Raw genomic sequence first — 54962 nt, 5'->3', positions numbered from 1 at the left:
CGCAAAGCCGATCACCCGCTACAGCGCAACGAGAAGCGCGCGGGCACTCGGCTTTGCTATCTCCCGCCAGTTACACCATCTCCTGGGGCACGATCTGCGCCAAACTTTGTGCGTTCGCCATTAACCGCCAGTTTGTTCTCTTCGCGCGTTCGCAGGCCACCCGAATCAGTAGCGCAGCCGGCAAGAACTAGTGACGGCGAGATGCAAAGGAGTATAAGCGCAAATTTCTGCTTCAACTTCAAACCCTATTATTTATTGCTTACTGATATATTGACCGTGTCGTAGATCACATGGCTGCCGTCACCGAACGAATGTCTTATCGTAACGCGATCCGGCCCAACGTATCCGGGCTTCGAAATATAGTATGAAGCGACTCCGTCGACCCTGCCGCTTGCGCATTCCGGCTTTCTCTTTGCAATGGGAGTATCGCCTATTGAAACCTTCTCATGTGCACTATCAATCGTACCATGGGCCGGCGCATGTATAACCGCGACATGTGGAAGAACCTTGAAAGTGCAATCTTTGTTCACCGCAACCGACGTGTCGATCTTGGTTCGAACATTGGACACAACGTGCTTGTCCGTAGTGTTTTCACTTACTCCGCTCGCAGTAACGCAAGCAGACAGAAGCGCACCGCAAACAACGGCGGCGAAGGAAACTGGTAGCAATCTCATCAATAAATACCCTCAACTAATACTTGAGTATTATTTGAATGAGGTCATTGTCAACTTCCTGTGGCATTCTGTCACGCAGGTTATCATAGTCTTGAATGTGAAATTTCTGGGATGGTCTAGACCGCGAACCGGAGCCACATCAATCTATTGCGAAACACAAAGACGGCCATTCCATCGCCGTGTTGTGCAAACCTCAAGCTGAGCGGCTGGCGCAGACCGCGCCGCGTCCATGCCGTCCCCCCCATCGCCGACCGCCGATGACCAACCGCAAAGCAGCGAAATCGACAGCGCCAGCCCGTGACCTTGCGTGATCGGAACCTATTTACTCCAGCTGAGGCATCGGAAACTCGGCAGCGGCATATGATCGAAATCCATGGCAGAACCGGAAGCATAAAGGCCGCAGCCGGGGAAATTCCGAAAGATGCCATTTGGATCGACATGATCGATCCCGACGAGCGCGAGCGGGATGCGGTCTCCAAACATATTGGCGTTCGCCTGCCGACACGCGAGCAATTGAGCGAGATCGAAGAATCGAGCCGTGTCTCCAAGCGGGACGACCACCTCTATCTCAGCACGCCGATCATCGGTAATTCGACAATGGAGGATGCGGAAATCTCGCCGGCCGGCTTTGTTCTCGGGGCCAAGCTCGTCGTTACCATCCGCTATGCCGAGTTGCCGACCTTCGACCTGGTCGCGGAGCGCCTGACACAGGAGGCAGCACTCGATACGCCGCTTGGCATCTTCGTGGCGCTACTGGAGGCCATTATCGATCGCGGGGCCGATGTGCTTGAGCATCTCGGGGTTGCGGCCGACGAAATTTCCAAGAACGTCTTTCGTGGCGACCTGTCGACGAGACGTATCAGAAGCCAAACCTCGGTGGGGTTGCGACGAGCGCTGTCCAAGCTAGGGGCGCTGGGGGATCGGCTCTCGAAGGCGCGTGACGTGCTGTTGGGTGTCGGCCGCATTGCTTCCTTTACGGCTGATGTCGGCCACGATTGGCTTTCGCAGGAATTTCACGACCGCCTCAAGGCGGTGTCCAAGGATGTGGAATCACTCAGCGCCTACGAATCACATCTGTCCGACAAGACGCAGTTTCTCCTTGATGCAATCCTCGGCTACATCTCCATCGAGCAAAACGACATCTTTCGCGTGTTGACGATTGCCTCGGTCGTCGGCGTACCGCCGACCCTGATGGCTGGTGTCTGGGGCATGAACTTTAAATTCATGCCCGAGCTTAACTGGACCTTTGGCTACCCCTTCGCCTGGGGCGTGATCATTTTGACGACGATACTACCGCTTGTATGGTTCTGGCGTCGCGGCTGGTTCTAGCCGCGGCATGACCATGGCGATTCCATCGTCGTGCCGGGCAAATCTTAAGCCGCGCGGCGGGTGCGAACTGGTGCAGAGGCGTGCTGGCCTGAAGCAAGCTTGAACTGCGCAAGGAGTTGCATCAGCTTTTCCGCTTCACCGGCCAGCCCATGGCTTGCCGCCGTCTGTTCCTCGACCATGGCGGCATTCTGCTGCGTGCCCTGGTCCATGGCGTTGACGGCACGGTTGATCTCGTTGAGGCCGGTCGATTGCTCGCGGGTCGCGGTCACGATCGCGCTGACATGGGTGCTGATCTCCTGGACCTGGCCAACGATGGAATCCAGCGCCTTGCCGGTATCGTCCACAAGCGAGACGCCGCTGCGGACCTGCGAATTCGAGGTGGTGATGAGTGTTTCGATTTCCTTTGCCGCCTTGGCGGACCGTTGCGCCAATTCGCGAACTTCCTGGGCGACGACCGCAAAGCCCTTGCCGGCCTCGCCCGCGCGGGCAGCTTCCACGCCGGCGTTGAGGGCAAGAAGGTTGGTCTGGAAGGCGATTTCGTCGATGACGCCGATGATGTCGGAGATCTTCTCAGAGGACTGCTGAATGCCGGTCATGGCGTCGACAGCCCTACGGACGATGTTACCAGACTCTTCAGCGCCCGCGCGCGTCCGTGCGACCAGAGCACCGGCCTCTTCGGCGCGATGGGCCGTGTCCTTGACGGTGGTGGTGATCTGCTCGAGGGCAGCCGCTGTCTGCTCCACGGTAGCAGCCTGCTGTTCCGTGCGATGGGCGAGACCATCGGCCGCACCGCGGATTTCGCCGGCTCCCGCATCGATCGCATGGGCATTGGCGCCGACGGCCTGCATTGCCGCATGCAGCTTTTCGACCGCACCGTTGAAATCGGAACGGAGGCGGTCCAGCTGGCCGGCGAAGGGCCGGTCGATACGATGGGCGAGATCGCCTTCCGAAAGAGCGTCGAGTGCGCCGGCAAGCGCTTCGACGGCGTCGCGCAGCTCCGCATCCTCATGCGCCTTGATCGCTTCGCGTCCCTCGCGTTCGCGATCGGCACGCATACGGCCTTCCTCGGCCTGGCGTTCCAGTGCGAGGCGGCCGATCGCGTTTTCGCGGAAGATGGCGACGGCACCGGCCATCTCGCCAATCTCATCATGGCGTCCGGCAAAGGGGATTTCTTGAGCGAGCTCGCCGCCAGCCAGTCGATTCATGCGCTCCGTGATGACCGATATCGGTCGCGAGATGCGCTTCCAGGCGATAAAGGCGGCAGCAGCGGCGGCGATAAGCGCAACGACAAGACCGCCGGCAACAGAAAGCAGACCGACATTGTAGTCGAACTCGGCGCCATCGAGATTGTTGTCCGTCGTCTGATGGTCCTTGGCAATCATTCCGTCGATGATCGTGCGGATGTTGTTGTAGGACATGGCCATTTCGCCGTGATAGAGCGAATTTGCCTGGCTTTTCTTATTGTCGAGGGCAAGCGCGATGATCTTGTCGGCAAGCGCGCCGTCGCTCTTCAGCACCATCTGTAGGCGTTCGAAATTGCGCTTCATGAAGTCATTCGTCGCGGTCGGCACGAAGTCCTGAACGGCGCTATCGAGGCGCGCCCGACGGATCTTCAGCGTCTGTTCGGCGTTGTGATAGTCCGTCTTGTTCTGGGCAAGCAGATAGTCAGCATAGCTGCGCCGGACATCGTCAACCGTTGAAAGGATGTTGTTCAGCTTCTCGGTGCGCGGAATATTGTGCGTGCCGATCAGGAGAATATTGGAATCCAGATTGCTAAGCGAACTGGCAGCGATCACGCCCTGCACCAAAACGATGCCGACAAAGGCGACGAAAAGCAGGGGAAGAAGGGTCTTGATCTTCAGCTTTAACATTCGGGTTACCAAACTTTTCTGACTATCGGCGAGGGCAACAATATTCGCGCCGGGACGAACGAGAGGCGCGCCGCCCTGACGGGGCGCGATCTCAAAAATATCCGGCTTGGCGAAAAACAGAGGAGCTTCGTCCCAACGAAGCAGCCACGTCATGCAGCTACCGCGAGAAATTACTTAAAATTGTATAATTTCCATTAACTTCACCCGGTAGTCGGCGAAATTATCATACTTTTTATTTCGAGCGGCCGAGAAAGGCCTCGAATGCAGCGCGGGCTTCGGCGCTCTTCAGCCGTGCCGGGAAGAGCCTTGCCTCCTCATCGATCCTTGCAAGGATCTCTTCGCCCGGGCCGCGGATCAGGTCTCGAGTGATCTTCAGGGCTTCGGGCGGTTTGGCGGCAAGTTTGGCGGCGAGAGCCAGCGTTTCCTTCTCCACGGCTTCAGGCGCCATCACCTTCCAGATCAAACCGCAGTCCTTCGCCTCGGCGGCCGTGAAGGTCTCGCCTGCCGCAAGAAGCGCAAAGGCACGCTGATTGCCCATCAGCCGCGGGGCGAGAAGGCTGGAGCCTGCTTCGGGGACGAGCCCCAGGTCGACGAATGGTGTCCGGAATACGCTCCGATCGGATGCGATGGTCAGGTCGCAGTGCAGGTGCATGGTTGTGCCGATACCAATCGCGAGACCGTCGACGCCCGATACCACCGGCTTTTGCGAACTCGCCAAGGCGCCGAGAAAATCGAAGACCTCGTTACCCATGCTGCCGCCCATGGCGAATGCCAGGAAATCCGCAAGATCATTGCCGGCGGAGAAACAGCCTTCGGTACCGAGAAAGACGTTCACGCGAATGGACGCCGTTTCGTTGGCAGCCTGCAGAGCTTCCGTCATGCGGGCATACATGGCGCGGGTGATGGCGTTCTTCTTATCCGGCCTGTTGAAGCGGATGATCTGGACGCCGGGCGTGCTTTCAGGTCTTTCGATCAGTATGTGGTCGGTCATGCTCTTTCCCTCAATCCAGTACCGAGCGGGCGGCTTCGAGGCTGTCGGCGCCCTTCACCACCCGGTCCCGCAGCGCCGCAGTCTCTGCGAGCAGGTTTTCGGCGGCAAAGCGGCAAAGTGCTGCGCGACGTTCGTCCTTGCCATCTTGCCCACGCGCAAGGCCGCCCTTTGCGAGATAGCAGCCGGTCAGGACGAGACCGAACATCCGCTGATAGGGCGTGGCGCCGGCAAGCGCTTCGACAGTTCGCCCTTCCCCTTGCGTCGCGAGCAGCCATTCGGTGGCGGCGCCGAGATCGGCAAGCGCGATATCCAGACGCTTTGCGGTCTCGCCGAAACCGTCGAGATCGGAGCGATGGACCTCTTCGGCAATCTCCTTCAACTCGGCGATGAAACCGCGGACATGATCGCCCGAAGACAGCGGCAGTTTGCGCATGACGAGATCGATCGCCTGAATGCCGTTCGTGCCTTCGTAGATCGGCGCGATACGGGCATCCCGCAACAGGCGGGCCGCACCGGTCTCCTCGATATAGCCCATGCCGCCATGGACCTGGATGCCGAGAGAGGCGACATCGACGCCACAATCGGTGGGGAAGGATTTGGCAATCGGCGTCAGCAGCGCTGCACGGTCCTGCCAATGCTGTGCATCCTCGCCCGCGCGATGCGCCATGTCGATCGCGTGGGCGCACGCATAGGTGATGGCGCGCGAGCCTTGCGTCAGCGCCTTCATGGTCAACAGCATGCGAGCTACATCGGGGTGTTCGATGATCGGGCTCATGCCGCTGCCGGTCCAGCCGGGTGCCCTGCCCTGGGTGCGCTCCTTGGCATAGGCAATCGCCAGCTGGGTTGCCGCCTCGCAGATCGCAACGCCCTGCATACCGACGGCAAGGCGGGCATTGTTCATCATGGTAAACATGCAGGCGAGGCCCTTGTTCTCCTCACCGACCAGATAGCCAACGGCCCCCTTCTCATCGCCGAACCTGCCGTCGCCATAGATCATCGTGCAGGTGGGCGAACCGTGAATGCCGAGCTTATGCTCGATGGAATGGGCGTGGAGATCGTTGCGCCGGCCCAGCGATCCATCGGAATTGACCAGGAATTTCGGGACCAGAAAGAGCGATATGCCGCGCGTGCCGGCAGGCGCGTCCGTCAGCCTTGCGAGCACGAAGTGGACGATGTTCTCAGTGCCGTCATGCTCGCCCCAAGTGATGAAGATCTTCTGGCCGAAAATGCGGTAGGTGCCGTCATCCCGACGTTCGGCGCGGGTGTTCAACGCGCCCACGTCGGAGCCAGCATGCGGCTCCGTCAGGTTCATCGTGCCGCTCCACTCCCCGGAAATCATCTTTGCGAGGTAGCGGTCCTGCAGCTCCTCGCTGCCGTGGGCAATCAGCGCTTCGATCGCTCCCATGGTCAGCGTCGGCGCAAGGGCAAAGGCCATGGAGCCGGCGTTCCACATCTCCAATGCGGCAACGTTCAGCATGTTCGGCAAACCCTGCCCGCCGAATTCCTCCGGCGCGGTCAGTCCGTTCCAGCCGCCCTCGGCCCATTTGTGAAAAAGCTCGCGCCATCCGTCCGCCAGGCTGACCTGACCTTCGATCAGCCGTGCGCCTTGCGTATCGCCGATCGCTCCCAAGGGAGCAATCTCCTCGGCAGCGAAGCGCCCTGCCTCGGCGAGAACCGCATCGACGACATCCTCGCTAAGATCGCCGAACAAGCCCTCATCCATGCCACGCTTCAGGCCAGCGACATGCTTGAGCGTAAACGCAATCTCATCGACCGGTGCCTTGTACATCATTGCCTCCTCCGCGCCTCGCTCCCCGACATGCCGCGTCACCGGCATGCCGAGATGCTTTCACTATTGGCTAATTTATTTTTACGTACACGTCAATTTTCCAGAAGACTTGGATCTCGAGTGCGAATGATCACAACTCACCGCTTGCGCAAACAATTGTCATGAATAATGAGTACGCAAATATGTTGACGATCAGACCGAAGTGACCATGCACCAGATATCCATTGCCACAATACCGGGTTTCGTATGGGCCTATCGCTTCGGTGTCGGCTCCAATGCTTTCGAGCGACTTGCGGATACGACCGCGCGAGAGGAGCTTTGCTCCGATGGCAGCTTCATATGGCTGCATCTGAGCCTGGTGGACGCCCGCGTCGGCGCCTTCCTAGATGAATTCCCAGGCTTGACCGAAGCGGCGCGGACGGCGCTGACCACCCACGAAACGCATGGAACGATCACCGTCGACGAGCAGATGGTGTTCGGCACGCTGGTCGATTTCCAGCGCGACTTCGATCAGGACACGCGCAATCTCGGCTGGCTGCACTTTGCCATTTCGGATCGCTTCATCATCACGACGAGGCTGCAGCCGTTGCGCAGTGTCGAACGGGCGCGGGCGACAGTCGAGAAGAACCCGATCAAATTTCAGCGACCGCTCGATATTTTCGAGCTGCTGGTCATCGAGTTCCAGCGGACGCTGATTTCACTGGTCATCGAGATTACGGAAGAACTCAATCTCATCGAGGACTTCGTCTACGAGAACGCGGAGCGCGACGAGCGCCGGCGGCTGGCGCCGGTACGCCGGACCATGGTGCGCCTGCATCGCCATCTCAGGACAATTCTCTCGCTCATGAGGCGCGCGGCAGCCTCCGACGATGACGAAATGCCTCTAGGCTTCGATGACGTGGCCGGCCGACTGACCGGCAGGCTCGAAACCGTCGATCAGGATGTCTATGCGCTGCAGGAGCGGGCGCGGCTGCTGCATGAAGAAATCGACTCCAAGCTTTCCTCGGAGACCAACCGGCATCTCTACATCCTGTCGATCATGACCGCCTTCCTGCTGCCGCCTACGTTGGTGACCGGCTTCTTCGGCATGAACACTTCGGCCCTGCCCTTCGCGAATGGAACGAACGGCACGGAATATGCGATCGGCCTGATCATCATTTCTCTTCTGCTCGCCTGGTGGCTGTTGAAGAAGGTCAAGATTCTCTGAGACCGGTATAGGGTCGATGCAAAACCGCCCGGGACGAGACCCGGGCGGCTGGCAATTCTACATCCGATCAGACCGGATCAATAGTATGGCGACAGGCACTGCTGGCGCGGACCATTGTTCGGCTGGAACGTGTTGTCGAACGCGCGATAGGACCGGTAACGGTTCGCGCACCATTCATAGTGACGCGGATTGATGCCGTTGGACGGTGCCGGCTCCACATAGCGCGGCTGGCTGGCAATAGCGCCGCCGATAATGGCGCCTGCGCCAAAGGCTGCGAGCGGATACCAATAGCCATCATCCCAACGGCGATAGCCCTCGCGATAGTAAGGATAGCCGCGATAGCCGCCGTACCAGCCACGACGGTAATAGCCGCCGCGACCATAATAGCCGCCATAGCCGTGACGCCACTGCACCTGCTGAACGTCGGGCGACGTCGAGGCTGCCGGGGAAGCAGCAGGCGCAGCCGGAGCCGGCATCGCAAATGACGGGGAGAAGCTCGTCAGCGCAATTGCAGCCGAGATTGCAAGCGTTGCGACCTTCGTACTCAAACTGAACATTTATATCTCCATTCCCTGTTAAAGATTATGCTTTCATTCCCGGCGTCATTTTGTGCTACAAGGCAACGCGGGCGCGCGAGGAAGGTTCCGTAACGGGTGTTAGCGAACACACATCATCAATTGGTAAAGGTTTGAATCTTAACCAGACATTAACCACAACTGCTTACGATCGTTCTATGAGGGGATACTATCGGATTCGCATTCTGATTTGCAGTTTCCTGCTGGCTTTGACAGTTGTCGGCCCGAATGGCAAAACTTGGGCCGCCGAACGCGCAGCCTGGCGCGACCCTCAACATTCGATCATCGTCGATGCCTATGAACTGAATACGATCGACTGGGACGAGCTGCTGAAGGACAAGCGGATCGCGGCCTTCATCTCCAAAGCCTCCGACGGACTGCCCGAAAGCTTCTCCTGCACCGGCGATCACGGCGGCGACACGGTGGCGCACTGCCGGACCATGTGGCGCAAATACGCGGTCAGCCGCGAGCTTTTCCGGACCCGCCGGCTGGTCGCCAAGGCAAACGGTTTGCTCTGGGGCGCCTATCATCTCGGCCGGCCCGGCAATCCGGTCGACCAGGCCAATCACTTCCTCGACTATGCCGACCCGAAACCGGACGAACTGATGGTACTCGATATAGACGGGTTGGACGTCAGCGAGTTCATGTCGCTGGCCGATGCCCAGGTCTTCGTCGGCCATATCAAGACGAGGACCGGCCGCTATCCGATCCTCTATACCAACAATGTGGTCGCCAGATATATCGCCGACCACCGGGACGATTATCCGATCCTTTCGCGGCTTCCGCTCTGGTATGCCCGCTACCGGCCCGATATCAGCGGCACCTTCCCGCTCGGAAACTGGGACGGTTACACGATGTGGCAGTTCTCGTCAGGAGACAATTGCTCGGAGAAAAGCTGTCCCTACCGCGTGGCGGGGACGCTGACCGATATCGATGTGAACGTATCGCCGATGAACAAGGTGGAGCTTGCGAGGGTCTGGCCGCAGGGCAATCTGCTGCCGGCGAAACCGGAACCCGCGCCGATGATCATCGCCAAGGCGGAGACCTGCAACTCGCCGCAGCCGCTGACGCCGATCTCGCTGGAACCGATCCTGACGGCCGCCGTGGCCGTGCATCGTCCAGCCGAGATCAACGAACTCAATTATCAGGACTTCTGAAATACCGAGCGCTCAGGCCTCGATCTCGACATTCGACTTCGGGCGCGAGCAGCAGGCCAGGATATAACCCTCGTCGATTTCGTCGTCGAGGATGCCGCCATTGTGGTTCATCTCGACCTCGCCGGACAGTTTCATCACGCGGCAGGTGCCGCAGAGACCGGATTCGCAGGCGGCTCCGATGCGCACGCCGGCGCCGCGGGCTGCCTGAAGGATCGTCTGGCCCGACGGGCAGGAAACCTCCTTGCCGGCCATGGTGAACCGGATGGAGGTCGCAGCTTGCGCGGCGCCGTCGTCGCTGACCTCGGCGAGCGGCGTCGGGGCCTGAGCCGGCTGGAAGCTTTCCTGATGGTAGCGTTCCATATCGAAACCATGCGCTTCCAGCATGGACCGGACGCTGTCCATGAAGACCTCAGGGCCGCAGCAGAAGATCGTGCGGTCCATGAAATCGGGCGCCAGCAGCGCGATCTTCGCCTTGTCGATGCGGCCCTTGAGGCCGGACCACAGGTCGGTGCGCCCGCAGGCCTCGACGATGAAGCCGAGGTTGAGGTTCGGCATGAAGCGGGCGAGATATTCCAGCTCCGACCGGAAGATGATCTCCGATGGCCCGCGCGAACAGTTGATGAAGGTGATGTCGGACATCGGCGCGGTGTCGGCCATATAGCGCGTCATCGACATCATCGGCGTGATGCCGGATCCGGCCGAGACCAGCAGGTATTTTTCGCCGGGATGGCGGATATGGGTGAAATCGCCGAGCGGCCCGAAGGCGCGAATGCGCATGCCGGGCTTCAGGTTCTCGAACATCCAGCGCGTGCCGATGCTGCTTGCCTGCGCCTTGACCGTGACCGCGATCGAGAAGGGCCGCGATGGGGTCGAGGACAGCGTATAGGTGCGCATGACCGACTGTTCCGGTCCGACCGGGATTTCAAGCGTGACGAACTGGCCCGGCAGATAGCGAAACCAGTTGTCCTTATCGGAGCGAAACGTGAAGGTCATCACGTCTGGCGCCTCCGGCGTTGCCGACAGGCATTCAAGGAGATGCTGCCTGTCGCTCCAGGGCTTCATCTCGTCCAGGTGCTGGTGTCGTACCGAAAGCGCCATGTTCATCTCACGCCACCGCCGACAGTTTCTGATCGCCCTGGAGACGATTGATCATGAAGTTCGAATACCATTCGACGAACTGCATGACGCCGCCTTCGTGCATTTCCGAATAGGGACCGGGCTCATAGGCCGGGGAATGGATGCCGAAGGCATTTTCCTCGACGATGCGGCGGTCCTGATCGTTGGTCTCGGTCCAGACGTGGGTCAGTTCCTCAAGATCGTAATCGACGCCTTCGACCGCATCCTTGTGGACGAGCCACTTGGTTGTGACCGCCGTTTCCTCGGCGTTGAGCGGCAGGACTCGGAAAGAGATCGCGTGGTCTCCGAGGACGTGGTTCCAGGTGGTCGGATAGTGGAAGAGCAGCATGGTGCCGATGCCGCCGAGGCTGACATCATCCGACAGCTGGCGCTTGACGGCGCGCTGTCCGCTCATCGTGTAGCTTTCAGCACCCTCGATCAGCGGCATGCGGGTCGTGCGGTACTGGCCGTCTGCGGAGAGCCTGAATTCACTCGGCAGGCCGGCGGCCTCGCAATGCTGCCAGTGGGCGACGATAACAGGATCGCTCATCGCGCCCTGAACGCCCGATACGGTCGGTGCTTCCGGGAAGGTGCGGCAGAGCTCCGGATGGTTGCCGGCGCAATGATAGCATTCGCGGTTGTTTTCCCAGACGAGCTTCCAGTTGCCCTTTTCGATGATCGTGCTCTGGAAGGCGACCTTCGCCTCGCTGAGACGATGCGGCTTCATATAGGGCTCGATCGAGGCCCGGACGGGGGCGAAGTCAGGAGCGTTCTGCGCCAGGCAGATGAAGATATAGCCGCCGACGCTCTCGCAATGGACCTGCTTGAGGTTGAACTGGGTCTTGTCGAAATCCTCGGCCATCTGACGGGCGAAGAGCAGCGAACCGTCGAGCTCGTAGGTCCACTGATGGTAGGGACAGACAAGCTTTGCCGACGAGCCGCGCTCCGACGTGCAGACGCGGGAGCCGCGGTGGCGGCAGCTGTTGTGCAGCGCGCGGATCTGACCGTCGCGACCGCGGACGATGACGACGGGGTAATCGCCGATCTGGACCGTGAAATAGTTGCCGGCCTTCGGGATCTCGCAGTCATGGCCGATGAACAGCCAGTCGCGATAATAGATCAGCTCCATGTCGAGCTTGAAATAGTCCTGGTCGATGTAGAAGGGCTGCTCCAGGCTGAAGCCTTCACGGCGGTTCTTCAGCTGCCGAAGAACGGTATTGCGAATATCCATTGTCATATCCTCATGCGCTTTCGCCGCTCTGGAGACGGAGGACATGGTTGGACGGCCGGCTGCGTGCCGGTGCCAAACTGCCTCCGGCCGCCCACCGCGACCAGTTCAGGTCAAAACATGCTCCCAATGGCTGGTTTCCGGGCTCAGGAGCCGTTCCCGTAGGAACTTCGCGGCGCCTTCCCAGGCGTTTCGCCCAGTGGCCTTATTGCCGCGATCCACTCCACCACCGTTGCGGGGGCAGCGCCGGAATTTGACCGGCTTCCCAATTCTCCGCCTCCCCTAGCAGGCGGCACCTTGAGATTTCGTCCCATATAATCATCAGCCGGTGGCGGCGCGTGGCTGCAATGCGACATCGACTTCGAAATTGACGACGCAAGCGATCCTGCCGCTGCACATCCGCATATATTGCAACACAATCAGGATATTAGATGGAAGGCTCGGCGGGTCACGGATATTCCGGACAATGATTTCCCATGTATCGCCAGGCTTCATATCGCGTTTGCGACAGCCGCTGGAAACCGGGTCTTTCCGACCCGAATAACAACGCAGGACGCGCGAGCCGATTTAAGCCCGGGTTAAGGCAAGGCCCCTATCCTGAATAGAGATACCAATTGCGGCGAGTGACGATCATGGCAAAGCTCAGATATTTCGATGCACGCAAGCCGTACGAAGCCGAGCAGCAACGTCCCGCCACGGTACACTCCGAATTCCTCCGAACGGGCCGCATCATTCGCACCAAGGCCAACTGGCTTTCCGAGGAGCGCCGCTATCTCACTCATGAAGAGGTTGCCGAGAGGACGGCCGCGAAGCTGCAGGCAGCCGGCGAGAAGACGCATGACCGGCTGAACAATTTTCACCGCGCCATCCAGTTTCCGAAGATGATCTTTCATCGCACGCTGGCGGACAGTCCCCATCTCGGCTACTGCCATGTCACGGCATCACGGACGCAATTTGCCAAGTTCGACCATGTGAACTGGGCCTTCTACATCGCGAACTTCTTTGCCAAGATCGGCGAGAACGATAATTTCTTCGAGGAAATAGACCTCAGGATGTCGCGCATGTATTTCGCGGTTGCGGTCCAGCCCAACAAAGACTCGCAAGACAAGTCGCTGACGATCGACCGCACGATCCGCAGCAACGGCGTCCTTTTCCGCACCCACGACCCGCAAGTCGCTATCCGCAACGTCCTGCTGCTGGGCGCGCGAAACGAGCAGCTTCGGGAAATCATCCGGCAACTTTGAGCGGCCTTTCGGATTGATCGGCCATTGCGATCGGACTAATGACTGCCTGAACGGAAACGGCAGGTCATGGCAAGACATATCGACATCCTGAAAAGCCCCGATGCAGCGATAAAGGAAGCGTGCGCAGTGCTGGCGCAAGGCTTTCCGATCGGCATGCCGACCGAGACGGTCTATGGACTTGCTGCCGACGCGACCAATCCTGTCGCCATTACCCACATCTATGAAACCAAGGGCCGCCCGCGCTTCAATCCGCTGATCTGCCATATGGCCGATCTCGCCATGGCGGAACAGCATGCCGAATTCGACCCCATCTCCCGTCGTCTTGCCGAAGCCTTCTGGCCGGGACCGCTAACCATCATCGTTCCACTGAAGCCGGACAGCAATATCCACTCGCTGGCAACGGCCGGTCTCGATACGGTCGGCATCCGCGTGCCCAAGGGTTTTGCCGGCAACCTCATCCAAGCTTTCGGCAGACCGCTCGCCGCACCGAGCGCCAATACATCAGGCCAGATCAGCGCCACCAGCGCTGCCCATGTCGACGAGGATCTCGGCGAGAAGATTGAGCTCATCCTCGATGCCGGGGCGAGCGCTGTCGGCGTCGAATCAACCATCGTCAAGGTCGAGGACGGCAAGCTGCGGCTGCTCAGGCCGGGCGGGCTGGCGGCTTCGGAAATCGAACGCGTCGCCGGCCAGCGGCTTTTGCGCTCCGCCAAGGCGTCGGCAGCCATCGAGGCGCCCGGCATGCTGGCGTCTCACTATGCACCCGGTGCCGCGGTTCGCCTTGAAGCTACCGGGGTCGATCCTGACGAAGCCCTAATCCTGTTTGGCGCGGCCGAGATAGAAGGCGCCGATCGCGCCAAGGCCGTGCTCAATCTCAGTCCCCGCGGCGATCTGGCCGAGGCGGCAGCCAATCTTTTCGACTATATGAAGAAGGCCGATGCCAGCGGGGCCGAGACGATCGCCTTTTCCCCAATCCCGAACGAAGGTTTGGGGGAAGCGATCAACGACCGCCTGAGCCGCGCCGCAGCACCTCGCGAATAAGGATCAATCGATGAGCAGCCTTTCTCCCGCCCTTCTCGACCGTTTCATCGCCATCGTGGGCGCGAGCTACGCGCTCGGCGACGAGGCCGATCTGGCACCCCATCTGGTCGAAAATCGCGGCCTTTATCACGGCTCCTCTCCGTTGCTCCTGAAGCCCGGCTCGGTCGAAGAAGTCTCGGCCATCCTGACGCTTGCGTCGGAAACCGGCACGGCGATCGTGCCACAGACCGGTAACACCGGTCTCGTCGGCGGCCAGACGCCTCGCGAGGGCAGTTCCGACATCATTGTCTCGCTGGAACGCATGAACCGTATCCGCGACATCGATCCGGTCGCCAGCGTCATGGTCGTCGACGGCGGGTGCATCCTTGCCGATGTGCAGAAGGCAGCCGAAGAGCATGGCCGGATGTTTCCGCTGTCACTCGGTTCCGAGGGCTCATGCCGGATTGCTGGCAACCTTTCGACCAATGCAGGGGGTACTGCCGTCCTCGCCTACGGCAACATGCGCCAGCTCTGCCTCGGCCTCGAGGTCGTGATGCCGACCGGCGAGATCTGGAATGGACTCCGGCGGCTGAAGAAGGACAATACGGGCTACGATCTGCGCGATTTGTTCATCGGCGCGGAAGGGACACTCGGGATCATCACCGGGGCAGTGCTGAAGCTCTTCCCGCAGCCGCTCGGCCACCAGGTTGCCTTTGCAGGCATCCAGTCTGTCGAGGATGCGCTGGCCCTGTTCAAGAATGCCTCCAGCCTTTGTGGGCCGGCTCTCACGGGCTTCGAACTGATGCCGCGCATCGGCGTCGAATTCACCGTCCGCAACATTCCGGGCGTCCGCGATCCGCTGGAAACAGCGCATCCGTGGTATCTGCTGATCGACATCTCCACGTCCGACTCAGCCGAGACGGCGGAACGAATGATGACCGCGCTTCTCGAACAGGGTTTTGAGGCAGGACTGGTGCAGGATGCGACGATCGCCAGTTCGGAGACACAGCAAAAGGCGCTGTGGCACATGCGCGAAAGCATGTCCGACGCGCAGAAGCCCGAGGGCGGTTCGATCAAGCACGATGTCTCGGTGCCTGTCTCTGACATCCCCGAATTCATGCGCAAGGCGGAGGAGGCCGTCATGGCTGCGATTCCCGGCGCCCGCATCTGCGCCTTCGGGCACATGGGCGACGGCAACATCCATTACAACATCTCCCAGCCGGTCGGCGCCGACAAGGCGGAATTCATCGGCCGCTGGCATGAAATGAACGAGATCGTCCACGGCCTCGTCCTTGCGCATCAGGGCTCGATCTCCGCCGAACACGGTATCGGGCAGCTGAAGCGCGACGAGCTGGCCTCGATCCGGTCCGAGATCGAAATGGACCTGATGCGCCGGATCAAACGGTCGTTCGATCCGGCGGGGATCATGAACCCAGGCAAAGTGGTGAACGTTTAGGCGGGCAAAAGGGCCCGCTGCCAACATCAAGCCGCTGACAGCGGCTTGATAAGCCGGAGCTTACTTGCCCTGAATCACCTTGGCGATAGTTGGCGACATTACATGCTCAGCCTGGAGCTTGTGATAGTCATCATAAGAAATCCTGCCGGACTCATATGCTTTCAAGGTACGTCGGCAATACAAGCTCGTCACCTGCGAGACGGGTACATGCATGAAGGCGGAAAGCTTCTCTAGAGTTGCTTTGGGTGGCGACTCTTTCATGCAATTTTCCAACACTCGATTGTAGACCCAGGGATCGCCCAGAACATTTCTGTTGTAGCCATATTCAGCCTTGGACCAAGTATAGCTACTTCCGGCAGCTAACGCTGAATTTGCAATGAAAACCGATAAAACAAGGCAAGTGAAAAACTTCATGAATATCCCCCGACGAAGTTTGATTGGCCAATCAATATTCGGGAGAAACTACAGCTGTCAATTTGATACGATGTCCAGATGCACAACCACGCCGTTTATTATCTCGGCGTGGCAAATTGGCGACTTGCTGCCGGTGGCAGGACGTCCGGCCGGCACCTCATGCCGGCACAGTTCGTCCGTTCGAGGCCAATTGATCGACGATCAGTCCATGTCCTCGTGCCGTACGGCTGGGGCTGCATCGCGGTTGCCCGAGATGATCTCGCGCTTGCCGACATGATTGGCCGGACCGACGAGACCGTCCTTTTCCATGCGTTCGACCAGCGAGGCGGCCCTGTTATAGCCGATGCCCAGGCGGCGCTGGATGTAGGAGGTCGAGCACTTCTTGTCGCGCATGACGACCTTGATCGCCTGCTCGTAGAGATCGTCGCCGTCCTCGGAGCCTATCGACGTCTTGTCGAAGACGGCGCTGTCGCCTTCGTCCTCATCGTCTTCTTCGTCTTCGCCTGCAGTAACGGTGTCGAGATATTCGGGACGTCCCTGGGTCTTGAGGTGAGCCACTACCTTTTCGACTTCCTCGTCTGACACGAAAGGACCGTGGACGCGGGAAATACGGCCGCCGCCCGCCATGTGCAGCATGTCGCCCTGGCCGAGGAGCTGCTCGGCGCCCTGCTCGCCAAGAATGGTGCGGCTGTCGATCTTCGACGTCACCTGGAAGGAGATTCGGGTCGGGAAATTCGCCTTGATCGTGCCGGTGATCACGTCGACCGAGGGCCGCTGTGTTGCCATGATCAGGTGGATGCCGGCCGCGCGCGCCATCTGCGCCAGACGCTGGATCGCGCCTTCGATCTCCTTGCCGGCGACCATCATCAGGTCGGCCATTTCGTCGACGATGACGACGATATAGGGCATCGGCGTCAGGTCCATCTCCTGGCTTTCCTCGATCGGGGCGCCGGTGCCCTTGTCGAAGCCGGTCTGGACGACGACGTTGATCGTCTCGTCCTTCTCACGCGCCAGACGGACGCGGGAATTGTAGCCATCGATATTGCGCACGCCGAGGCGCGACATCTTGCGGTAACGATCCTCCATCTCGCGCACGGCCCATTTCAGCGCCATGACGGCCTTCTTGGGATCGGTAACGACAGGGGTCAGCAGATGCGGGATGCCGTCGTAGACGGAGAGTTCGAGCATCTTCGGATCGACCATGATCAGGCGGCATTGTTCCGGCGTCAGCCTGTAAAGCAGCGACAGGATCATGGTGTTGATGGCGACGGACTTGCCCGAGCCTGTCGTGCCGGCGACAAGCAGATGCGGCATCTTGGCCAGCTCGGCAATGATCGGCTCGCCACCGATATTCTTGCCGAGGCAGAGCGCCAGCTTGAATTCGGTACTCTCGAAGCTCTGCGCATCGATAAGCTCGCGGAAATAGACCGTTTCACGCAGCGCATTCGGCAGCTCGATGCCAATGACGTTGCGGCCAGGCACGACGGCGACGCGAGCCGACAGCGCCGACATGGAGCGGGCAATGTCGTCAGCGAGGCCGATGACGCGCGAGGACTTGACGCCGGGCGCGGGCTCGAATTCGTAGAGCGTGACGACGGGACCGGGGCGAACATGAATGATCTCGCCCTTGACGCCGAAATCCTCCAGAACGCTTTCCAGAAGGCCGGCATTCTGTTCCAGCGTCTCCTGGGTCATGATGACGCCCGTGCGCGCCACAGGTTCCTGCAGCAGTTCGCGTGGCGGAAATTGGTAGTCGCCGTCGCTGGTCACTGCAACCGGCCGCCATTCCATCGGCGCTGGGGCGACGGGACGGTCGCGACGCGCGGGAGGCGGCTGAAGACGCGCGCTGACAACGGACGCAGGTTGGGCGGCAACAATGGGGGATTCAGCGACCGGCGCAACATCCTGCACGGTAGGCTGCGGCGGCAGGGGTGCCGGAGCCGGGGCCGCGATAGCGATGGGTTCGACAACGGGCGGCGCCACGATGACGGGCTGCGGTGCGGTCTCCTGAATTATCATCGGCTCCGGGGCGACGACAGGGATCGCCTCTGCCTGTACCGGCTGAAATGAGGGAACCGGAACCGGCTCAGCCACTACCTGTGGCAGAACGGGAATATCGACGCTCTGGCGCAGGCCGTGATGCCATTCGATGATCCGATAAAGCGAAAGGATCGATTCCGGTGCGATTTCGATTCGAGGTGCGATCTGATGCGGCGGCGCGATGAAAGGTGCTTCCGGGATCGGCGCGAAGCTCTCGTCGAAGGGCATGACGTCCCAGAAGGCGAAGTCCGAGAGATTGGCGAGGCGGGACACAGGATTCGATGCTTCCGTAGCAAGGACGCCGGCCAAGCTGATGGCGGACTGCACTTCCGGAACCGGAGCAGCAAATTCCAGGCCTGCTTCCATGGGCCGCGGCGTCAATTCCGGAGGCAGAACGTCAGCGGGAACGTAGGATGGCTGCGGCACGGAAGAACCGGCGAGCGAATCAGGCAAGGACGCGGCCTGATTTGGCTGAACCTCGACTGCTGGGACAGGTGTTTCTGCCGGCTGTACCTGAGTGGACTGTCGCAACGCTTCGGCCCTTTTGGCGGCAAGGAGCGTCCGCGGATCCGGAACGTTGCGGCGGGGGATCTGGCTTTCCGGCGTACGGGTGAAACGAACATTCGGCGCGAGCGAGAAGGCTCGCTGCCAGTCCGGCGCGACAACGGCTTCCGCGGGGACCAGCGGAGGCACCAATGGCGTCGTCTGGCGGACATGCTGCTGCGAGGCCGCCATATCCGGATTGGGTACCGGCGCCTGCGGCTGAGACGGCTGCTGGGAGGCCTGCTGTGCCTGCGCTTCCGCTGCCCGACGCTTGGCTTCACGCGCCTGGAAAATCTTCTGTTCCAGATAGGCACGACGCTGGGCGATTTCCTCGGCTCTGCGGGCTTCGGCCAGGGCCTGATCGGCCTCGTTGTCATCCTGCGGATGGCCCATTGTCATGTTGGAGAAGTTGTTTCTGGGAAAACGCATGAGACCTGCAATCCAGTCATTGATTTGCCGATGGCTTCCTCATTCGAATAGGGCAAGGAGGGTTAATAAGTTCTTTCAAAAGAAGCCGTCGTGAACAGGAGAAGACACGCTTCGCAGAGGAGTGTTGCCAAGTCGCTGACGAGCAAGGAAAGTGCGGCCACGGGAAGACTGACGTCCGGGCTGGCGGACGTCCCAATGACGGTCGCATTCGATCGGTCCCGCCCCCCAAAAGGCAGGATCGTTGCGAATCAGGTCCGGTCGAGAAGATTACCTGGAGGAAAGCTGGGCAATGGACAGAAGCGTGTCGCTACTGACGCCGGCACCGGCACCCGAGGAAGAAGAGGAAGAGGAGGAGCCCTGCAGAATGCTTAGGGCCGGCGACGAGCCATTGCTGTTCTGCAGGTCATACATTGCCGAAAAGCGCTTCAGAAGCGTGTCGACCTTGGTCGGGTCCTGCAGGTCCTTCACGTCGAAATATTTGGCAAGCACCTTCGCCTGGGTGTCGGTATCTTCGGACGATAGGCCAGAGGGAAGGCTGAAGGTCGTCGTAATGACCTGGTAAAGCGCGGTGTCGCCCATGATGTCGTACATGTTGTGGACCTTGGACGCGTTACGCTGGAAATAGAGGGCCAAGCGGACGCCCTCATCGGTCTCGCCGTCCTGCTCTTCCAGGTTTTGATGCAGGTAGAGATTATCGGTCTGGATCTGATTGCCCTGATCCTGAGCCGTGCCTATCTTCGCGTTCGTCAGATTGCCCTTCGTATCGAAATTGAACGAATCGACGATGTCCTTGAACTGCGCTCCGTCGGGTGTGTTGATGAAGCTGTTGGACTTGGTCGGGTCGGAGGCGAAAGCCTTCTTCAGCGTATCTGTCGTGACGCTCTTCGGATCGATCCCGTTGGCGGTCAGGACGAAATCGACGAGCTTGCTGTCCTTCAGGAAGTCGGAGACCGTCGTGACCTTGGATATGTTCTGGGCGAAATAGGTCGCATCGTTCTTGGAGTCGGTTTCGGCCTTGGTCAAGTCGGGGCCGCTCAGATCAATCGTAGCGAGACCTTCGTATTCACTCACGTAATTATTGATGGTGGTCTGAGACAGCGGCTGGACCGGCGCCTGCGCCTTTCCGGAGCTGTCAAAATCAAACGCTTTGGCAAGATCGGTATAGCGAGGATCCTTAAGCGAGCTCACAAAACTTTTCGGATCGTAGGGATCGCTTTCTACGATCTTTGTGAATTCGCTCTGCGAGACCTGTGTTGGATCTATTCCATAGGCCTGCAACGCCATCTGATAGAGTTCTGGATCGTCGTCGTTCAGCAGATTCTTGTCGCTGGCGTTGCTGACGAAGAAGTCCTTGATATTGGTGATGCCGGCGATCCTGGTCGTATAATTCTTGACGGCGGTCGTTATATCCGTCTGGTGAGCGCTATCGTAGTTGGCAGTGTAATTCTTTGTGGTCGCGGTCACCTCGGCGGCGGTCTGAGCAGACTCGCCTGACGGCACCGAGCCGTCCGCATTGAAATTGAATTTGCCAAGCACGGCAGTGGCGCCGATCGAAACTGCGAATGAAGTGGGATCGTTCGGATCGCTGGCCATAACCTCGGAAAAGGCGAGCGCGCTCATTTTGGGATCCAGGCCGTAGGCGCCCTTAACATAGTCGAAAAGCCGGGTATCGCTCGTCAACTGGCTGACTGACGTAATGGAGCCGATCTTGCTTTGATAATATTGGGTGTTGTCCTTCGCACCCACAGCGGTCGTAAATGACGGGACAGCGTAGTTATATTGGCTTTCGACGGCCGCCTTCTGAGCCGCCGTCTGCGCCGTCGCCCCGGAAATGGTGCCGTCGCTATTGAAGCTGAATTGTGCGGCCAGCGCTTTGTAAGCGTCGGTCCCGTTCTTGTTCAGGAAGCTGTTCGGATCATTGGGGTCGCTGGTCAGAACGGATTTGAGATAGCTGTCCGAAGCATAGGTCGGATCGATGCCATATGCCTTCAGCACGTAGTCCTTGAGCTGCGGGTCGGCCAGAAGCTGGTCGACATTCTTCACCTTGTCGACCTGGGTGTCGTAATAGGAAGTCGCAGTTGCCGCATCAGTCTCCTCGGTGGAAAAAGACTGGGTATAGAGATCGGTCAGCGTCGAGGCCTGCTCCGTATCCTGTACCGGCTTGGCGGCGGTGCTGACACCAAAATTGAAGGCTGCAGCAAACTCCCTGTAACGGGGATCGGACAACTTGTTTGCGAAGCTGTTCGGATCGCTGAGATCGCTCGTCAGAACTTCCTTCATCATGGCCTTGGAGTCGATCATATCGCCAAGACCATAGGCCGTCATTGCATAGCTATAGATCTGGTAGTTATTGAGGAAGTCGTCGACGGTTTTTACGCTGCCTATATTGGCGTCGTAATAGGCCTGTTGTCGCTTGATGTCCGACTGCGACGCGACGCGATTGAGCGTTGTCGTCATATCCTTTGTGGCATTGGTATAGCCAAGATAGGTCGAGACCATAGCGAGATCCTTCAATATGTCTCTAAAGTATGCATAACGAATCTATGGCCCATTATCTCGCCGAAACCTTACCCGAGACTTACAGGAACTTGTTCCCCCACTGCCCCGGATCGACACAGCCGAATGCCGCCGAGCGTTCACGGAATGGAAACCCTGACGGCTTCGCTTTTGCTAACCATCTGGCGACGCAAAGTTTTCTTAACCGCGATTTTTAAGCTGTCTGGAAGAGCGACCGCCTAGTCTTGCCGTATCGAGAGGACGAAAGCCCTCCCGAAAGAAGACCGGAAAACCGGCTCTCAGGTAAGACAAGGGTAGAAAATCGATGACAAATACCGTCTTGAAGCCCGCATGGGCTGGAACGACACTGCGGCTGGATCCTCACCGTTTCCCGCAGCAAGTCAGCTACGCCATGCGTGGCTCATCCGGAGATGTCAGTATCACGATAGACGAGCGTGGCGCCGTGCTGCGCAAGATCCTGCAGTCCAGCGGACTGCCGCTCTCCATTGCACTGCCGAAGCGAGCATTCAAAGGCGTTGCAGCCCGGGCCATCGACCATGGCGATGGTGAGGTTACGGTCACGCTGGAACTGCATCACGACGATCCCGATCTCTGCATTCCGCTGCTCGTCGCCCACGATCTCAGCGACATCGCCGCCGACTGGCGTTCCTGGTCGGAAGCCTTCCAGATTCCCATGCTTATGGTCGAGGCCGACGGCATCGCCCGTCCGCTCGAAGAGCATCTCGGCGGCATCCGCACGCAGGAAATGCGTCCGCGCCGGCGTCATTCCTATTTCGCCAACCGCCGCCCCCGCTTCCTCGTCCGTCGCACGACCGGCAAGCTCGGCGTTAAGATGAAGATCCAGGGCCGGGAAATCATCGCCCGCAGCTGAGCCAAAAACGGCACATTCTTCCGGAAAGCCCGATACCTTCAAGTGTCGGGCTTTCTGTTTGATTACGGGATGAGAAACAGAACCGAGACAAACAGGCCGGCAAAGATGATGGCGCCGACATTGCCGTTAGACTTGAACAGTGCCAAGCATTGTTCCGGATCGTTGATATCAAGCCGCGCGATCTGATAGGCAAAGATGCCGCCGGCAACGAGAAGCCCGATATAGGACAGGCCGCCCGCATCAGCCAAGGCAAAGGCGATAAACATCAGAACCAGCGCTGCGCCATAGAGACCAATCAGCCAGAGACGTGTGTTATCGCCGAACAGTCTTGCCGTGGAGCGAACGCCGATCAGTTCGTCATCTTCCTTGTCCTGGTGCGCATAGATCGTGTCATAGCCGATCGTCCATAGAATCGAGGCGATGTAGAGCAGCATGGCCGCGAAAGACAATGTCCCATAGACGCCCGCCCAGCCCATGAGCGCGCCCCAGGAGAAGGCAAGTCCGAGGAAGAACTGAGGCCAATCGGTAAAGCGCTTGGCGAAAGGATAAAGGGCGACGATCGCGAGCGACAGCAGGCCGAGAATGGCCGCGAACAGATTGAACTGTAGAAGGACCACCAGGCCGACCAGAGCCTGAAGCGCGATGAAGATTTTTGCCTGTCTGCGGCTGACACGCCCCGACGGCAGGGGGCGCGACCGCGTGCGGGCAACCTCCATGTCGATCTTGTGGTCGACGAGATCATTATAGGTGCAGCCGGCCCCGCGCATGGCGACGGAGCCGATGAAATAAAGCACCAGGTGATAAACGAGTATGCCGCCGACCCACTGACCGGAGGCGGCCTTGGCGTTGGCCGCTAGGGTGACGGACCAGAAACAGGGCCACATCAGCAGCTGCCAGCCGATCGGCCTGTCCCAGCGCGCCAGCTGCGCATAGGGCCACAACCAAGGCGGCAGGATCCGATATACCCAGTTTCCGGAGGGGGCGTCGGCGACGCGCCCGTTCAAATCGCTCATCTTCTGCATGGCAGCAGTAGTAGCGAGCGCCGGCCGCCGCGGTCAAGCGGCGGCGACTAAGTAGGAGTGTCTCAGTTCAGCGTAAAATTGAACTTGTAGGTCGCGGAAAGACCGATCAGGAGCTGGTTGCGCGAACCCTTCTCCTTGACGAGGCTGCTGTCGGCGGCCGGGCCCTGAAGACGCTTGTATTCTACGAAGGAGCTGGTGGTCAGGTTGCGCGTGGCCTTCCAGGTCAGCGCACCTCCGACACCGACCGATTCCAATCCGCCGCCCGGATTGTAGGGGCTGAGGCCGCTCGCAGCCGATTCCTTGGCGTTCACCCCGTAATAAGTGTCGAAATAGTTGCCGGTTGCCCAGGTCGCGCGCGGACCGCCGGAGAGCTGCAGGTCCGGCAGGATATCGGTAAAGGCATCAATCGAGGTGTCGGCAACGAGGCCGCTATGCGAGCGGATGCCCTGGCGGACTTCGGCGCGAGCGCGCAGCCAGTCGGTCGGATAAACCTCGACGAAGCCGCCCGCTTCCGCACCCCATTTCACCTTCTTCAGGCCCTTCAACGCGTGATCGTCGCTGGCATCGCGGCTTGGATCATACTTGGCGACGAGACCGGCACGGACCGCGCCATTGTCGAGCAGCGAGAAGGACGGGCTGTCATTGCGGGAGGTGAAGCGCGAGCCGCCACCCTGCTTGCCGAAAGAAATCAGAGGCTGAAACTGCAGCTTGTCGTGGCGGCCGCCTTGGAATTTCGGGGCGACAAAACCGGCTGCGCCGACGCTCAGATACCAGTCGCCGGACCACCACGGGCGGCCATCTCCAGCGGAAGCCATGGTGGCCGAACCCAGCAAAAGGCCGATCGAAAGCAATGAGCAAGATTTGAAAAACACGCAAATACTCCACGAAACGCAATACAGAGGGCCGCGGACAGCCCGGAACATTATATCAAATCGGCCGGGTTATACGCGCGAGCAGGGACGCCACCTGAAACACTCTGCTAACGTTCCCGGAAGAATTCGATGACTGAGGCCAAAATGTTAGAAAAGAACCAACAAAGGATTAAGGGTGCCGCTGCGTCTGGAAAATAAGAAGACGCAAGTGCCGGCGGCTAGCCGCAATTCGAGCGGTTACAGCGGCTTCGAACAATGGATATCAGCGACAAGAAGACGCAACTATATATAGAATTTTAAAAGAGATTTCGGCGCGACAAGTAATTAAGGCAAGCAGAATGCAATATCTGCTGGGGCCGAATCATGAAATTTTCTTCTTTTGCGATAATCTTCTGCGCATCGACTACGTTGGTTCTATCGGGCTGTGCGGGCCTGCCCGATCCGACAGCGAAGGTAAGGGAAACCAAAGCGACAGCCGTGTCGGGCAAACGTACCAAGATCGGCTCCACCGCCCATATCAAGGCGGATTGTGAATTTGCCGGCTATCCCTATACGGCGGCCATCAAGCAACCGGCGCATGGCAAGATCGAGGTCGTTCACGAAGAAGTCCGAGTGCACTACCCCAAGGACGGTCCTGGCTATGTCTGCAGTGGCAAGCCCGTCCAAGGAAATGCGGTCTATTACACGCCCGATCCCGGCTATACGGGCACCGACCAGTTTACGATCCGCCTCAGCGCTCTGCGTGTGGCCAGGGTCGATGATGATAACGTCACGGTCACAGTCGTGAAATAACCGCCGTCAAGGCGATTTCGGCAAAGCGCACATGCAAAAAGCCGACCTTACCAGGGTAAGATCGGCTTCAACTTTCAAGCATCCATAGGGTTTCAGAACGTCACCTTCTCCAGCGGAGCGCGGGTGGCCTCGAATTCCTTCAGCTTGGCTTCCCGCTCCGCGATGTAGTTACGGTTGTCGGGAACGGCGAACTGGTTCTTGGCGATCTGGATCTGCATGATGAAGAGCTGTTCCCAGCGGAAGCCCATTTCCGAGCCGGCCAGGTAGAACTCCCACATGCGGAAGAATTTCTCGTCGTAAAGGGCGACAGCTTCCGCCTTTCGCGCCACGAAACGTTCGCGCCAGTGGCGCAGCGTATAAGCGTAGTGCATCGGCAGGATTTCAATGTCCTTGACGAGAAGGCCGGCCTTTTCGAGTGCCGGCATGGTCTCGGCGACCGACGGGATATAGCCGCCCGGGAAGATGTACTTCTCGATGAAGGCATTCGTCGCGAAGCTCGGCTTCGGCCGGCCGATGAAATGCAGAACCATGACACCGTCATCGGCAAGCAGATCAGACACCTTGCTGAAGAACTTGCCGTAGTTGCCGATACCCACATGTTCGAACATGCCGACCGAAACGATCCGGTCGAACTTCTTGCCCTTCATGTAGCGGTAGTCCTGCAACTCGAAGCGGACTCGGTCCGTCAGTCCGCGTTTGGCCGCGCGGCCACGCGAAACTTTCAGTTGCTCCTCGCTGAGCGTGATGCCGGTGAAATCGGTGCCTTCGGCGGATTCGGCAAGATACATGCCCATACCGCCCCAGCCCGAGCCGATTTCGAGGATGCTCTGGCCCGGCTCAAGAAGAAGTTTGGCGGCGATATGGCGCTTCTTGGCAAGCTGCGCTTCGTCCAGACTGATGCCTGCCGGCTCGAAGTAGGCGCAGGAATATTGCCAGTCATCGTCGAGGAACAGATCGAAAAGCTTGGCAGAGAGATCGTAGTGGTGCGCAACATTGTGCTTGTTGCGGTTGATCGGCGAACGACTCTTGATCTGCTGCCAGGCAATGCGTCCAAGCAGACGCATTGCAATTTTGAAATCGAAGATTTCATCGGTCGTATTTTTCTTAACGAGCTCGAGGAAATCGTAGATGTTCCCCTGCTCGAGGATGAAGCGACCTTCCATGTACATTTCGCCGAGTTTCAGCGTCGGATCGGTTCCAACCGCATCCTCTGCCTCCTGATCGGCAAAACGCGCTGCGACAAGGTCGCCGGACCCGTCGCCCAGGGTGAACGTCTCGCCATCGGCGAGCGTCAACCGGAGGGAGCCGGTTTTGATGATTTTCTTGACAATCTTTAAGAGTGCCGACGCCATGGAGGCCTCGCAATTTTGACATGACAGTAAGGCAACTTTAGCGCCTCCCCGACATCTGGCAAGATCGTCAAACGGCAGCGGCTAGCACTCTGGCGACAACGCTGCCAGAGTGTGACTTTTCTGCATCACTAGGGGCTAAGCCCTTATTTTCGCTTGAACGCATCCGCCAGCGCAGCACCGAAACTGCCTTGGCTACTCTGCTCCTTGCGCTTGTCCTCATATCTGCCTCCCGCCTGCCGCATGGCTGCGCCACCGGTCTTTTCGCGCGCGGGGGTAGAGGCGGCCGAACCGTCGTCCTTGCGCATCGACAGCGCGATTCGCTTGCGCTTGGCGTCTACTTCAACGACACGGACTTTTACGACGTTGCCGGCTTTGACGACTTCGTGCGGATCCTTCACGAAACGATCGGCCAATTGCGACACGTGGACCAAACCGTCCTGGTGGACGCCTATGTCGACGAAGGCCCCGAAAGCGGCAACATTCGTAACAGTGCCCTCAAGAACCATTCCCGGCTTCAAGTCGGAAATCTCGTTCACGCCTTCGGCAAAGGTTGCGGTCTTGAAGCTGGGACGCGGGTCGCGGCCGGGCTTCTCGAGCTCGGCGATGATGTCTCGCACCGTCGGCAGGCCGAACTTGTCGTCGATGAAGGCGCGGGGATCGATGGCCTTCAGCGTGGCGCTGTCCCCCATCAGGCTTCTAAGATCGCGCCCGCAGGCGGCAACGATCTTCTTGGCGACGCCGTAGGCTTCAGGATGCACGGAGGAGGCATCCAGCGGCTCCTTGCCATCGGGGATGCGCAGAAAGCCGGCGCATTGCTCGAAGGTGCGGTTTCCGAGCCGGGCCACCTTTAGGAGATCCTTGCGGCTCTCGAAGCGCCCCTCCCCGTCGCGATGGCGGACGATCGCATCGGCAATGGAGGGACCCAGACCGGATACGCGGGCGAGCAGCGGCGCGGATGCGGTGTTGAGGTCGACACCGACTGCATTCACTGCGTCTTCGACGACGGCATCAAGCGAACGCGAGAGTTTCTGCTGATCGACGTCGTGCTGGTACTGCCCGACGCCGATCGACTTCGGCTCGATCTTGACCAATTCGGCAAGCGGATCCTGAAGGCGGCGGGCGATGGAGACAGCACCGCGCAGCGATACGTCGAGGCCGGGAAATTCAAGCGCTGCCGTTTCCGACGCCGAATAGACGGACGCGCCGGCCTCTGACACGATGACCTTGGTCGGTTTGGGTGCAGGCAGGTCGCCCAGCATATCCGTCACCAGCTTTTCGGTCTCGCGGCTGCCGGTGCCGTTGCCGATCGCGATCAGCTCGACCTTGTGCTTGCGCACCAAAGCCGCAAGCGTCGCCTGCGTGCCGCGGACATCATTCTTCGGCGGGAATGGGTAGACCGTGGTGGTTTCGAGCAGCTTGCCGGTGCCATCCACGACCGCGACCTTGACGCCGGTACGGATGCCGGGATCGAGCCCCATCGTGGCGCGAGAGCCGGCGGGAGCTGCGAGCAGCAGGTCCTTCAGATTGCGGGCAAAGACGTGGATCGCCTCTTCTTCCGCCCTTTCGCGCAACTCGCGCATCAGGTCGAGCGACAGCGACATGGAGAGTTTTACGCGCCAAGTCCAGCTTGCAACGTCCATCAGCCAGCGGTCGCCCGGGCGGCTATTGCCGATCTCGTAGGCGGTTGCGATCATCCGCTCGACCGGCTTGTTCGGCGAGGTCATATCGGTATCGACATCGATGACAAGCGTCAGCATCTCCTCGTTCCAGCCGCGCAGCATGGCAAGCGCACGGTGGCCGGGGGCTGTTGCCCAACGTTCGTTGTGATCGAAATAGTCGGAGAATTTCGCGCCCGCCTCCTGCTTGCCGTCGACGACCTTGGCGCGCAGCATCGCGTTCTGCTTCATATAGCTGCGCAGTTTGCCGAGCAGGTCGGCATTTTCCGCAATGCCTTCCGCTATGATATCGCGCGCGCCTTCGAGCGCCGCCTTCACATCGGCGACCTCTGCCGTCAGGTAGGTTTCCGCGACGACAGCAGGCTCCTTTGCCCGATCGGCGAGTATAGTGTCGGCCAGCGGCCCCAGTCCGCGCTCCCTTGCGATTTCCGCGCGGGTACGGCGTTTCGGCTTGTAGGGCAGGTAGAGATCTTCGAGCTCGGCCTTGGTCGCAACCGCCGTGATCTTGCCCATCAGCTCGTTGGTCATCTTGCCCTGACTGGAGATCGACTCGACGATCGACGCGCGCCGTGCCTCGAGTTCCCGGAGATAGACAAGACGTTCTGCCAGCGTGCGAAGCTGGCCGTCGTCCAGACCGCCTGTCACTTCCTTTCGGTAGCGGGCGATGAACGGCACCGTTGCCCCCTCGTCGAGAAGCTCGATTGCGGCCACCGCCTGATCTGGTCGGGAATTGATCTCGGCGGAGATGGTTGCAGCGAGGGAGCGAATGTCAGCGGCCATGGGATTCTCTTATTTTCTATTTTACTTCGAACCAAAGTGGCGGAACCATAGCCAAGCATAAAGGCAAGGCAATGATCCGAACCATCGACGTTTACCGGTTCCACAGGATTTGCGCTTGACCTTTTATGCCACGCTCCTTAACCGCCAGACAGCAGCAATAAGGGGACTGGTCATGAAAATCCTGTTGATCGGGTCGGGCGGCCGCGAGCATGCGTTGGCATGGAAACTGGCGCAGTCGCCGTTGATGACGGAATTCTTCGCGGCTCCGGGCAATCCCGGCATCGCCGAACATGCAAGGCTTGTCGACCTTAGCACCGAGGATAACGACGCGGTCCTTACCTTCTGCAAGGAGAAGGCGATCGATTTCGTTGTCGTCGGCCCCGAGGCTCCGCTCGTCGCCGGACTGGCCGATACGCTTCGCGCCGGCGGAATTGCCGTCTTCGGCCCCTCCGCCGCAGCCGCTCAGCTCGAAGGCTCCAAGGGTTTCACCAAGGATATCTGCGCCCGCTACAATATTCCGACCGGCGCCTACCAGCGCTTCAACAATGCTCCGAAGGCCAAGGCCTATATCCGGGCACAGGGCGCGCCGATCGTCGTCAAGGCAGACGGGCTTGCAGCCGGCAAGGGCGTGACAGTCGCCATGACAGTCGATGAGGCGCTTGCTGCCGTCGACGATTGCTTTGAAGGCGCCTTTGGGACTGCCGGCGCTGAAGTTGTCATCGAAGCCTTTCTTGATGGCGAGGAAGCAAGCTTCTTCTGCCTCAGCGACGGCAAGCATGCACTGGCGCTCGCAACAGCACAGGATCACAAGCGTGTCGGCGACGGCGACACCGGCCCGAACACCGGCGGCATGGGCGCCTATTCGCCTGCGCCGGTCATGACGCCTGACATGGTCGAGCGAACCATGAAAGAAGTCATCGAGCCGACCATGCGCGGCATGGCAGAAAGCGGCTATCCTTTCTCCGGCCTGTTCTTCGCCGGCCTGATGATCACCAAAAAGGGTCCGGAACTAATCGAGTACAATGTCCGCTTCGGCGATCCGGAATGCCAGGTGCTGATGATGAGGCTGAAGAGCGATCTGCTGCCGCTGCTGCTTGCAGCCGCAAACGGCACGCTCGATCAGGTCACAGTGGAATGGAGCGACGACGTGGCGCTGACCGTCGTCATGGCCTCGAAGGGCTATCCGGGCTCCTATGAGAAGAATACGCCGATTGCCGCCCTGCCCGCCGATGAAGACGGTGCCAAGGTGTTTCATGCCGGGACTGCATTGAAGGATGGTGCACTTGTCGCGACCGGCGGACGCGTCCTCAATGTCACGGCGACGGGCAAGACCGTTGGGGAAGCCCAGGCCAGGGCCTATGCTCTGGTCGACAAGGTGGTCTGGGACAACGGCTTCTGCCGCAGCGATATCGGCTGGCGGGCAATCGAGCGCGAGAAAAGCTGATTACCGGCTAAAAAATCCTGTCTCGAAATACCGTTCTTCTAAATATTTACCTTTTCTTCTGACGGGATGGAAAGGAAGCGCCGCTATTGCTGTTCTCACTATCGAGAGACGGAGTAGTTCGCATGCGTTCGATCATCCTCACCGCAGCATTTGTACTGGCTGGTGGCTCCGCCATGGCCTCCTCGATCCTGCCGGTGGAAAGCAACCCGAACGACAATGCCGGCAGCATCATTTCCGAGACCTGCGATCATTGCCCGCCGCCGAAGCCGAAGCTGAAGAACAAGAGCTATGTCGTACCCGAGCTGCAGACGGGCACGCAGACCACCGAGATTCGCGATATCAACGGCGAGCGGAAAGTGGTGCGCATCGAGGCTTGGATGGGCGGCTCGCCGGTGACTTTCATTTCCAAGGCAACGCCGGAAGCGCTCGCTGCCGCAGGCGTATCAACCGACGGTATCGACCCGACCGCAACGGCTGCCGTCACGCCGGATATCAAGCCTGCCAGCGCGGCACCTGCTCAGAAGCCACTCGATCTTTCCGGCTTCGACCTTCGCCTGAAATAGAGAGCCCAGACGTTCCCTGCCCCGCCCGACCGAATTCAGTCGCTGGGGGTCCCGTCGCAAGACGGATCAATGCGCCCCTGAGAGAAGCAGGGGCGCATTTGTTTTTTCATCTTTCTCTTCACCCTGACGTGATGCCGAAAGCTGCCTTACTTAAAGCTTTGTTATTGAAATCTGGCCATTTTTACCGCTGCCGGTCGCCGCATGTCATTTTAAGCAGCGTCAGATTCGTTGGCTCCGCCGACGCGATCGCATAGGCGGTATCACACCGCACCGGAATTTAATCATTTTATTCGGTTGCGAAGGATTCCCCATGAAAAATCTAAAAATTTCAAAGCAACTTATTTTGCTTGTCACCGGACTTATCGTTGCATTCGGAATAATGGCCTATGTGCAGATGCAGTCCGCCGCGAATTCCATCTATCAGGAACGCTACGGAATGCTGCGGACGCAGGTCGAATCCGGCATTTCCGTCCTGCAATACTATTACGGTCTCGAAAAGGCCGGCAAACTGACCGAGGATCAGGCCAGAACCATGGCCTATAACGCTGCGGCGCATATGCTCTATACGCCGGACGGCTATCTCTTCGGCTACGACTATGACGTCAAGATGGTCTTCCACTTCGACCCGTCGAAGGTTGGCGTGAGCCTCAAGGGCCAACCGGACCCGACGAACCATTTTTATCGCGAGGAACTCGTCAAGATCGGCCAGGATGGCGGCGGCTTTTCCGATTTCTACGCCAGCAAGCCGAATGAGCCTGCCAACGCTACCTTCCGCAAGACCGCCTATGCAAAGGCCTTCGATCCCTGGAAGGTCGTGGTCATAACCGGCGTCTATATGGATGACCTAGACGCGCAGGTCCGCATGAAGATGTTGACGACAGCGGCCTGGATGTTCGGCCTCTTCGTGCTGGCTCTCGGCGCTTCACTGGTTATCATCCGCGGCATTTCGAAGCCGCTTGCCGACGTGCATGAGGCCCTGAAGGCGGTTGCCGATGAAGACGTCAAGATCGCCATCCCGCATACGTCAATGGGCAACGAGATCGGCAAGATGGCCAAGGCGACGGCGTCACTGCAGGAGAAGGTGCGCGAACGCCATGCCATGGCGGAACGCCAGGCAGAACAGGAACTGGCACTCGACAGCGAACGCCAGCAGAACCTGCGCCAGCAGCAGGACGAGGCCCAGATCCAGGCCCGCGTCGTCTCCACCATCGGCCAGGCGCTGGAACAGCTCGCAGGCGGCGATCTCACCATCCGCTGCGGCGATATCGGCCAAGGTTATGCGGGTCTGCGCAACAACTTCAACGATGCGCTCTCCCATCTCGAAGCCGCCATGGGCCGCGTCAATGCCAAGGGCAACGATATCGGCCTGTCCAAGGAAGAGATCCGCCGCGCCTCCAACGAACTGTCGCAGCGCACCGAGCGCCAGGCCGCAAGCCTGGAGGAAACCTCCGCTGCCCTCGACGAGCTCACCGTTGCCGTCCGCCAGACCGCAGACGGCGCCCATGAGGCTTCCAAGCGCGTCCATTCCGTCTCGACCGAAGCATCGCGCAGCGACGCCGTCGTCGCCCAGGCGATCGAGGCCATGAGCGGCATCGAGAAGTCCTCGGAAGAAATCGGCAAGATCATCGGCGTCATCGACGAGATCGCCTTCCAGACCAACCTGCTGGCCCTCAACGCCGGCGTCGAGGCAGCGCGTGCCGGCGAAAGCGGCAAGGGCTTTGCCGTCGTTGCCCAGGAAGTGCGCGAGCTTGCCCAGCGCTCGGCTGCTGCCGCCAAGGAGATCAAGGACCAGATCGCCCGCTCCTCCGGCCAGGTCGACCAGGGCGTTCGCCTCGTCGGCGAGGCCGGCGAAGCCTTGAAGCGCATCTCCGACCAGATCAAGGCCGCCAACGAGATCGTCTCGAAGATCGCCCACAGCGCGTCCGAGCAGGACACCACGCTGCGCTCGATCTCGTCGTCGATGAACCAGCTCGATGCCGCAACCCAGCAGAACGCCGCCATGGCCGAAGAGACCACCGCATCGGCAGAGACGCTTGCAGCCGATACCGAGGACCTTCTCGATCTTATCAGAGGCTTCCGCGTCAACAATGGCAGCGGTGCTGCTCAGGCATCGCACCAGCAGAGACGCAGGGCGGCTTAATCACGCAGAACACTCAAGGCGATTTCAGTACGAAACTTTTAGGGGCCGCTGGAGAAATCCGGCGGCCCTGCCTTTTGGGGCGATCGGCGGCTCCATTATTTACAGGTAAAAATATGCTCGACTAACTGCCAAATCCATGGAGTCTTCTATAAGTCTTCCCCGGGAAGATCTTATGTTTTTCTCCCGCAATGCAGCAAAACGCTGATTAAAGCCGATTTAATCATGCTCTTTTGAGTATGATTAAATATTTATTAGATCAAACCGGCCAATTTTAGCAGGCCGGAAGCAGCATGTGATTAAGCAGCGGTAGACGCACCGAGATTACTCGAAGGCGCTCGCACAGGCGGTAGGAAACCGCGCCGGAATTCCCGTCATTCCGTAGCTGTGAGGCGTCATGAAGAATTTTAAGATTTCAAACCAGCTTATATTGCTTGTCACCGGACTTATGATCGCCTTCGGCGTCGCTACATATCTGCAGATCCGCTCTTCTGCGAACTCCATCTACAACGAACGCTACGAGATGCTTCGCACACAGGTCGAGTCCGGCCTTTCGATCATCAAGGTTTATTATACCCTTGAGCAATCCGGAAAGCTTTCGGAAGCCGATGCGAAGGCCCAGGCCTACGCTATGGTCAACAGCATCAAATATACGCCGGACGGCTATCTCTTCGGCTATGACTACGACATCAACATGGTCTTCCACTACGACAAGACCAAGATGGGCCAGAACTTCAAGGGCCAGCCTGATCCGACGGGTCACTACTACCGCGAAGAGCTGGTCAAGCTCGGACAGCAGGGCGGGGGTCTTACCGATTTCTACGCCAGCAAGCCCGGCCATCCGGCCAGCGATCTGTTCCGCAAGACGGCCTATGCCCGCGCCTTCGAGCCCTGGAAGATGGTCGTGATCACGGGCGTCTACATGGACGACCTCGATGCACAGGTGAACCACACCATCTTGATCACGGTCATGTACAGCTTCGGCCTTTTCATCGTCGCCATTGCTGCCGCCTTCTTCGTGATCCGCGGCATCTCGAAGCCTTTGGCCGACGTGCATGAGGCCCTGAAGGCGGTTGCCGACGAAGACGTCAAGATCGCCATCCCGCATACATCAATGGGCAACGAGATCGGCAAGATGGCCAAGGCGACGGCGTCACTGCAGGAGAAGGTGCGCGAACGCCATGCCATGGCGGAACGCCAGGCAGAACAGGAACTGACCCTCGACAGCGAACGCCAGCAGAACCTGCGCCAGCAGCAGGACGAGGCCCAGATCCAGGCCCGCGTCGTCTCCACCATCGGCCAGGCCCTCGAACAGCTCGCAGGCGGCGATCTCACCATCCGCTGCGGCGATATCGGCCAGGGCTATGCGGGTCTGCGCAACAACTTCAACGATGCGCTCTCCCATCTCGAAGCCGCCATGGGCCGCGTCAATGCCAAGGGCAACGATATCGGCCTGTCCAAGGAAGAGATCCGCCGCGCCTCCAACGAACTGTCGCAGCGCACCGAGCGCCAGGCCGCAAGCCTGGAGGAAACCTCGGCGGCCCTCGACGAGCTCACCGTTGCCGTCCGCCAGACCGCAGACGGCGCCCACGAAGCTTCCAAGCGCGTCCATTCCGTCTCGACCGAAGCATCGCGCAGCGACGCTGTCGTCGCCCAGGCGATCGAGGCCATGAGCGGCATCGAGAAGTCCTCGGAAGAAATCGGCAAGATCATCGGCGTCATCGACGAGATCGCCTTCCAGACCAACCTGCTTGCGCTCAATGCCGGCGTCGAGGCAGCGCGTGCCGGCGAAAGCGGCAAGGGCTTTGCCGTCGTCGCCCAGGAAGTGCGCGAGCTGGCCCAGCGGTCTGCTGCTGCCGCCAAGGAGATCAAGGACCAGATCGCCCGCTCCTCCGGCCAGGTCGACCAGGGCGTTCGCCTCGTCGGCGAGGCCGGCGAAGCCTTGAAGCGCATCTCCGACCAGATCAAGGCCGCCAACGAGATCGTCTCGAAGATCGCCCACAGCGCGTCCGAGCAGGACACCACGCTGCGCTCGATCTCGTCGTCGATGAACCAGCTCGATGCCGCAACCCAGCAGAACGCCGCCATGGCCGAAGAGACCACCGCATCGGCCGAGACGCTCGCAGCCGATACCGAGGATCTCCTCGACCTCATCCGTGGCTTCCGCGTCAACAATGGCAGCGGTGCTGCTCAGGCATCGCACCAGCAGAGACGCAGGGCGGCTTAATCACGCAGAACACTCAAGGCGATTTCAGTACGAAACTTTTAGGGGCCGCTGGAGAAATCCGGCGGCCCTGCCTTTTGGGGCGATGCAATTTCGATTGGTTACCCAGTAGGCCGGGTTTTCATGGCTTAGTCGGCATCGAGTGGGCAGGTGTTACTGCACATTCCCAGCCATCATACTCACCGTTGTACTCTTCGGCGAGGTGCGCAAGCTCGACGGTAACCGATGTAATTTCGTCTGGAATATCAAGGCGATAAAATTTTACCAACCACTTACCCTTGATCTGAGCGGGCGACGCTTCGTCATCAACATGAAACTGTCGGCTCAAAATAGCGGATTTGAATGATTGGAGCCCTTCCACTTCCGAAAAATATGCAAAGTGGTCGATTATCCTGGGTTGGGCTATGTCATCACCGTGGTTGGTGAGCACTTGAATCACCTTGTTATCCTCAACCTGCTGGACATTGTCCCCACTGGGAACCAAAGATGTTCGGTATACGGACCAACTCGCGTCCGGAACGACCTGCAGATCAAAAGGATAGGCTGAAAAATCGACGCCGACAGTTTTAGCCGCAGCCGTGACGACGGCTGCATCCGACGCATAGAAAAAGAATTTTGCCGAGCCGTCCGCAAGCTTGTGGCCGACATATCGACTATTGGTTTTGTTGCCCAGTAGGTCGGACAGTCGGTCTTCTATTGCATAGACGATCTGCAGCTCATCCTTTTGCGGAAGACCATTTTGACGCGGTGCCTTAAACCTCATCCCCACAATCACGAGTGTCGGATACGAAGAAACCGGCCCGGTATCTCGATATTCAAGATCGACTCCAACTGATGCCAAGTGACCGAGGTCGTTGTTCATGTAGACGCCCCAATCGGCTGCCATTCTGACATCCCCCTTTTGCGTCAATTCCTGATGCCGTTCATAGCAGGCTGAACAGCTATCCCGAAATCTTCGAGAAATCGGCAACCGTTGCCGTCGCCTTGCGGATCAGCCGCAGCAGCGCGAGACGGTTGGCGCGGATGGCGGCATCTTCGTCGTTGACGAGGACATCGGTGAAGAAGCGGTCAACCGGGGCACGGAGCTTGGAGAGCGCTGCCATGGCGGAGCGGAAATCTTCCTTGGCGATCGCATCGGAGGCCTCTGTGGAAGCGCTGGTGATTGCCGTGAAAAGTTCCTTCTCCGCGTCGAGCTTCAGCAGCGCTTCCGAGACGCCGTCGGCGACGACGGTGCCCTTCTTCTCCTCGGCGGCGAGCAGTTGGACGGCGCGCTTGGTGCCGGCGAGCAGGTTCGTGCCGTCTTCCGAGGTGATGAAGGCCGTCAGCGCCTCGACGCGACGGGCAACCATCAGGAGATCGTCGGTCTCCGGCGTGAGGACCGCATCGATGAGATCATAGCGGGCGCCTTGATCGCGAAGATAGACTTTCAGGCGATCGTGGAAGAAGGCGAGAAGATCGAGCTGGCGCGACAGATCCTCGGCATCGGTCTTGCTGCCGATGTCAGCATCGATCCGCAACATATGCGAATTGATCCGCGGCATCAGCGGCAGGCGCACGCGACGCTCAAGCAGGATGCGGATAACGCCGAGCGCTGCACGACGCAGTGCAAACGGGTCCTTCGAGCCGGTGGGCTTCTCATCGATCGCCCAGAATCCAACGAGCGTATCCAGCTTGTCGGCGAGCGCGACCGTGATTGCGACCTTGTCTTCCGGCACGCGGTCGGAGGGGCCTTGCGGCTTGTAGTGATCCTCGATGGCTGTTGCGACCGAGGCATCCTCGCCCTGCAGCACTGCATATTTGCGGCCCATCAGACCCTGCAATTCCGGGAATTCGCCGACGGCTTCGGTGCGCAGGTCCGCTTTGGCGAGCACGGTTGCGCGATCCACCAGCTTGTAGTCGGCGCCAACAGGAAGGGCAAACTTTGCCGCCAGCGCGCGCAGCCGCTGCACCCGCTCGCCCTGCGTGCCGAGCTTGGCATGGAAGGTAACGTTCAACGCATCGAGCTTGGCCATGCGCTGGTCGAGCGGCTTTTTCAGATCGAGGTCGAACTTCTTTGCCGATGATTCCAGCGTTTCGAGATCCGGCAGGTCGCCCTGGTCGCGCTTCCAGAAATGCAGCGCGTCCGACAGGCGGGCGCGGACGACCTTGCCGTTGCCGTGAATGATTTCGCTGCCGCCATCCGTCGCCTCGATGTTGGAGACGAGGATGAACTTGTTCGAGAGGGTCTCGCCGCCGGTCGGGCGGGTGACGAAGCACTTCTGGTTCGTCTTGATGGTCAGGCGGATGATCTCGGACGGGATCGAAAGATAATCTTCCTCGAAGGAGCCCATCAACACCTGCGGCCATTCGACAAGGCCGGAGACTTCTTCGAGCAGGCCTTCGTCCTCAACCAGTTCCAGGCCGCTGGCAAAGGCGATGTCACGGGCGTCATGCAGGATGATGTCCTTGCGGCGCTCGGCATCGAGAATGACCTTGGCCTTTTCCAGGTTCGCGACATAGTCGTCGAAACGCTTGACAGTGATTGCCTCGGGCGCATGGAAACGGTGGCCGTAAGTGACATTCGAAGCGACGATGCCGTCGATCTCGAAGGGGATCACGACCGTTTCCTCGTGTTCCGTGCCGAAGGTGCAGACGATCGACTGCAGCGGGCGCACCCAGCGCAGCGAGCCGGGCCTTGCGGATGGTGCGCCCCAGCGCATGGATTTCGGCCAGGGGAAATCGCGGATAATGCCGGGCATGATGTCGGCAACAATCTCTTCCGTCGGACGGCCGGGCTTGGAAATGACGGCGATGTAAAAATCGCCCTTTTTGGGATCGCTGACGACCTGCGCTTCGGAAGCGGACGACAGTCCGGCCTTGCGCAGAAAACCCTGCACCGCCTGCTCCGGCGCCTTGGTCGAGGGACCCTTGATCTCCTCGCGCACATCTGCGGAGCGGGCCGTCAGGCCTCTGATATCGAGTGTCAGCCGGCGCGGCGTCCAATATTCGCGCGCACCCTCATAGGACAATCCGCCCTCGACAAGCGCGTCGGTGACGAGCTTCTTCAGATCGCCCGCAGCCTTGCGCTGCATTCGTGCGGGGATTTCCTCGGAGCGGAGTTCAAGAAGGAGATCGGGCATGTCACTGTTCCTCACCCTCCCGTCGAAAAGGAGGGTCGGCACGCCGTGCCGGTATGGGGTGAAAACGGTCGGCCTCTGCTAGCAAAATTTGCCGTTGCTGCACAATGGCAAATATCGTGTCCAGGACAGCTTCGATCTCTTGCGACACTTCCGCATTCCAGAAGCGGAGGACCTGATAGCCCTGCGCCCCAAGAAAGGCGGTGCGCTCGGCATCATATCGCCTCGTCGCGTCCTCAGCATGCTGGCTGCCGTCGAGTTCGATGATGAGGCCAATCTGGTGACAGGCAAAATCCGCGAAATATCGACCAATTGGAACCTGTCGGCGAAAATGCGTGCCGTCGATGGGAATACGAGGGAGATGGCTCCAGAGCTTCGCTTCGGCATCGGTCGCACCGGCGCGAAGACGGCGGCTGTTGGCTATCTTGAAGCGATCGAGAGGAGATGGCTTTTTCGGCATATGTGTCCCGAAAATGAGGAGACGAGCGGTTCGATGCAAAACACCCTCCCCCAGAGGGGTAGGGTCGGCACGCAGTGCCGGGGTGGGGTGACCAGCGGCGTTCTCATTCGTGGCGGGTCACCCCCACCCGCAGCTTCGCTGCGACCTCCCCCCTCAAGGGGGAGGTAAACGTTACCAGCCTCCGCCGCCACCGCCGCCTCCGCCACCACCGGACGAGCCGCCGCCGCCGGAAAAGCCGGAGGACGAGCTGGAGACCGGGGCGGGAATGGTGGAGGCGATGGTCGAGGCCATCGAGGAGGAGAAGCCGCCGATGCGATCGGAGAAATTGCCGTTGCCGAAGGAGCCGATGTACCAGACGGGCGCGTAGGCTGCGGCCGCACCGCCGGCTGCTGCGGCAAGCCAGGTCTCGAAGGTGCGCGACCAGGGCTTTTCGACGCCGAGGGCCACAGCATAGGGCAGCAGCTTTTCGAAATGCTGCGGCGACATGGTCGGCGCGCCGGCCATGTTCATACGGTCCTTTTCGGCGAGCGTCAGATATTGGCGCAGGCCGTCTATGCCGTCCATCATCTTGCGGCCGATCGGGGTCGGTGCGCCCATCAGGAAGAAGAAGACGAAATTGACGGCAAAAATGCCGACGATGGCGACCAGCAACGGCAGCTCCTCGGTCATTTCCGCCGAGGCAGCAGCGGCCGCGATGACACTCGCAAAGATCGACACAGCGACGAAGCCCATAAACGCGAAAACCACCACCGACATGATGCGCGAGGCGAGGCTCGCCTGGCGGCGGAAGGTGCGGCCGAGCGACGTTGCGATCACGGTACCGAAGATGGACAGGAAAGCAGGGACGATGATCAGCGGGAGCACGTTCTCGTGCAATCGTCCGAAGACGACGATAGCACCAAGGACGAAAACCGAGAGGATCACGCCGCCGATCACGTAAAGAGAGTTCGCCCTGTAGAACTCGCCGCGATGTTCCCTTTCCACGGCACTGCGAAATTTTTCACCGATCTTCTGGACCTTTGCGCCGTTGGCCTCGTCGATGACTAGCGGTGAAAACGGGCCGATCGCACCCATCAGCACCTTCTCGCCAGCATCTACCTTTGCCGAGGCCGCTTTCTCGCCGGGGCGAATGACGATGCTCTTCTTCAGGTCTTCAAGAACGACACAGCCCCTGACGGCGAGATCGAGCGCGGTCGCCGACAGCGCGGTCCAGCCGGCACCGGAAAAGCCTTTGTTATCGATATAGTTGACCAGCGCCGGCGAGATTCCTTCGGGTGGATCCCAGCGCGGCACCATGACGCCGCGCGGCGGGTCGCGGCCCACCGCAAACCAGCTTCTCAGATAATAGGCAAAGACGAGGATGAGGCCGCCGCCGGCAATGATGATGTCGAGATTGTCCTCGATGAACCACATCCGCTGCTGCGATGCCGTGGGTGCGGCAATTGCATCTTTCGCTAACTTGATAGCGATGGTCAGCCCCTCGCCCTGGCGCAGCGGCCGGGTCGTCGTAAAAACGACCTTGCCCGCTTGCTGGCTCACCCTTGCGTCCTGTCCCGTGGCGCCAAGGGGGCCGGTGAAGAAGGCGGTTTGCTCAGGCGTCACGCCATCAGGCAGCGTCACGGTTGCGGAGGCGCGGAGAATGGGAAACAGCCAGCCGTTGCCGGTCACGTTCCAATAGAGCTCACCGTGATCGTCGAAATAGCGGTACTGGCGGTCAGTGCGGTAGGTCAGCCGATATGTATGCGGCCCAGGGCTCACATAGGTCTCGGCGGAACCGATATAGATGCGGGCGCCGCCGGCGACGCCTTCCTGTTTCCACTCGGCGGGTGCACCATCTTGCTCGACGGATTGGACTTTGAAATCGATATAGGACGTCTTGCCCTTCGCATCGCGAAAGGTGAGCGGAAAGTCACGGAAAATGCCGTGACGGATCTTGTCGCCCTCGGCATTGACCGCAATGGTTTCGGTGACAAGCATCGAGCCGTCGCGATCAAGGGTGATCGCCTGATCGAAGGCGTTGATGACTTCCGCGGCCGAGGCGGCATGGGCCGCGAAGACCAGCAGCGCCATGCAAAAAGCCGTCAGCCAACGCGTCACCATATTCCCTCCCCTAGGGTTTAGCTGTTCGGCACCTACCCGGCGCTTGCCGGAACCGTTCTCATTTGTAAGTCACCCCGAGCGAAGCCAGCACATCCCAGTAGTTCGGGAAGGTCTTGGCCACACAATCGGGATCGAGAATGGTGATGCCGTCGATCATGAGGCCGGCGAGCGCAAAGCTCATGGCAATGCGGTGATCTGCGAATGTATCGATGCTGGCTTCCAGATGTTTGCCGACAAGGCTCGGGTCGGAGGCGACGATCAGGTCGTCGCCCTCTTCCGTGCCGAGATCAGGGACGATGCGCGACAGGCCGCTCGACAGCGCACGAACGCGGTCGCATTCCTTGACGCGCAGGTTGGCGATGCCGACGAAGCGCACCGGCGTTTCGTTGAAGGCGGCAAGCACCGCGAGCGTCGGGATCGCATCCTGCATCTGCGAACCATCGATGACTGCGGGCAGATGCGGGAATTGAGAGATGACGTCATAGGCGCGGGCGTCGGGCTGGGAGAATTTTTCCGCCGGCGTGCCGAGATCGATCTTTCCACCGGTCAGCACTTCGGCCGCCCAAAGATAGGTTGCAGCGGACGCATCCGGCTCGATGACGAAATCAGTCGCGGTATAGCCTGATGGCTCGACGCGCCAGGTGGCGCTGTCGATCTGCTCGACCTTGGCACCAAAGGCGCGCATGGCGTCAAGCGTCAGGTCCACATAGCCGCGTGCACCAATCTCCGGGCCGGTCAGCGCGACCGTGGAAGGCCGGTTGGCACCGGGCGCTGCGAGCGGCGCCGCCATCAGCAGTGCCGAAACATACTGACTGGACAATCCGGCATCGATCTCAACTCGGCCGGAGCTGAAATAGCCGTTGCCACGCACGGTCACCGGTGGGCAACCGGTTGGCGCCTCTGCATCGATGCCCAGCGATTTCAAGGCCGAAACGAGCGGCCCGATCGGACGCTTGCGCATATGCTGATCGCCATCGACCACAACGGTCCCCTTGACGCTGGCAACAGCCGCCGTCAGGAAACGCGTCGCCGTACCGGCGTTGCCGAGGAACAGGGGCTCCTTCGGCGCCCGCAGCTCGCCGCTGCTCGTCACCACGAAGGTGGTGTCGTCGGGTTCGTCGATCGCAACGCCCATGGCACGCAGGGCATCTGCCATGTAGCGCGTGTCGTCGCTCTTCAGCGCGCCGGTCAGCCGGCTCGTGCCCTTGGCAAGGCCTGAAAGCAACAGCGCGCGGTTGGTGATCGACTTGGAGCCCGGCGGCATGGCGCGCCCTGTCAGCGGCTTGCCCGGCGGGATGATCGTGAGTTTTTCTCTGGCCATGATGCTGTCTCTTCCGTCGCTGTGCGCGGCCCGGCCGCGGTCAACAGCGCTCATAATACCTTCTCGATCAAAGGTCCAATGGCGGCTGAAGGTTCAAGCGCGGACGGGTCAGAACTTGACCGATGGAACCGCGCGGTCGGCCTCGTTGGTGATCTCGAAATAGTCTCGCTTGGAAAAGCCGAACTGGCCGGCGACGAGATTGGAAGGAAAGCTCTCGACCTTGACGTTCAGGTCCCGGGCAGCGCCGTTGTAATAGCGGCGCGCCATCTGGATCTCGCTTTCCATGGTTTCCAGCGAGGATTGTAGCTCGGAAAAATTCTGGTTCGCCTTGAGATCGGGATAGGCTTCGGCAAGCGCCAGCACGCGGCCGAGGGCGGCACCGAGCAGCCCCTCGGCCTGGCCACGGGCGGCAACATCGCCTGACGGGATGGATTGCGCCTTGTTGCGAAGTTCCACCACCTCTTCCAGGGTGCCCTTCTCATGGGCCGCATATCCCTTGACGGTCTCGATGAGGTTCGGGATCAGGTCAGCACGACGCTTGAGCTGGACGTCGATGCCGGACCATGCCTCCTCAGCCATCTGGCGGGCGCGCACGAGCCCGTTATAGACGAAGATGGCATAGAGAATGACGAGAACGATGACGCCGAGAATGATGTACACCGCGAACCCCCAAAACGATGACGAATTGGCGGGGGAGACTATGCGGGTCTCGTGATATTGTCACCTGCGGATTCAGCTTTATGCCCTGGCTATGGGCGTTCTTTTTCCCGACATCTTCGATCTCGAAGGCTTACTGCGTCGAACCCTTGGGCTCCGCGTCAGCTTTGTGACTGTAGTCAAAAAGATCGACCGCAATAGGGAATGAAAACTCCCATGTGGTCGTGGAATAGTCGCGAACCACCTTGATCACTCGCCCGTTCGCCACAGACACCCACATGTCGTAGGACGGCGAAAATGGAAAACTATGCCAAGTCGCGGAATAATGATCGGTATCGTAGCCATTGACAGGTTCATGACCGAGCAGCCGGCACGAGGTGAAAACAGGGCCGTAGCGATCGAACGTAGATATGAACGGCCAGTCGATCTGTCTCCACTGTGTTGCAATCACAAGCTTTTCGTAGGCTCCGGACGGCCCGACGCGTGTCTCTGCGTAAGACTTCAGCGTGCCGTCAGGCCTAAGTTGGCTAAGGTTATCGACATATTCCAGCGCCTTACCAGTGGCTATATAGGCGTCGTTCATCGCCCTACAGGAAGGGTCCTCCGTTCGAAAATCCTGATCGAAGGAACGTGTCGGCGCCTGCGGGGTAGCAGCTAAAGCAGTCGCCAAAAGCAGATAAGTCCACACGATGTTTGCCCCACCAAGATCGCCCCAATAGCGCAACCATAGGCAGAAGAAACCGGAAACTCAATAGCGCAAACACCGATGGCATAGCGCTTAAATCAATGCAAAATCAGCCGGTCGCGTACGTCAAGCCGCTGCGCGATTCCAGTTTGCACCACCGGCATCCGTCAGCAGGAAAGCCTCGCCGCAGGCCTTGGCGAGGGTGCGGACGCGCAGGATATAGCTCTGGCGCTCGGTGACCGAGATCACGCCGCGCGCATCCAGCAGGTTGAAGACGTGGCTGGCCTTGATGCACTGGTCGTAAGCCGGAAAGACGCACTTGTGCAGCAGCTGGTTGGCGTTGTCGCCGGGGGCGCCGGCGGCTAGAAGCGCCTGGCATTCCTTTTCCGCATCGATGAAATGGCGGTGCAGCATTTCGGTGTTGGCATATTCGAAATTGTGCCGGGAATATTCCTGCTCGGCTTGCAGGAAGACATCGCCGTACGAGATCTTCTCGGCGCCTTCGCGGCCGTTGAAGTTCAGATCATAGACGCTGTCGACGCCCTGGACGTACATGGCGAGACGTTCGAGACCATAGGTCAGCTCGCCGGCAACGGGCGAGCATTCGATGCCGCAGATCTGCTGGAAGTAGGTGAACTGCGAGACTTCCATGCCGTCACACCAGCATTCCCAGCCGAGACCCCAGGCGCCCAGCGTCGGGCTTTCCCAATCGTCCTCGACGAAGCGGATGTCATGCAACAACGGATCGAGACCGATCGCCTTCAGCGAGCCGAGATAAAGCTCCTGCAGGTTCGGCGGGTTCGGCTTCAGGATGACCTGGTACTGGTAGTAATGCTGCAGGCGGTTCGGGTTTTCGCCATAACGGCCGTCAGACGGGCGCCGCGACGGCTGAACATAGGCGGCGCGCCATGGCCGCGGGCCGAGCGCACGCAGCGTCGTTGCCGGATGAAACGTGCCCGCGCCAACTTCCATGTCATAGGGCTGAAGAACCGCGCATCCCTTGTCGGCCCAGTAATTGTGCAGCGTCAGGATCAGCGCCTGAAAAGAGCGCTTCGGGTTCATGTGGTCGGGAACGGTGGCTGCGGTCATGGGATCTGTCCGAATTCGCGAAATGTGGGCGACAGGTGCCACGGCGGGGGACAGGGGTCAATACTTAACGTATGATGCGGCAGCGTTGAAACGGAGACGGTCATGAACGTCAAGACTACGGTGAGCCTATCTGAAAGCACGCTGCGCGACGCAGAAGAACTCGTGAGAAAAGGCGAATACGCCTCGCTTTCCGATGTGCTGGAGGAAGCTGCGCGGCGACTGATATCCGAGCGCCACGATGCCGTGGACCCGCTTACCGGAATGGCAGACGAAATCCGCCGGCGCATGGAGCTTCCTAGGGATCAGTTTTTACCTTGGGACGGTCCGGCAATGGCAGAACGCATCAAGGCAAGGCTGCGCGAAAAGCACGATAAATAGTTTTCATGCGCTATACGATCACCAAACATCCGCTCGTAGAGCATGATCTGTTTGATATTACTGATCTGATTACCAGCTATTCGGGCTTGGAGACAGGCATGAGGAAGGTCGACGAGATCGTCGGCTTCATCGATCGCTTGGCGGATTTTCCCAAGGTCGGCACAGTCCGGGACGAAATTTGCAATGGATTGCGTGCAATTCCCGCAACCGACAAAGCAGTTGTCTGCTTTATCGTTGATGACGAAAGTAGAACCGTCCATGTCATCTGTATCAGCTATGCTGGCGCAGATTGGATGTCCGAGATTCAGAAACGGACTTGATCATCACATTGCCGTTGCGGAAATTGGCTCACTCGCGATCGCGTTTTGCCGCTCTACTTCGCTGGTAGCCACTATTACTCATCATCCCGTTTAACGCGATATTCCCCCGTCGCTGGGTCCTTGACCAGCGTTCCGATCGCGCCGGTGCGGCGTTCGGTTTCCTGACGATGCATCTTGCGCTGCAGGCGCTGTGCATCGCGAACGAAGCGTTTGTAGAGCAGCCAGCAGCCGCCGACTACAATGATGATGAATATGAGTTGCGGCATGGCGCCCCTCCCGATCCTAAAGTCCGTATCGGGCCCACCATGCCTTTTCTTCCGCCACTTCCGCAAGCCCGGAAGCGAGGTCTGCACCGATGCCTCCGAGGCCGGGCAGAGAGACGCCCGGTGCCTTGCGGCCGAAGAGGCCGCGCGGGGTGGTTACCAGTTCGAGCTTGGTCTTCTTGCCATAGCGTTTCTTGAGTTCCTGCAGCATATCGCCGAGCCCGTCGATCAGACCGAGCTCCAGGCCGCGCTTGCCGCTCCAGAACAAGCCGGAGAAGACGGTATCGTCACCCTGCCTCAGCTTTCCGGTGCGGCGCTCGCGCACCATGTCGATGAAGACCTGGTGGATTTCCAGCTGCAGGCTCTTCAGATATTCGATGTCCTTTTCCTTCTCTGGCTGGAAGGGATCAAGGATCGCCTTGTTCTCGCCAGCTGTGTAGACGCGGCGTTCGACGCCGATCTTCTTCAGCAATTCCGGAAAACCGAAGCCGCCCGACACGACGCCGATCGAACCGACGATCGAGGTCGGGTCGGCAATGATTTCATCGCCGGCCAGCGCAATCATGTAGCCGCCGGACGCCGCGACATCCTCGACGAAAACCAGAACCTTCTTCTGCTTTTCGCGGGCGAGTTCGCGGATCCTGTTGTAGATCATCCGCGACTGCACCGGGGAGCCGCCCGGCGAATTGATGGCGATGGCAACGGCGGGAGAGGATTTCGAGGCGAAGGCCTTGTCGAGTGCCAGCGACACGTTGGCGAGATTGAGCGCGGGGCGAAACTGGCTGCCTCCGGCCGATATGACGCCGCTCAACTTCACGACCGGAATGACGGTTCCTTCCTTGCGAAAACGCTTCGGAAGCATGCGCTTGAGAAAACCGGCCATTCGTCATCCCTGAATTGCTGTGAGCAGTAGGTTGTGATGTATGCATACGGAGGGCAAACGCAATGCCGGCTCAGATATTTTCTGTTGGGATGCGCTTTATCGTCCGCGCCTTGAATACGCTGCGCGGCCGTTGTTGAGATCATCAACGAAGGCGGAGAATTTATGCGTGCCCTCCTCATGCATGACGAGCGGCGCACGCAGCGCAAGGCGCGCCCGCGAGCCCTTGATCGCCGTCACCAGGATGCGTACCGCATTCTCGCCTTCGCGCGGATGGATGGGCGTGATTTCCATGCCGCCGAAGCGCTTGCCGCAGGCGGCGATGATTTCGCCGATCGATTGCGGGCGGGCGATCAGCGAAAGCTGGCCACCGGGAATCATGATTGCGCCCGCCGTGCGCACCCAGCTTTCGAACAATCCGTCCGTCATGGCATGCGCCTCGGCCTTCAGCGCATCCGGCGTCAGGCGGTCGCTGGCGTCATTGAAAGGCGGATTCATGATGACGTGATGGAAGCTGTCATCGACCAGACCGGCCTCGTTGCGGGCCTTGCCGATCAAGCTCACATCCGCCTCGATCACGGAAACCCGGTTAGCGAGGCGGGCATTCTCGGGCAGCGCCAGACTCTTGCGGGCAAAGGCCGCCATATCGGAAGAGCGCTCGAACAATGCGGCCTCGGCGCGATCAAGCCGGGAGACAACCGCAAGACCAGCTGCACCTGCGCCCGCGCCGAGATCGGCAACGCGGATGGGGCGTTCGTCGTCGACAAGCGCTGCCAGGAGCATGGCGTCCATGCCTGATCGATGCCCCCTGCCCCTGGGCTGAACGATGTGAAAGGCACCACGGTGAAAGGCGTCGACCGTTTCGCTCTCATCGGTCATGGCGTTCACTCAGCTCTTGGCGGGACGCAATTCGTCGCCGAGCCCGGCATCGATAAGGATTCTCCGGGCTTGAGTAGCCCTGTCTTCCTCGACCATGAAGCGGCGCGGCAACATGCCAAGCGAACCCTCGAGAATGCTCATTGCCTGATCCGCGATGAAACAATGTATTCCGGCATCCTTCATCAAGCTCTCCGCATAAGAGAGAAGAACGGGGTCATTGGTGCGGATAAGTTCGTGCATGGACACTGAGATTCCTGTCAAATTTGCGCGACGGGACAAATCGCCACTTGCCGCATCACCTGCCCCTTCTTATTGTCGTTTCCAACAAATGAACAGGAGTCCGGACCGTTGGGCGTCGTGATACCGCTTGAAGAAAGCAAAAACAAACAGGCATCCGTCAAGCCCTTGGTGGATTTGACCAAGGCGGATATGGAGCGCGTCAATCAGCTGATCCTGTCCAAGGCCGGCTCCGACGTGCAGATGATCCCCGAAGTGGCCGAACATCTGATTTCATCAGGCGGCAAGCGCCTGCGACCGATGCTGACGATCGCATCCGCAGCACTGTTCGGCTACCAGGGCGACAACCACGTCAAGCTCGCGACATCGGTCGAGTTCATGCACACCGCAACGTTGCTGCATGACGATGTCGTCGACGAAAGCGACCTGCGTCGCGGGCGTTCGACGGCCCGCATGATCTGGGGCAACCAGGCAAGCGTTCTGGTGGGCGACTTCCTGCTCGGCCAGGCTTTCCGCATGATGGTCGATGTCGGCTCGCTGGAAGCGCTCGATGTCCTTTCCGGGGCTGCCTGCGTCATCGCCGAGGGTGAGGTCCTGCAGCTCTCCGTCGCCAAGAATATGGAAACGACGGAAGACGATTATCTCTCCGTCATTCGCGCCAAGACGGCGGCCCTCTTTGCTGCGGCAGCCGAAGTCGGCCCGATCATCGCCAATGCCAACAAGTCTGGCCGCAACGCGCTCAAGTCCTACGGCACCAATCTCGGTCTCGCTTTCCAGCTGGTCGACGATGCGCTCGATTACGGCGGCAAGGCGGCCGATCTCGGCAAGAATGTCGGCGACGATTTCCGTGAAGGCAAGATCACGCTTCCGATCATCCTCTCCTATCGCCGCGGCACGGAAGACGAGCGTGCCTTCTGGCGCGACGCCATCGAGAACGGCAACAGCAATGATGCAAATCTCGAAAAGGCGATGGGCCTGATCACCAAATACGGCGCGCTCAGCGATACCATCGCACGGGCCGTTCACTACGGCACGATCGCCCGCGACGCACTGGCGCCGCTGCCCGATACGCCGTGGAAATCGGCTCTCCTGGAAGTGATCGATTTCTGCATCGAACGCGTCAATTAACGGGCCATAGGCTGAATTTCTTGCAGGACGGCTTCAAAAAAGCCATCCTGTTGTGCATGACTCGCCACAATTGAAGTGTGGCAGCCGGCCTCCCACCGGCCGTCCTGGAGAAAGGTTTCCTAATGCGGCAGAGACTTGCCATTCGTTTCCTCTCGGGCGCTGCCTTGGCCGCGATCCTTTCGCTGACGGCCGTCAATGCGGGCCGCGCGGAAGATGTCGCAAAGCCCGATAGTGCAACCGATGTGGCAGCGACCTTCGATACCGATACTGTCGATACGTTCGCGGGCGCGTTTCTTGCTGCCCGCACGGCTGATGTCGACCACGACTACAATACGGCTATCGCGCTCTACAAGAAGGCGCTGCTGATCGAGCCCGGAAATCCGGAAATCCGCCAGCGACTGATGATCTCTCTCCTTCTCAACGGAGACATCCAGGAAGGCGTGAAATACGCCAACGAGCTCAAGAGCGATCCGACCGTGGAGCGCATCACGACCATCGTTCGCGGCACCGATGCCATTCGTCGCCATGACTACAAGACGGCGCAGTCTGTCCTCAAGTATAGCGGGCCGAACGATCTCGACCGTATGATGAATGACCTCCTGCTTGCCTGGGCAAAGGTTGGCGCGGGCCATGGCAAGGAAGCGCTCGCAGCCATCGACAAGATGCAGGGACCGGCCTGGTTCAACATCTTCAAGAACTACCATGCCGGTGCGATCGCCATTCTCAATGGTGATGTGAAATCGGCGCGAAGCCACCTGAACGACGCCGTTACCGACAAGGAAGGCGGGGCAACCGCGCCCGACACGTTCATGCGCGCCGTCATGGCGCTTGCCGAACTTGAAGCCTCGCAAGGCAACAAGCAGAAGGCACTGGACGCCGTCTCCGTCGGCGACAATCTGATCAGCAACTATGCTCCGCTCAACGCATTGCGCGACAGCATCAACAAGGGAACCGTTCCCGATCAGGAAGTAAGCAACGCTGTAGAGGGTGCTGCCTCGGTGCTGTTCTCCATCGGCGCTGCCCTCAATCGCGATGGTGCGGAGGACGTGGTCTCGCTCTATCTGCAGATGGCAAATACTCTCGATCCGAAGGCCGCCGATACGCTCGTGCTGCTCGGCGGCATCTCCGAAAAGCAGGACCAGACCGACCGGGCAATCGCCTTCTACAAGCAGGTGCCAGCCACCTCTCCGATGGCCCGCATCTCGGAACTGCAGCTCGGCCTGTCCCTTGCCCAGAGCGGCAAGGTCGACGATGCGCGCAAGCATCTCAAGGCTCTGATCGATTCGGATCCGAACGATATCCGCAGCTATCTGGCCTATGGCAGCGTCCTTTCCGATGCCAAGGACTATCAGGCGATGGCCGACAATTACGACAAGGCTGTCCAGATCATCGGCAGCGTGCCGAACCGGGGCGATTGGGCCGTGTTCTTCCAGCGCGGCATCGCCTACGAGCGGCTGAAGAAGTGGGACCAGGCTGAACCGAACTTCAAGAAAGCGCTTGAGCTCAATCCGGACCAGCCGCAGGTTCTGAACTATCTCGGCTATTCCTGGGTCGACATGAACAAGAACCTCGACGACGGCCTGAAGATGATCCAGAAGGCCGTCGATCTGAAGCCGGATGACGGCTACATCGTCGATTCGCTCGGCTGGGCCTATTTCCGCCTCAACCGGTTCGACGACTCGGTCAACGAACTGGAGCGCGCAGCACAGCTGAAGGCCGGCGATGCGACGATCAACGATCACCTTGGCGACGCCTACTGGCGTGTCGGGCGTAAGCTCGAGGCGGTCTATCAGTGGAATCGCGCGCTGACCTCGCAGCCTGAAGAAGCGGATATTCCGAAGATCAAGGAAAAGATCGCCAACGGACTACCAGCGCTCGACGACGCCAAGGCTGCCGACAAGTCGAAGCAGGTGGAGCCGGCGCCCGCCGACACCACGCCGCCACCGGCTGTCGACAAGAAGTCCTAAGGCTCCATGTTGCCAGACTTTGAAGCCGGCGCTTTCGACCTGACGGAAGAGGCGTCGGCTAAAATCAATCTGGCCCTTCATGTGACGGGCCGGAGAGCGGATGGCTACCATCTGCTGGACATGCTGGTGACGTTCACACGGCATGGCGACCGCCTCGGCTTCCGCAGTGCCAAGACTGATTCATTCACGCTTTCGGGGCGTTTCGCACCCCTGCTTTCAGCCGACGCACCTGTCGGCAGCAATCTCGTGCTGAAGGCACGCGATCTGCTGCGGGATGCGGTACAGGCGGCGGGATTTGATACGCCGGCGGTCCATATCCATCTAGAAAAAAACCTGCCCGTTGCCTCGGGCATCGGGGGCGGGTCTGCAGATGCAGCGGCGGCGCTGCGCGGCCTGATGCATCTCTGGAATGTCACGCTTCCCGGCGAAAAGCTTGCGGAGATCGCGCTGAAACTCGGGGCCGATGTACCCATGTGCCTTTCAAGCCGGCCGCTGATTGCGCGTGGTATCGGCGAAGAGATCATGACGCTTCCCGGTTTTCCATCCATGTCGCTGGTGCTCGGAAACCCACTCGTGGGTGTCTCCACGCCAGACGTGTTCCGCGCGCTGGAAAGCCGGGACAACCCGAAATTCGATTTCGATCCGCTTCAGGAGCGTCGCCGCCAAGATTGGCTCGACGTGGTTGGCAGCTTGCGCAACGACCTTGAGGCGCCGGCAAGGACGCTTTGTGCCGACATTGCCGCCATCTCCCGGATGCTCAGCGAATCAGGCGCGCTGCTGACGCGCATGTCGGGATCCGGCGCCACCTGCTTTGGGATATTTGCGGGTCGCGCGCGGGCGGAAACCGCGGCGGAATTGCTTCACAGGCAGAAGCCGGGCTGGTATTTCCAGGCGACGGAGACGATTTCAGGAGACGAATGATGGCAAATACAAATGAATCGCGCGCCTTCATTCCTGTCGGCATCGCAGTGCTGACAGTTTCGGATACCCGGACCCTGGCCGATGACAAATCCGGCGATACACTCGTCGCGCGCATCGGAGAGGCCGGCCATCGTCTCGCAGCCCGCGCCATCGTCCCCGATGACAAGGTGCGGATCAGGACGCAGGTCGAGGCCTGGACACTGGATGATTCGGTCGATGTGGTGATCACCACTGGCGGAACCGGCTTCACCGGTCGCGATGTCACGCCAGAGGCGCTGGAGCCTCTGTTCGAGAAGCGCATGGACGGCTTCTCGGAGGTTTTCCATCGTATTTCCTATGACAAGATCGGTACGGCCACCATCCAGTCCCGTGCGACCGGCGGCGTTGCCAACGCCACCTTCATCTTCGTGCTGCCCGGCTCTCCCGGTGCCTGCAAGGACGCCTGGGACGGCATCCTTAAGGCGCAGCTCGACTACCGGCACATGCCCTGCAATTTCGTGGAGATCATGCCGCGGCTCGACGAGCACCTGAAACGCGGCGGCAGCTGACCCTATCTCGCGGCCCGGGCAACCCAGGATGGGATCATCTCGCTCGACAGCCTGCGCGCCTTTTGTCCCTTGGTGAATTCCGCAAGCCGCATTCCTGTTTTCGCGGTCGCGATCGCTTGACGCTTGGAGACCAGAAATCCGAGTTCCAGCGGCGGTCGCGCGCGGCCCATTCGCTTCAGGAACGGCCGGCGATAGCCGCGCGAAGCCGTGAACCGGGCGGGCACCTTGTTCAGCGATACGTATTCGGCAATCTCGTCGATCCAGCCGGCCTGAGGCCGTGCGCCCGGCTCGACCAGAAGCAGCCATTCGCCGCGGGCAGAGTGCAGGATGTCCTTGATATCCCACTCAGAATAAAAGCGGCAGCCGGCTGCGTCGGCCACCCGCTCGGTGCCGTCGCCAGAGCCATGATCCAGCACGACGACGTCGCAGACGAGGCCCTCTACCGCGCCCGCCACAAGGGCTGCCAATGTCTGCGCCAGCTCGGGTTCCTGATCCTGGCATTCGATAATGACTGTCAACATTGCCTGTTTATAGAGCGTTGCCCAATTAATTGCCAGCGGCGGATTTCCGCTTTTTGTTCTTGCATTGTTCTCGTTTTCTCGATAGGAATTTAATCAAGGTCGAAACGGGATGCAACAGCATCCGCCGCCTTGGAGCTATCGATGAACCCACAGTCCCTCGCGGGGCAGGCTGCATTTGCACCTGCCAACACGGCAGACGTTGCCGACGCCATGATCGCAGCGGCGGGCCTCAGGATCGAGGTCGATCGCAGGCGCGGTCGCGGCGCCGGCCTGAACCCAACCGGCCGCTTCGAGCCCTCGCAGCGCGAGAGCTTCGATGACGGGTGGCAGACGCTGGAAGACCTCCCGCCCTTCAAGACGGAAGTGCAGGTGGAAAAGCCGCGTACGGCGATCACGCGCAACACCTCTCCGGATATTTCCTTCGACCGCTCGATCAATCCCTATCGCGGCTGCGAGCATGGCTGCATCTATTGCTTCGCGCGGCCGACGCACGCCTATATGGGGCTCTCCGCTGGCCTCGATTTCGAGGCGAAGCTGTTTGCCAAGCCGGATGTGCCGAAGCTCTTGGAGCGCGAGCTTGCCAAGCCCGGCTACAAGCCGAAGGTGATCGCCATCGGCACCAATACCGATCCCTATCAGCCGATCGAGAAGGAATGGCAGGTGATGCGCCAGATCCTCGAAGTGCTGAACAGGGCCAATCATCCGGTCTCGATCGTCACCAAGTCGGCCCTCATAATCCGCGACATCGACATCCTGCAGGAGATGGCGGCGAAGAACATCGCGCGCGTGGCGCTATCGATTACGACGCTCGACCGCAAGATGGCGAGGACGATGGAGCCACGCGCGGCGACGCCGACACGACGGCTGCAGGCGATCAAGGCGCTGTCTGAGGCGGGCATTCCGACCTCGGTGTTGGCAGCGCCGATGATCCCCGCGCTGAACGACCATGAGCTGGAGCGCATCCTCGAATCGGCCAAGGCAGCTGGCGCGCTGGAAGCCGGGTATGTGATGCTGCGGCTGCCGCTGGAAGTGAGCCCGCTTTTCCGCGACTGGCTGCTGCAGAACTATCCCGACCGCTACCGGCACGTGATGTCGCTGGTCCGCTCCATGCGCGGCGGCAAGGATTATGACGCTGAGTTCGGCAAGCGCATGAAAGGTGCGGGCCCCTATGCCTGGCAGATCAGCCGGCGCTTCGAATTGGCCGTGAAGCGGCTGGGGCTGACCCGCCGCAGCATCCATCTGCGCGACGATCTCTTCGTGCCGCCCAATGGCAGCGGCGTGCAGCTTTCGCTGCTCTGACAATCTTCAAGTTTCGCGGGTAGTTCCAATCCCTGCCCGCGATATAGCCCCCGGACCGCCGCCCTGATGCCGGGGGCTTGCAGGAGATCGGGCTGGCGTGCGAGGGTCCGCCGCATGACACGTCGCACGCCACCCGATTCTCCTCTGCTTTTCGAGGACGTTCCTCTCGTTCCGGATTTCACGCTGGAACTCTCCGCGCGCAAGGCCGGGCACTGGCCTGTCGCGGGTGCTGACGAGGCCGGGCGCGGGCCGCTGGCCGGTCCTGTAGTCGCTGCTGCAGTCATCCTCGATCCCGACTGCATTCCCGACGGCCTGAACGATTCGAAGCAGCTTTCGGCACAGCGACGCGAAGAGCTGTTCGAAGTGATCATTCAGACGGCAACGGTCGCGATCGCCTCGTCCAGCTCCACCCGCATCGACGAAACGGATATCCGCAAGGCAAGCCTCGACGCCATGCGCCGCGCCGTGATCGGCCTCTCACTGCCGGCAAGCTACGTGCTGACCGACGGGCTCGACGTTCCACCAGGCCTTCCCTGCCCGGGCAAGGCCGTCGTCAAAGGCGATGCGCGCTCGCTCTCCATCGCCGCCGCCTCGATCGTCGCCAAGGTCACGCGTGACCGGATGATGACGCGGGCGCATCTGGTCTTCCCGGCCTACGGCTTTGCCGCGCATGCCGGCTATGGCACCGCGCAACACCGGCGTGGCATCGAGGAACACGGGCCCTGCTCGCTTCATCGCATGAGTTTTAGGCCGTTACGCAAGGATGGTGCGGGCGTGGTGGAGGAGTAAGGGTCGCAGGCAAAGGTGCCTGCAATTCCCCCCTCTGCCCTGCCGGGCATCTCCCCCACAGGTGGGGAGAT

General features: G+C 59.9%; 46 protein-coding genes, 1 pseudogene and 1 riboswitch. Of the genes and pseudogenes, 21 read left to right on the top strand and 26 right to left on the bottom strand.

The annotated features are described in order from the left end of the window. Both EV561_RS37575 and EV561_RS12005 read left to right on the top strand, forming a co-directional pair. Window positions 1-191: pseudogene (locus EV561_RS37575) on the top strand (hypothetical protein); the annotation flags it as partial. Between the two features lie 843 nt (window positions 192-1034). Next, complete coding sequence (locus tag EV561_RS12005; protein ID WP_132521598.1) at window positions 1035-2003, top strand: magnesium transporter CorA family protein; 969 nt, start codon at window positions 1035-1037, stop codon at window positions 2001-2003. Between the two features lie 44 nt (window positions 2004-2047). Here EV561_RS12005 and EV561_RS12000 read toward each other — a convergent pair whose 3' ends face one another. From EV561_RS12000 to EV561_RS11990, 3 genes are all read right to left on the bottom strand, one after another. Beyond that, complete coding sequence (locus tag EV561_RS12000; protein ID WP_132521596.1) at window positions 2048-3874, bottom strand: HAMP domain-containing methyl-accepting chemotaxis protein; 1827 nt, start codon at window positions 3872-3874, stop codon at window positions 2048-2050. Window positions 3875-4106: 232 nt separating this feature from the next. Next, window positions 4107-4865 carry a crotonase/enoyl-CoA hydratase family protein gene (locus EV561_RS11995; RefSeq protein ID WP_132521594.1) on the bottom strand — a complete coding sequence of 253 codons (759 nt, stop codon included), beginning with the start codon at window positions 4863-4865 and terminating at the stop codon, window positions 4107-4109. 10 nt (window positions 4866-4875) lie between these two features. Beyond that, window positions 4876-6654, bottom strand: coding sequence for an acyl-CoA dehydrogenase (locus EV561_RS11990; RefSeq protein ID WP_132521678.1), 1779 nt, complete (start codon window positions 6652-6654; stop codon window positions 4876-4878). Window positions 6655-6862: 208 nt separating this feature from the next. On the opposite strand from EV561_RS11990, the gene EV561_RS11985 reads away from it, so the two are divergent. After that, a complete protein-coding gene (locus tag EV561_RS11985; protein ID WP_132521592.1) occupies window positions 6863-7861 on the top strand; it encodes a transporter in 999 nt (332 codons plus the stop codon). 77 nt (window positions 7862-7938) lie between these two features. On the opposite strand, the gene EV561_RS11980 is transcribed toward EV561_RS11985, so the two are convergent. Beyond that, on the bottom strand, window positions 7939-8418 hold the full coding sequence (locus tag EV561_RS11980) for a BA14K family protein (RefSeq protein ID WP_132521590.1): 480 nt from the start codon (window positions 8416-8418) through the stop codon (window positions 7939-7941). A 176-nt stretch (window positions 8419-8594) separates the two neighbouring features. On the opposite strand from EV561_RS11980, the gene EV561_RS11975 reads away from it, so the two are divergent. After that, a complete protein-coding gene (locus EV561_RS11975) occupies window positions 8595-9593 on the top strand; it encodes a GH25 family lysozyme (RefSeq protein WP_132521588.1) in 999 nt (332 codons plus the stop codon). Between the two features lie 12 nt (window positions 9594-9605). Here the strand turns inward: EV561_RS11975 and EV561_RS11970 are convergent, their stop codons facing one another. Together EV561_RS11970 and EV561_RS11965 are read right to left on the bottom strand one after the other, a co-directional pair. Further along, entirely contained in the window at window positions 9606-10697 is a 1092-nt protein-coding gene (locus EV561_RS11970) for a hybrid-cluster NAD(P)-dependent oxidoreductase (RefSeq protein ID WP_132521586.1), read from the bottom strand. Between the two features lies 1 nt (window position 10698). Beyond that, the gene (locus tag EV561_RS11965; protein WP_132521584.1) at window positions 10699-11940 is read right to left on the bottom strand and encodes an aromatic ring-hydroxylating dioxygenase subunit alpha; all 1242 of its coding nucleotides are present in this window, start codon (window positions 11938-11940) and stop codon (window positions 10699-10701) included. A gap of 110 nt (window positions 11941-12050) precedes the next feature. After that, a riboswitch (cobalamin riboswitch) is annotated at window positions 12051-12252 on the bottom strand. Window positions 12253-12569: 317 nt separating this feature from the next. Here EV561_RS11965 and EV561_RS11960 point away from each other — a divergent pair. The 3 genes from EV561_RS11960 to EV561_RS11950 all read left to right on the top strand — a co-directional run bounded on the left by EV561_RS11960 (window position 12570) and on the right by EV561_RS11950 (window position 15657). Then, on the top strand, window positions 12570-13181 hold the full coding sequence (locus EV561_RS11960) for a DUF6656 family protein (RefSeq protein ID WP_132521582.1): 612 nt from the start codon (window positions 12570-12572) through the stop codon (window positions 13179-13181). A gap of 66 nt (window positions 13182-13247) precedes the next feature. Continuing rightward, window positions 13248-14222, top strand: a complete 975-nt coding sequence (locus EV561_RS11955) for an L-threonylcarbamoyladenylate synthase (protein ID WP_132521580.1) — start codon at window positions 13248-13250, stop codon at window positions 14220-14222. Window positions 14223-14232: 10 nt separating this feature from the next. After that, window positions 14233-15657: an FAD-binding oxidoreductase gene (locus tag EV561_RS11950; RefSeq protein WP_132521578.1), complete on the top strand. Its 1425-nt coding sequence runs from the start codon at window positions 14233-14235 to the stop codon at window positions 15655-15657. 60 nt (window positions 15658-15717) lie between these two features. Here the strand turns inward: EV561_RS11950 and EV561_RS11945 are convergent, their stop codons facing one another. The 3 genes from EV561_RS11945 to EV561_RS11935 all read right to left on the bottom strand — a co-directional run bounded on the left by EV561_RS11945 (window position 15718) and on the right by EV561_RS11935 (window position 21582). Then, window positions 15718-16071 carry a hypothetical protein gene (locus tag EV561_RS11945; RefSeq protein WP_132521576.1) on the bottom strand — a complete coding sequence of 118 codons (354 nt, stop codon included), beginning with the start codon at window positions 16069-16071 and terminating at the stop codon, window positions 15718-15720. A 201-nt stretch (window positions 16072-16272) separates the two neighbouring features. Beyond that, complete coding sequence (locus EV561_RS11940; protein ID WP_132521574.1) at window positions 16273-19083, bottom strand: DNA translocase FtsK; 2811 nt, start codon at window positions 19081-19083, stop codon at window positions 16273-16275. 267 nt (window positions 19084-19350) lie between these two features. After that, window positions 19351-21582, bottom strand: a complete 2232-nt coding sequence (locus tag EV561_RS11935; RefSeq protein WP_132521572.1) for a DUF1217 domain-containing protein — start codon at window positions 21580-21582, stop codon at window positions 19351-19353. A gap of 322 nt (window positions 21583-21904) precedes the next feature. Between EV561_RS11935 and EV561_RS11930 the strand changes: the two genes are divergently transcribed. Beyond that, complete coding sequence (locus EV561_RS11930) at window positions 21905-22471, top strand: DUF6101 family protein (protein ID WP_132521570.1); 567 nt, start codon at window positions 21905-21907, stop codon at window positions 22469-22471. A gap of 62 nt (window positions 22472-22533) precedes the next feature. On the opposite strand, the gene ubiA is transcribed toward EV561_RS11930, so the two are convergent. Together ubiA and EV561_RS11920 are read right to left on the bottom strand one after the other, a co-directional pair. Continuing rightward, on the bottom strand, window positions 22534-23493 hold the full coding sequence (gene ubiA, locus EV561_RS11925) for a 4-hydroxybenzoate octaprenyltransferase (RefSeq protein ID WP_132521568.1): 960 nt from the start codon (window positions 23491-23493) through the stop codon (window positions 22534-22536). 62 nt (window positions 23494-23555) lie between these two features. After that, a complete protein-coding gene (locus EV561_RS11920; protein ID WP_245512653.1) occupies window positions 23556-24308 on the bottom strand; it encodes a MipA/OmpV family protein in 753 nt (250 codons plus the stop codon). Between the two features lie 420 nt (window positions 24309-24728). Here EV561_RS11920 and EV561_RS11915 point away from each other — a divergent pair, with 420 nt between their 5' ends. Then, window positions 24729-25157: a hypothetical protein gene (locus EV561_RS11915; protein ID WP_132521564.1), complete on the top strand. Its 429-nt coding sequence runs from the start codon at window positions 24729-24731 to the stop codon at window positions 25155-25157. 92 nt (window positions 25158-25249) lie between these two features. Here EV561_RS11915 and EV561_RS11910 read toward each other — a convergent pair whose 3' ends face one another. Continuing rightward, complete coding sequence (locus EV561_RS11910; RefSeq protein WP_132521562.1) at window positions 25250-26509, bottom strand: cyclopropane-fatty-acyl-phospholipid synthase family protein; 1260 nt, start codon at window positions 26507-26509, stop codon at window positions 25250-25252. Window positions 26510-26652: 143 nt separating this feature from the next. Next, window positions 26653-28965 carry a Tex family protein gene (locus tag EV561_RS11905; RefSeq protein ID WP_132521560.1) on the bottom strand — a complete coding sequence of 771 codons (2313 nt, stop codon included), beginning with the start codon at window positions 28963-28965 and terminating at the stop codon, window positions 26653-26655. Window positions 28966-29137: 172 nt separating this feature from the next. Here EV561_RS11905 and purD point away from each other — a divergent pair, with 172 nt between their 5' ends. From purD to EV561_RS11885, 4 genes are all read left to right on the top strand, one after another. Beyond that, window positions 29138-30409, top strand: a complete 1272-nt coding sequence (gene purD / locus EV561_RS11900) for a phosphoribosylamine--glycine ligase (RefSeq protein ID WP_132521558.1) — start codon at window positions 29138-29140, stop codon at window positions 30407-30409. Between the two features lie 122 nt (window positions 30410-30531). After that, the gene (locus tag EV561_RS11895; RefSeq protein WP_132521556.1) at window positions 30532-30972 is read left to right on the top strand and encodes a plant virulence effector HPE1-like domain-containing protein; all 441 of its coding nucleotides are present in this window, start codon (window positions 30532-30534) and stop codon (window positions 30970-30972) included. 310 nt (window positions 30973-31282) lie between these two features. Then, window positions 31283-33112: a methyl-accepting chemotaxis protein gene (locus EV561_RS11890; RefSeq protein WP_132521554.1), complete on the top strand. Its 1830-nt coding sequence runs from the start codon at window positions 31283-31285 to the stop codon at window positions 33110-33112. A gap of 394 nt (window positions 33113-33506) precedes the next feature. Beyond that, complete coding sequence (locus tag EV561_RS11885) at window positions 33507-35336, top strand: methyl-accepting chemotaxis protein (RefSeq protein WP_132521552.1); 1830 nt, start codon at window positions 33507-33509, stop codon at window positions 35334-35336. Window positions 35337-35454: 118 nt separating this feature from the next. Here EV561_RS11885 and EV561_RS11880 read toward each other — a convergent pair whose 3' ends face one another. The 8 genes from EV561_RS11880 to EV561_RS11845 form a co-directional block, all read right to left on the bottom strand. Further along, complete coding sequence (locus EV561_RS11880; protein WP_132521550.1) at window positions 35455-36219, bottom strand: DUF695 domain-containing protein; 765 nt, start codon at window positions 36217-36219, stop codon at window positions 35455-35457. 55 nt (window positions 36220-36274) lie between these two features. Continuing rightward, on the bottom strand, window positions 36275-38452 hold the full coding sequence (gene glyS / locus EV561_RS11875) for a glycine--tRNA ligase subunit beta (RefSeq protein WP_132521548.1): 2178 nt from the start codon (window positions 38450-38452) through the stop codon (window positions 36275-36277). Window position 38453: 1 nt separating this feature from the next. Continuing rightward, window positions 38454-38909 carry a DUF559 domain-containing protein gene (locus tag EV561_RS11870; RefSeq protein ID WP_132521546.1) on the bottom strand — a complete coding sequence of 152 codons (456 nt, stop codon included), beginning with the start codon at window positions 38907-38909 and terminating at the stop codon, window positions 38454-38456. A 171-nt stretch (window positions 38910-39080) separates the two neighbouring features. Continuing rightward, entirely contained in the window at window positions 39081-41009 is a 1929-nt protein-coding gene (locus tag EV561_RS11865; protein ID WP_132521544.1) for a DUF2207 domain-containing protein, read from the bottom strand. 58 nt (window positions 41010-41067) lie between these two features. Further along, complete coding sequence (aroA, locus tag EV561_RS11860; RefSeq protein WP_132521542.1) at window positions 41068-42330, bottom strand: 3-phosphoshikimate 1-carboxyvinyltransferase; 1263 nt, start codon at window positions 42328-42330, stop codon at window positions 41068-41070. Window positions 42331-42438: 108 nt separating this feature from the next. Continuing rightward, a complete protein-coding gene (locus EV561_RS11855; RefSeq protein ID WP_132521540.1) occupies window positions 42439-42990 on the bottom strand; it encodes a LemA family protein in 552 nt (183 codons plus the stop codon). 130 nt (window positions 42991-43120) lie between these two features. Then, window positions 43121-43570, bottom strand: coding sequence for a hypothetical protein (locus EV561_RS11850; protein ID WP_207910515.1), 450 nt, complete (start codon window positions 43568-43570; stop codon window positions 43121-43123). Window positions 43571-43798: 228 nt separating this feature from the next. Next, the gene (locus EV561_RS11845; RefSeq protein WP_132521536.1) at window positions 43799-44761 is read right to left on the bottom strand and encodes a glycine--tRNA ligase subunit alpha; all 963 of its coding nucleotides are present in this window, start codon (window positions 44759-44761) and stop codon (window positions 43799-43801) included. Between the two features lie 102 nt (window positions 44762-44863). On the opposite strand from EV561_RS11845, the gene EV561_RS11840 reads away from it, so the two are divergent. Both EV561_RS11840 and EV561_RS11835 read left to right on the top strand, forming a co-directional pair. After that, window positions 44864-45139 carry a ribbon-helix-helix domain-containing protein gene (locus EV561_RS11840; RefSeq protein WP_132521534.1) on the top strand — a complete coding sequence of 92 codons (276 nt, stop codon included), beginning with the start codon at window positions 44864-44866 and terminating at the stop codon, window positions 45137-45139. Window positions 45140-45144: 5 nt separating this feature from the next. Beyond that, entirely contained in the window at window positions 45145-45459 is a 315-nt protein-coding gene (locus tag EV561_RS11835; protein ID WP_132521532.1) for a type II toxin-antitoxin system RelE/ParE family toxin, read from the top strand. Between the two features lie 74 nt (window positions 45460-45533). Here EV561_RS11835 and EV561_RS11830 read toward each other — a convergent pair whose 3' ends face one another. The 4 genes from EV561_RS11830 to EV561_RS11815 all read right to left on the bottom strand — a co-directional run bounded on the left by EV561_RS11830 (window position 45534) and on the right by EV561_RS11815 (window position 47721). Next, on the bottom strand, window positions 45534-45725 hold the full coding sequence (locus tag EV561_RS11830) for a hypothetical protein (protein ID WP_132521530.1): 192 nt from the start codon (window positions 45723-45725) through the stop codon (window positions 45534-45536). Between the two features lie 16 nt (window positions 45726-45741). Beyond that, window positions 45742-46605, bottom strand: coding sequence for a S49 family peptidase (locus EV561_RS11825; RefSeq protein WP_132521528.1), 864 nt, complete (start codon window positions 46603-46605; stop codon window positions 45742-45744). Window positions 46606-46701: 96 nt separating this feature from the next. Continuing rightward, window positions 46702-47481, bottom strand: a complete 780-nt coding sequence (locus tag EV561_RS11820) for a methyltransferase (RefSeq protein WP_132521526.1) — start codon at window positions 47479-47481, stop codon at window positions 46702-46704. A 9-nt stretch (window positions 47482-47490) separates the two neighbouring features. Further along, entirely contained in the window at window positions 47491-47721 is a 231-nt protein-coding gene (locus tag EV561_RS11815) for a DUF2007 domain-containing protein (RefSeq protein WP_132521524.1), read from the bottom strand. A 108-nt stretch (window positions 47722-47829) separates the two neighbouring features. Between EV561_RS11815 and EV561_RS11810 the strand changes: the two genes are divergently transcribed. From EV561_RS11810 to moaB, 4 genes are all read left to right on the top strand, one after another. Then, window positions 47830-48846, top strand: a complete 1017-nt coding sequence (locus EV561_RS11810; RefSeq protein WP_132521522.1) for a polyprenyl synthetase family protein — start codon at window positions 47830-47832, stop codon at window positions 48844-48846. Window positions 48847-48968: 122 nt separating this feature from the next. Continuing rightward, window positions 48969-50813, top strand: a complete 1845-nt coding sequence (locus EV561_RS11805; RefSeq protein WP_132521520.1) for a tetratricopeptide repeat protein — start codon at window positions 48969-48971, stop codon at window positions 50811-50813. Window positions 50814-50819: 6 nt separating this feature from the next. Further along, window positions 50820-51734, top strand: a complete 915-nt coding sequence (locus EV561_RS11800; RefSeq protein ID WP_132521518.1) for a 4-(cytidine 5'-diphospho)-2-C-methyl-D-erythritol kinase — start codon at window positions 50820-50822, stop codon at window positions 51732-51734. Further along, window positions 51734-52282: a molybdenum cofactor biosynthesis protein B gene (gene moaB, locus EV561_RS11795; protein WP_132521516.1), complete on the top strand. Its 549-nt coding sequence runs from the start codon at window positions 51734-51736 to the stop codon at window positions 52280-52282. Before EV561_RS11800 ends, moaB begins: the two co-directional genes overlap by 1 nt. A gap of 2 nt (window positions 52283-52284) precedes the next feature. On the opposite strand, the gene EV561_RS11790 is transcribed toward moaB, so the two are convergent. Further along, window positions 52285-52803: a glycosyltransferase gene (locus tag EV561_RS11790; RefSeq protein WP_132521514.1), complete on the bottom strand. Its 519-nt coding sequence runs from the start codon at window positions 52801-52803 to the stop codon at window positions 52285-52287. Between the two features lie 141 nt (window positions 52804-52944). Between EV561_RS11790 and EV561_RS11785 the strand changes: the two genes are divergently transcribed. Together EV561_RS11785 and EV561_RS11780 are read left to right on the top strand one after the other, a co-directional pair. After that, a complete protein-coding gene (locus tag EV561_RS11785; protein ID WP_132521512.1) occupies window positions 52945-54102 on the top strand; it encodes a PA0069 family radical SAM protein in 1158 nt (385 codons plus the stop codon). A 114-nt stretch (window positions 54103-54216) separates the two neighbouring features. Continuing rightward, the gene (locus EV561_RS11780) at window positions 54217-54891 is read left to right on the top strand and encodes a ribonuclease HII (protein WP_132521510.1); all 675 of its coding nucleotides are present in this window, start codon (window positions 54217-54219) and stop codon (window positions 54889-54891) included. Window positions 54892-54962 lie beyond the last annotated feature (71 nt).

The organism is Rhizobium sp. BK376 (assembly GCF_004341625.1).
In the GTDB taxonomy this organism is placed as follows: Bacteria; Pseudomonadota; Alphaproteobacteria; order Rhizobiales; family Rhizobiaceae; genus Rhizobium.
This window is presented reverse-complemented; position numbering and strand designations above follow the sequence as displayed.

Bases quoted from the DNA above. Each gene is read 5' to 3' on its own strand.
- EV561_RS12005 (WP_132521598.1), top strand. From the start codon at position 1,035: ATGATCGAAATCCATGGCAGAACCGGAAGCATAAAGGCCGCAGCCGGG.
- EV561_RS12000 (WP_132521596.1), bottom strand. From the start codon at position 3,874: ATGTTAAAGCTGAAGATCAAGACCCTTCTTCCCCTGCTTTTCGTCGCC.
- EV561_RS11995 (WP_132521594.1), bottom strand. From the start codon at position 4,865: ATGACCGACCACATACTGATCGAAAGACCTGAAAGCACGCCCGGCGTC.
- EV561_RS11990 (WP_132521678.1), bottom strand. From the start codon at position 6,654: ATGTACAAGGCACCGGTCGATGAGATTGCGTTTACGCTCAAGCATGTC.
- EV561_RS11985 (WP_132521592.1), top strand. From the start codon at position 6,863: ATGCACCAGATATCCATTGCCACAATACCGGGTTTCGTATGGGCCTAT.
- EV561_RS11980 (WP_132521590.1), bottom strand. From the start codon at position 8,418: ATGTTCAGTTTGAGTACGAAGGTCGCAACGCTTGCAATCTCGGCTGCA.
- EV561_RS11975 (WP_132521588.1), top strand. From the start codon at position 8,595: ATGAGGGGATACTATCGGATTCGCATTCTGATTTGCAGTTTCCTGCTG.
- EV561_RS11970 (WP_132521586.1), bottom strand. From the start codon at position 10,697: ATGAACATGGCGCTTTCGGTACGACACCAGCACCTGGACGAGATGAAG.
- EV561_RS11965 (WP_132521584.1), bottom strand. From the start codon at position 11,940: ATGGATATTCGCAATACCGTTCTTCGGCAGCTGAAGAACCGCCGTGAA.
- EV561_RS11960 (WP_132521582.1), top strand. From the start codon at position 12,570: ATGGCAAAGCTCAGATATTTCGATGCACGCAAGCCGTACGAAGCCGAG.
- EV561_RS11955 (WP_132521580.1), top strand. From the start codon at position 13,248: ATGGCAAGACATATCGACATCCTGAAAAGCCCCGATGCAGCGATAAAG.
- EV561_RS11950 (WP_132521578.1), top strand. From the start codon at position 14,233: ATGAGCAGCCTTTCTCCCGCCCTTCTCGACCGTTTCATCGCCATCGTG.
- EV561_RS11945 (WP_132521576.1), bottom strand. From the start codon at position 16,071: ATGAAGTTTTTCACTTGCCTTGTTTTATCGGTTTTCATTGCAAATTCA.
- EV561_RS11940 (WP_132521574.1), bottom strand. From the start codon at position 19,083: ATGCGTTTTCCCAGAAACAACTTCTCCAACATGACAATGGGCCATCCG.
- EV561_RS11935 (WP_132521572.1), bottom strand. From the start codon at position 21,582: ATGGTCTCGACCTATCTTGGCTATACCAATGCCACAAAGGATATGACG.
- EV561_RS11930 (WP_132521570.1), top strand. From the start codon at position 21,905: ATGACAAATACCGTCTTGAAGCCCGCATGGGCTGGAACGACACTGCGG.
- ubiA (WP_132521568.1), bottom strand. From the start codon at position 23,493: ATGCAGAAGATGAGCGATTTGAACGGGCGCGTCGCCGACGCCCCCTCC.
- EV561_RS11920 (WP_245512653.1), bottom strand. From the start codon at position 24,308: ATGGCTTCCGCTGGAGATGGCCGCCCGTGGTGGTCCGGCGACTGGTAT.
- EV561_RS11915 (WP_132521564.1), top strand. From the start codon at position 24,729: ATGAAATTTTCTTCTTTTGCGATAATCTTCTGCGCATCGACTACGTTG.
- EV561_RS11910 (WP_132521562.1), bottom strand. From the start codon at position 26,509: ATGGCGTCGGCACTCTTAAAGATTGTCAAGAAAATCATCAAAACCGGC.
- EV561_RS11905 (WP_132521560.1), bottom strand. From the start codon at position 28,965: ATGGCCGCTGACATTCGCTCCCTCGCTGCAACCATCTCCGCCGAGATC.
- purD (WP_132521558.1), top strand. From the start codon at position 29,138: ATGAAAATCCTGTTGATCGGGTCGGGCGGCCGCGAGCATGCGTTGGCA.
- EV561_RS11895 (WP_132521556.1), top strand. From the start codon at position 30,532: ATGCGTTCGATCATCCTCACCGCAGCATTTGTACTGGCTGGTGGCTCC.
- EV561_RS11890 (WP_132521554.1), top strand. From the start codon at position 31,283: ATGAAAAATCTAAAAATTTCAAAGCAACTTATTTTGCTTGTCACCGGA.
- EV561_RS11885 (WP_132521552.1), top strand. From the start codon at position 33,507: ATGAAGAATTTTAAGATTTCAAACCAGCTTATATTGCTTGTCACCGGA.
- EV561_RS11880 (WP_132521550.1), bottom strand. From the start codon at position 36,219: ATGGCAGCCGATTGGGGCGTCTACATGAACAACGACCTCGGTCACTTG.
- glyS (WP_132521548.1), bottom strand. From the start codon at position 38,452: ATGCCCGATCTCCTTCTTGAACTCCGCTCCGAGGAAATCCCCGCACGA.
- EV561_RS11870 (WP_132521546.1), bottom strand. From the start codon at position 38,909: ATGCCGAAAAAGCCATCTCCTCTCGATCGCTTCAAGATAGCCAACAGC.
- EV561_RS11865 (WP_132521544.1), bottom strand. From the start codon at position 41,009: ATGGTGACGCGTTGGCTGACGGCTTTTTGCATGGCGCTGCTGGTCTTC.
- aroA (WP_132521542.1), bottom strand. From the start codon at position 42,330: ATGGCCAGAGAAAAACTCACGATCATCCCGCCGGGCAAGCCGCTGACA.
- EV561_RS11850 (WP_207910515.1), bottom strand. From the start codon at position 43,570: ATGAACGACGCCTATATAGCCACTGGTAAGGCGCTGGAATATGTCGAT.
- EV561_RS11845 (WP_132521536.1), bottom strand. From the start codon at position 44,761: ATGACCGCAGCCACCGTTCCCGACCACATGAACCCGAAGCGCTCTTTT.
- EV561_RS11840 (WP_132521534.1), top strand. From the start codon at position 44,864: ATGAACGTCAAGACTACGGTGAGCCTATCTGAAAGCACGCTGCGCGAC.
- EV561_RS11835 (WP_132521532.1), top strand. From the start codon at position 45,145: ATGCGCTATACGATCACCAAACATCCGCTCGTAGAGCATGATCTGTTT.
- EV561_RS11830 (WP_132521530.1), bottom strand. From the start codon at position 45,725: ATGCCGCAACTCATATTCATCATCATTGTAGTCGGCGGCTGCTGGCTG.
- EV561_RS11825 (WP_132521528.1), bottom strand. From the start codon at position 46,605: ATGGCCGGTTTTCTCAAGCGCATGCTTCCGAAGCGTTTTCGCAAGGAA.
- EV561_RS11820 (WP_132521526.1), bottom strand. From the start codon at position 47,481: ATGACCGATGAGAGCGAAACGGTCGACGCCTTTCACCGTGGTGCCTTT.
- EV561_RS11815 (WP_132521524.1), bottom strand. From the start codon at position 47,721: ATGCACGAACTTATCCGCACCAATGACCCCGTTCTTCTCTCTTATGCG.
- EV561_RS11805 (WP_132521520.1), top strand. From the start codon at position 48,969: ATGCGGCAGAGACTTGCCATTCGTTTCCTCTCGGGCGCTGCCTTGGCC.
- EV561_RS11800 (WP_132521518.1), top strand. From the start codon at position 50,820: ATGTTGCCAGACTTTGAAGCCGGCGCTTTCGACCTGACGGAAGAGGCG.
- moaB (WP_132521516.1), top strand. From the start codon at position 51,734: ATGGCAAATACAAATGAATCGCGCGCCTTCATTCCTGTCGGCATCGCA.
- EV561_RS11790 (WP_132521514.1), bottom strand. From the start codon at position 52,803: ATGTTGACAGTCATTATCGAATGCCAGGATCAGGAACCCGAGCTGGCG.
- EV561_RS11785 (WP_132521512.1), top strand. From the start codon at position 52,945: ATGAACCCACAGTCCCTCGCGGGGCAGGCTGCATTTGCACCTGCCAAC.
- EV561_RS11780 (WP_132521510.1), top strand. From the start codon at position 54,217: ATGACACGTCGCACGCCACCCGATTCTCCTCTGCTTTTCGAGGACGTT.